This window comes from Glycomyces terrestris (genome assembly GCF_003933745.1).
GTDB classification, from domain to species: Bacteria; Actinomycetota; Actinomycetes; order Mycobacteriales; family Micromonosporaceae; genus Glycomyces; species Glycomyces terrestris.
The window spans coordinates 568,371-624,420 of record NZ_RSEB01000002.1 but is presented as its reverse complement, the minus strand read 5'-3'; the positions used below and the strand labels follow the sequence as shown (position 1 = coordinate 624,420).

49 protein-coding genes and 1 tRNA gene (2 of these 50 only partly in view) are annotated in these 56,050 nt (G+C 73.1%); 21 read left to right on the top strand and 29 right to left on the bottom strand.

Going from position 1 to position 56,050, the window contains the following annotated elements; all coding sequences use genetic code 11:
• Both EIW28_RS08385 and EIW28_RS08380 read left to right on the top strand, forming a co-directional pair.
• Positions 1-641, top strand: partial view of a hypothetical protein gene (locus EIW28_RS08385; RefSeq protein WP_125247242.1) — the 3' end only. Its footprint begins 1,015 nt before the window's first position; only the last 641 of its 1,656 coding nucleotides appear in the window; its start codon lies off the left edge, out of view; it ends in the stop codon at positions 639-641.
• Between the two features lie 99 nt (positions 642-740).
• Positions 741-1,154 carry a hypothetical protein gene (locus EIW28_RS08380; RefSeq protein WP_125247241.1) on the top strand — a complete coding sequence of 138 codons (414 nt, stop codon included), beginning with the start codon at positions 741-743 and terminating at the stop codon, positions 1,152-1,154.
• A gap of 60 nt (positions 1,155-1,214) precedes the next feature.
• Here the strand turns inward: EIW28_RS08380 and EIW28_RS08375 are convergent, their stop codons facing one another.
• Together EIW28_RS08375 and tig are read right to left on the bottom strand one after the other, a co-directional pair.
• Positions 1,215-2,018, bottom strand: a complete 804-nt coding sequence (locus EIW28_RS08375; RefSeq protein WP_125247240.1) for a CPBP family intramembrane glutamic endopeptidase — start codon at positions 2,016-2,018, stop codon at positions 1,215-1,217.
• A 220-nt stretch (positions 2,019-2,238) separates the two neighbouring features.
• A complete protein-coding gene (gene tig / locus EIW28_RS08370; RefSeq protein WP_125247239.1) occupies positions 2,239-3,654 on the bottom strand; it encodes a trigger factor in 1,416 nt (471 codons plus the stop codon).
• A gap of 323 nt (positions 3,655-3,977) precedes the next feature.
• On the opposite strand from tig, the gene EIW28_RS08365 reads away from it, so the two are divergent.
• Together EIW28_RS08365 and EIW28_RS08360 are read left to right on the top strand one after the other, a co-directional pair.
• Positions 3,978-4,646 (top strand): ThuA domain-containing protein, encoded by a 669-nt coding sequence (locus tag EIW28_RS08365; RefSeq protein ID WP_125247238.1) that lies wholly within the window; start codon positions 3,978-3,980, stop codon positions 4,644-4,646.
• Positions 4,647-4,737: 91 nt separating this feature from the next.
• Positions 4,738-4,811 (top strand) — tRNA-Gly (locus EIW28_RS08360).
• Between the two features lie 88 nt (positions 4,812-4,899).
• On the opposite strand, the gene EIW28_RS08355 is transcribed toward EIW28_RS08360, so the two are convergent.
• Complete coding sequence (locus EIW28_RS08355) at positions 4,900-6,189, bottom strand: cellulase-like family protein (protein ID WP_125247237.1); 1,290 nt, start codon at positions 6,187-6,189, stop codon at positions 4,900-4,902.
• Between the two features lie 146 nt (positions 6,190-6,335).
• On the opposite strand from EIW28_RS08355, the gene EIW28_RS24140 reads away from it, so the two are divergent.
• Positions 6,336-6,506 carry a hypothetical protein gene (locus EIW28_RS24140; protein ID WP_158630329.1) on the top strand — a complete coding sequence of 57 codons (171 nt, stop codon included), beginning with the start codon at positions 6,336-6,338 and terminating at the stop codon, positions 6,504-6,506.
• Here EIW28_RS24140 and EIW28_RS08350 read toward each other — a convergent pair.
• A complete protein-coding gene (locus tag EIW28_RS08350; protein ID WP_125247571.1) occupies positions 6,503-7,291 on the bottom strand; it encodes an SDR family NAD(P)-dependent oxidoreductase in 789 nt (262 codons plus the stop codon). The genes EIW28_RS24140 and EIW28_RS08350 overlap by 4 nt on opposite strands.
• Positions 7,292-7,334: 43 nt before the next feature.
• Positions 7,335-8,780, bottom strand: a complete 1,446-nt coding sequence (locus EIW28_RS08345; RefSeq protein WP_125247236.1) for a class II fumarate hydratase — start codon at positions 8,778-8,780, stop codon at positions 7,335-7,337.
• Between the two features lie 231 nt (positions 8,781-9,011).
• On the opposite strand from EIW28_RS08345, the gene EIW28_RS08340 reads away from it, so the two are divergent.
• On the top strand, positions 9,012-10,676 hold the full coding sequence (locus tag EIW28_RS08340) for a glucuronyl esterase domain-containing protein (protein WP_125247235.1): 1,665 nt from the start codon (positions 9,012-9,014) through the stop codon (positions 10,674-10,676).
• A gap of 826 nt (positions 10,677-11,502) precedes the next feature.
• Entirely contained in the window at positions 11,503-12,726 is a 1,224-nt protein-coding gene (locus EIW28_RS08335) for an MFS transporter (protein WP_197717150.1), read from the top strand.
• A 6-nt stretch (positions 12,727-12,732) separates the two neighbouring features.
• Here EIW28_RS08335 and EIW28_RS08330 read toward each other — a convergent pair whose 3' ends face one another.
• Positions 12,733-13,914 carry an ROK family transcriptional regulator gene (locus EIW28_RS08330; protein WP_125247234.1) on the bottom strand — a complete coding sequence of 394 codons (1,182 nt, stop codon included), beginning with the start codon at positions 13,912-13,914 and terminating at the stop codon, positions 12,733-12,735.
• 55 nt (positions 13,915-13,969) lie between these two features.
• Here EIW28_RS08330 and EIW28_RS08325 point away from each other — a divergent pair, with 55 nt between their 5' ends.
• Together EIW28_RS08325 and EIW28_RS08320 are read left to right on the top strand one after the other, a co-directional pair.
• On the top strand, positions 13,970-14,614 hold the full coding sequence (locus EIW28_RS08325) for an HAD-IA family hydrolase (RefSeq protein ID WP_125247233.1): 645 nt from the start codon (positions 13,970-13,972) through the stop codon (positions 14,612-14,614).
• On the top strand, positions 14,604-15,710 hold the full coding sequence (locus EIW28_RS08320) for an MFS transporter (RefSeq protein ID WP_125247232.1): 1,107 nt from the start codon (positions 14,604-14,606) through the stop codon (positions 15,708-15,710). Before EIW28_RS08325 ends, EIW28_RS08320 begins: the two co-directional genes overlap by 11 nt.
• Before the next feature lie 44 nt (positions 15,711-15,754).
• On the opposite strand, the gene EIW28_RS08315 is transcribed toward EIW28_RS08320, so the two are convergent.
• The 3 genes from EIW28_RS08315 to EIW28_RS08305 all read right to left on the bottom strand — a co-directional run bounded on the left by EIW28_RS08315 (position 15,755) and on the right by EIW28_RS08305 (position 18,838).
• Positions 15,755-16,756, bottom strand: coding sequence for a TerC/Alx family metal homeostasis membrane protein (locus EIW28_RS08315; protein WP_125247231.1), 1,002 nt, complete (start codon positions 16,754-16,756; stop codon positions 15,755-15,757).
• A 162-nt stretch (positions 16,757-16,918) separates the two neighbouring features.
• Positions 16,919-18,208, bottom strand: coding sequence for a glycoside hydrolase family 1 protein (locus EIW28_RS08310; RefSeq protein ID WP_125247230.1), 1,290 nt, complete (start codon positions 18,206-18,208; stop codon positions 16,919-16,921).
• An 87-nt stretch (positions 18,209-18,295) separates the two neighbouring features.
• Positions 18,296-18,838 (bottom strand): hypothetical protein, encoded by a 543-nt coding sequence (locus EIW28_RS08305; protein ID WP_125247229.1) that lies wholly within the window; start codon positions 18,836-18,838, stop codon positions 18,296-18,298.
• Between the two features lie 838 nt (positions 18,839-19,676).
• Here EIW28_RS08305 and EIW28_RS25630 point away from each other — a divergent pair.
• Together EIW28_RS25630 and EIW28_RS08295 are read left to right on the top strand one after the other, a co-directional pair.
• Positions 19,677-20,234 (top strand): NADAR family protein, encoded by a 558-nt coding sequence (locus tag EIW28_RS25630; RefSeq protein WP_408612195.1) that lies wholly within the window; start codon positions 19,677-19,679, stop codon positions 20,232-20,234.
• A 500-nt stretch (positions 20,235-20,734) separates the two neighbouring features.
• Positions 20,735-21,475 (top strand): SDR family NAD(P)-dependent oxidoreductase, encoded by a 741-nt coding sequence (locus EIW28_RS08295; protein ID WP_125247228.1) that lies wholly within the window; start codon positions 20,735-20,737, stop codon positions 21,473-21,475.
• A 56-nt stretch (positions 21,476-21,531) separates the two neighbouring features.
• On the opposite strand, the gene EIW28_RS08290 is transcribed toward EIW28_RS08295, so the two are convergent.
• Positions 21,532-22,818: an APC family permease gene (locus EIW28_RS08290; protein ID WP_125247227.1), complete on the bottom strand. Its 1,287-nt coding sequence runs from the start codon at positions 22,816-22,818 to the stop codon at positions 21,532-21,534.
• Between the two features lie 79 nt (positions 22,819-22,897).
• Between EIW28_RS08290 and EIW28_RS08285 the strand changes: the two genes are divergently transcribed.
• On the top strand, positions 22,898-23,371 hold the full coding sequence (locus EIW28_RS08285; protein ID WP_125247226.1) for an Lrp/AsnC family transcriptional regulator: 474 nt from the start codon (positions 22,898-22,900) through the stop codon (positions 23,369-23,371).
• Positions 23,372-23,407: 36 nt separating this feature from the next.
• Positions 23,408-26,338 (top strand): DUF4132 domain-containing protein, encoded by a 2,931-nt coding sequence (locus EIW28_RS08280; protein ID WP_125247225.1) that lies wholly within the window; start codon positions 23,408-23,410, stop codon positions 26,336-26,338.
• Here the strand turns inward: EIW28_RS08280 and EIW28_RS08275 are convergent.
• From EIW28_RS08275 to EIW28_RS08260, 4 genes are all read right to left on the bottom strand, one after another.
• The gene (locus EIW28_RS08275) at positions 26,335-26,916 is read right to left on the bottom strand and encodes a TetR-like C-terminal domain-containing protein (protein WP_197717149.1); all 582 of its coding nucleotides are present in this window, start codon (positions 26,914-26,916) and stop codon (positions 26,335-26,337) included. The genes EIW28_RS08280 and EIW28_RS08275 overlap by 4 nt on opposite strands.
• Positions 26,917-27,183: 267 nt before the next feature.
• Positions 27,184-27,597 carry a YchJ family protein gene (locus EIW28_RS08270; RefSeq protein WP_125247223.1) on the bottom strand — a complete coding sequence of 138 codons (414 nt, stop codon included), beginning with the start codon at positions 27,595-27,597 and terminating at the stop codon, positions 27,184-27,186.
• A 65-nt stretch (positions 27,598-27,662) separates the two neighbouring features.
• Positions 27,663-28,475 (bottom strand): SGNH/GDSL hydrolase family protein, encoded by an 813-nt coding sequence (locus EIW28_RS08265; RefSeq protein ID WP_158630328.1) that lies wholly within the window; start codon positions 28,473-28,475, stop codon positions 27,663-27,665.
• A 144-nt stretch (positions 28,476-28,619) separates the two neighbouring features.
• Complete coding sequence (locus EIW28_RS08260) at positions 28,620-29,438, bottom strand: SGNH/GDSL hydrolase family protein (protein ID WP_158630327.1); 819 nt, start codon at positions 29,436-29,438, stop codon at positions 28,620-28,622.
• 613 nt (positions 29,439-30,051) lie between these two features.
• Between EIW28_RS08260 and EIW28_RS08255 the strand changes: the two genes are divergently transcribed.
• Positions 30,052-31,089, top strand: coding sequence for a LacI family DNA-binding transcriptional regulator (locus EIW28_RS08255; RefSeq protein WP_125247568.1), 1,038 nt, complete (start codon positions 30,052-30,054; stop codon positions 31,087-31,089).
• Positions 31,090-31,581: 492 nt separating this feature from the next.
• Entirely contained in the window at positions 31,582-32,010 is a 429-nt protein-coding gene (locus tag EIW28_RS08250) for an SRPBCC family protein (protein WP_125247220.1), read from the top strand.
• Between the two features lie 32 nt (positions 32,011-32,042).
• Here the strand turns inward: EIW28_RS08250 and EIW28_RS08245 are convergent, their stop codons facing one another.
• The gene (locus EIW28_RS08245; protein ID WP_125247219.1) at positions 32,043-33,143 is read right to left on the bottom strand and encodes an MFS transporter; all 1,101 of its coding nucleotides are present in this window, start codon (positions 33,141-33,143) and stop codon (positions 32,043-32,045) included.
• Positions 33,144-33,518: 375 nt separating this feature from the next.
• On the opposite strand from EIW28_RS08245, the gene EIW28_RS08240 reads away from it, so the two are divergent.
• Positions 33,519-34,277, top strand: coding sequence for an AraC family transcriptional regulator (locus EIW28_RS08240; RefSeq protein WP_125247218.1), 759 nt, complete (start codon positions 33,519-33,521; stop codon positions 34,275-34,277).
• Positions 34,278-34,399: 122 nt separating this feature from the next.
• On the top strand, positions 34,400-34,981 hold the full coding sequence (locus tag EIW28_RS08235) for a TIGR03086 family metal-binding protein (protein WP_125247217.1): 582 nt from the start codon (positions 34,400-34,402) through the stop codon (positions 34,979-34,981).
• 45 nt (positions 34,982-35,026) lie between these two features.
• On the opposite strand, the gene EIW28_RS08230 is transcribed toward EIW28_RS08235, so the two are convergent.
• The 4 genes from EIW28_RS08230 to EIW28_RS08215 form a co-directional block, all read right to left on the bottom strand.
• The gene (locus tag EIW28_RS08230; RefSeq protein ID WP_125247216.1) at positions 35,027-35,524 is read right to left on the bottom strand and encodes a hypothetical protein; all 498 of its coding nucleotides are present in this window, start codon (positions 35,522-35,524) and stop codon (positions 35,027-35,029) included.
• A gap of 165 nt (positions 35,525-35,689) precedes the next feature.
• A complete protein-coding gene (locus EIW28_RS24485; protein ID WP_187350587.1) occupies positions 35,690-36,574 on the bottom strand; it encodes an LPXTG cell wall anchor domain-containing protein in 885 nt (294 codons plus the stop codon).
• Between the two features lie 421 nt (positions 36,575-36,995).
• Positions 36,996-37,817, bottom strand: coding sequence for a formate dehydrogenase accessory sulfurtransferase FdhD (fdhD, locus tag EIW28_RS08220; RefSeq protein ID WP_125247215.1), 822 nt, complete (start codon positions 37,815-37,817; stop codon positions 36,996-36,998).
• 121 nt (positions 37,818-37,938) lie between these two features.
• Positions 37,939-40,242 carry an FdhF/YdeP family oxidoreductase gene (locus EIW28_RS08215; RefSeq protein WP_125247214.1) on the bottom strand — a complete coding sequence of 768 codons (2,304 nt, stop codon included), beginning with the start codon at positions 40,240-40,242 and terminating at the stop codon, positions 37,939-37,941.
• A gap of 225 nt (positions 40,243-40,467) precedes the next feature.
• On the opposite strand from EIW28_RS08215, the gene EIW28_RS08210 reads away from it, so the two are divergent.
• Together EIW28_RS08210 and cutA are read left to right on the top strand one after the other, a co-directional pair.
• The gene (locus EIW28_RS08210; RefSeq protein ID WP_158630326.1) at positions 40,468-41,130 is read left to right on the top strand and encodes a cellulose binding domain-containing protein; all 663 of its coding nucleotides are present in this window, start codon (positions 40,468-40,470) and stop codon (positions 41,128-41,130) included.
• A gap of 60 nt (positions 41,131-41,190) precedes the next feature.
• A complete protein-coding gene (cutA, locus tag EIW28_RS08205) occupies positions 41,191-41,523 on the top strand; it encodes a divalent-cation tolerance protein CutA (RefSeq protein WP_125247212.1) in 333 nt (110 codons plus the stop codon).
• Positions 41,524-41,630: 107 nt separating this feature from the next.
• Here cutA and EIW28_RS08200 read toward each other — a convergent pair whose 3' ends face one another.
• Positions 41,631-43,559 (bottom strand): glycoside hydrolase family 3 protein, encoded by a 1,929-nt coding sequence (locus EIW28_RS08200; RefSeq protein ID WP_125247211.1) that lies wholly within the window; start codon positions 43,557-43,559, stop codon positions 41,631-41,633.
• Positions 43,560-44,016: 457 nt separating this feature from the next.
• Between EIW28_RS08200 and EIW28_RS08195 the strand changes: the two genes are divergently transcribed.
• Positions 44,017-46,398 (top strand): xyloglucanase, encoded by a 2,382-nt coding sequence (locus EIW28_RS08195; RefSeq protein ID WP_125247210.1) that lies wholly within the window; start codon positions 44,017-44,019, stop codon positions 46,396-46,398.
• A 45-nt stretch (positions 46,399-46,443) separates the two neighbouring features.
• Here the strand turns inward: EIW28_RS08195 and EIW28_RS08190 are convergent, their stop codons facing one another.
• On the bottom strand, positions 46,444-48,009 hold the full coding sequence (locus EIW28_RS08190; protein ID WP_125247209.1) for a ricin-type beta-trefoil lectin domain protein: 1,566 nt from the start codon (positions 48,007-48,009) through the stop codon (positions 46,444-46,446).
• Between the two features lie 128 nt (positions 48,010-48,137).
• Positions 48,138-49,316 (bottom strand): MalY/PatB family protein, encoded by a 1,179-nt coding sequence (locus EIW28_RS08185; protein WP_125247208.1) that lies wholly within the window; start codon positions 49,314-49,316, stop codon positions 48,138-48,140.
• A gap of 158 nt (positions 49,317-49,474) precedes the next feature.
• On the opposite strand from EIW28_RS08185, the gene EIW28_RS08180 reads away from it, so the two are divergent.
• Complete coding sequence (locus EIW28_RS08180) at positions 49,475-50,572, top strand: NAD(P)/FAD-dependent oxidoreductase (protein ID WP_125247207.1); 1,098 nt, start codon at positions 49,475-49,477, stop codon at positions 50,570-50,572.
• A gap of 184 nt (positions 50,573-50,756) precedes the next feature.
• Here EIW28_RS08180 and EIW28_RS08175 read toward each other — a convergent pair whose 3' ends face one another.
• From EIW28_RS08175 to EIW28_RS08145, 7 genes are all read right to left on the bottom strand, one after another.
• Entirely contained in the window at positions 50,757-51,239 is a 483-nt protein-coding gene (locus EIW28_RS08175; protein WP_125247206.1) for a MarR family winged helix-turn-helix transcriptional regulator, read from the bottom strand.
• Positions 51,240-51,289: 50 nt separating this feature from the next.
• Entirely contained in the window at positions 51,290-52,555 is a 1,266-nt protein-coding gene (locus EIW28_RS08170) for a cation:proton antiporter (RefSeq protein WP_125247205.1), read from the bottom strand.
• 2 nt (positions 52,556-52,557) lie between these two features.
• On the bottom strand, positions 52,558-52,812 hold the full coding sequence (locus EIW28_RS08165) for a phosphopantetheine-binding protein (protein ID WP_125247204.1): 255 nt from the start codon (positions 52,810-52,812) through the stop codon (positions 52,558-52,560).
• Positions 52,809-53,831, bottom strand: a complete 1,023-nt coding sequence (locus tag EIW28_RS08160; RefSeq protein WP_125247203.1) for a beta-ketoacyl-ACP synthase III — start codon at positions 53,829-53,831, stop codon at positions 52,809-52,811. Before EIW28_RS08160 ends, EIW28_RS08165 begins: the two co-directional genes overlap by 4 nt.
• Complete coding sequence (locus EIW28_RS08155) at positions 53,828-55,513, bottom strand: beta-ketoacyl synthase N-terminal-like domain-containing protein (RefSeq protein WP_125247202.1); 1,686 nt, start codon at positions 55,511-55,513, stop codon at positions 53,828-53,830. Before EIW28_RS08155 ends, EIW28_RS08160 begins: the two co-directional genes overlap by 4 nt.
• Before the next feature lie 102 nt (positions 55,514-55,615).
• Entirely contained in the window at positions 55,616-55,981 is a 366-nt protein-coding gene (locus EIW28_RS08150; protein WP_125247201.1) for a DoxX family protein, read from the bottom strand.
• Positions 55,981-56,050, bottom strand: partial view of a flavin reductase family protein gene (locus EIW28_RS08145; RefSeq protein WP_125247200.1) — the 3' portion only. 521 nt of this gene lie beyond the right edge of the window; the window shows 70 of its 591 coding nt (coding positions 522-591); its start codon lies off the right edge, out of view; its stop codon occupies positions 55,981-55,983. The genes EIW28_RS08150 and EIW28_RS08145 overlap by 1 nt, the downstream gene beginning before the upstream one ends.

Sequence of the window (56,050 nt, the reverse complement as noted above, 5' to 3'; positions counted from 1 at the left end):
GCATCCGGTCGGGGCTCGCGACGAACCCGACGTTCCTGCGGCTGTTCGCGGGCGGCGCGGTGCTGGACTCGGTGCGGCTCTCGCGGGACTTCTTCGGCCTGGGGCCGTTCCGGGCCGAGTCGTTCGCGGCGGAGGGGAACGCGTTCACGCTGCGGGAGCGGGCGAGCGCGGCGTACTACGGGCCGCTGCCGGCCGGTCGCCGGCGCGCCGACGCGGTCTACGAGCTGGCCGACGAGGGCCGCTTCTCGGCCGCGATGGACTTCGCGCACCGCCCGGCCGAGGAGGTCGCGCTCGCGACCGAGGTCCAGGTGGTCGTGGGCGAGCGCGAGGCCCGGCTGACCGTGCAGGCGGCGCCGGCGCGGGTGCGGCAGGTGCTCGAACTCGCGTTCCGCGACGGCGGGCAGCTCGAGGGGGTGCGGCCGGTCGAGGGCGGCTTCGCGCTCGACGGGCCCGAGGCGGTCTACCGGCGCGGCGAGGACCGGATCACGGTCGAGGCCGACGCCGCGGGTCCGTTCACCCGCGGCTACCACCCCGGCGAGGACTACACGCACCTGTCGGGAACCGATGCGGCCCAGGGCGTCAGGTTGTACATTCCGCTCCCGGCCACAGGCCGCTGCACGGTGCGCCTCACCGCCGGCTGAGCCGGAATAGCGGCTCGGGGGCGGCTGTTGGACGGCGTGGACGCCCCGGCGTCCCCGCCGCCGCCCGGCGGCGGCCCCCCCGAGCGAGGAGCCGCCCCCATGTCCCACCAGCGTTCACTTGTGCCGCCGCCGTCCGACGAGCGGGCCGTGTTCGTCGGCATCCTCCCCGAGGCGTTCGGGCCGGGCGAGCTGCCGCCGGGCCTGACGGCCGAAGACCTCGCCGGACAGATCGAGCGGGGCATCGCGGCGATGCGCGAGGCCGGCGTCGACGTCGAGTTCGCCGGGATCGGCACGGACCCCGACGAGGCCGAGGCCGAGCTCCGCAAGCGCCTCGCCGCGCGGCCCGCCGGGCTCGCGCTCGTGGGCGGCGGCATCCGGCTGCTCCCCGACAACACCGTCCTGTTCGAGCGGATCGTCAACGTCCTGGTCGACGCGCGGCCCGGCATCCGCTTGAGCTTCAACACGAACCCGGAGAACTCGCTCGAGGCGCTGCGCCGCTGGCTCGACCGCTGAGACCCGCACGACGCGAAGCGGCGCCCTCCACTCTGGAGGGCGCCGCTTCGCTTGCGGTGCTTACATCGCGCCGGTGGCGTACAGGGTCGTGCCGACGACGGTCATGAGGAGCGCCGAACCCGGGTGCATCCAGATCGAGGCGCGGATGTCGTGCTTCCACCAGACGAAGAAGACGCCCGGGAGGAGGAAGATGATCTTCGAGGGGACCGTCCAGATCGCCCAGAAGTGGTAGATCGAGAACAGGACCGTGTTGAACAGCGGCGCCCAGCGGCCCAGCTGCGGGAGGCGCGGCAGGAGGAAGCCGCGGAAGTAGTACTCCTCGATCAGCGGCAGGAGGAAGCCGGTGAAGGCCCCGAAGATCAGCAGGGTGGTGATGACGGTGGAGGTCGAGTACGCGTCGAGGTAGCTGGTGCCGGAGCTGCCGGAGCCCTCGAAGGTGACCCAGGTGAAGAGGGTGTCGTACGTCCAGGCGTCGAGCGGCGCGAGCGAGAGCGACACGACCGTCATGTAGACCAGGAGGCCGATGCCGATCGCGGTGATCTTGCCGCGCGTGAACGGCTTGTCGCGGTAGCGGACCACGCCGCCGCGCATCGTGTACCTGCCGGTCTGCTGCTTGCCCAGCCAGAACAGGCCGAACCAGAGCGGCAGGAGCACGACCATGAGGCCGATGGCCCAGGCCCCGAAGATCGGGAGGCCGAGCGCGCGGGTGATCGGGGCGCCGATCCAGGCGTAGGCGGCGACGATGAGGGCGCCGGGGACGAGGTGGAGGGCGATGGACAGGGGGACGGAGTGCTTGTCGGCGAGGAGCTTCGCGACGAAGCCGGTGGGCTGCTGCGCGGTGGAGGCGCGGTGCGTTTCGTTCATGACAGGAATGTTCGGGGGCGGCGCTGACACGGCCCTGACACGCGGCTGACAGGCCCCGTCAGGGGCAGGTCCGGCCGCACGGCGAAGGCGACGGCCGTCTCCACCCAAGAGCGGTGAGCGGCTGCGGTCGGACCCCTACCAAGCCCGCCCGGACATCTGAAATGGACAAGGGACCCAACGCTGTCGCGTTGGGCCCCAAGAGCACCGGGTGCGGGACGGCTTAGTTGCGGTCCTCGGCGTCGCGCTCGTCGGACTCGTCCGAGTCGCCGGACTCGTCAGCGTCGACGGTCGTCTCGCCGGCCTTCTGGCGGCCCGGGAAGAGGTCCTCCTCGGTCAGCTCCTGGCCGTTGGCGTCGACGACCGACGCCTCCTTGACGACCTCCTCGAGCGCGAGCTGCTGGCGCAGCGACGCGGCGATCTGCTGGAGGCCGCCGTTGGTGCGCAGCTCGTCGACGAAGCGCTGGAACTGGTCCTGCGGGACGCCGCGCTGCTGGGCCTGGCGCACGACCTCGGCGGTCATGAGCTCGCCGGAGACCTCGAGCTCGCGGTCGCGGGCGATCTGGCCCAGGATGATCGACTGGCGCAGGTTCGACTCGACGTCGTCGCGCAGCTCGGCGTCGAACTCCTCGGCGGTCTTGCCGACCATCGTGAGGTACTCGTCGAAGCCGCCCGCGATCTGCTGGACCTGCTCCTCGAGGTGGCCGCGGGTGTGCGCGACCTCGTCGGCGACGGTCTTCTCCGGCAGCGGGAGCTCGACGGCCTCGATGAGGGCCTCGAGGGTCTTGGTGCGGGCCTCGTTCGCCTTCGCGGTCTTGCCCTGGTTCTCCAGGCGCTCGCGGGTGGCGTTGCGCAGCTCCTCGAGCGTGTCGTAGGGGCTGGCCATCTCGGCGAAGTCGTCGTCGAGGTCGGGGAGCTCGCGCTCCTTGACCTGGGTGACCTTGACCTCGACCTGGGCGGTCTCGCCCTCCTGCTCGCCGGCGAGGGTCGACTCGATGGTCTTCTCGTCGCCCGCGGACATGCCGACGAGGGCCTCGTCGAGGCCGTCGAGCAGGTTGCCCGAGCCGACCTCGTGGCTCATGCCGGTGACGGAGCCGCCCTCGACCTCTTCACCGTTCTGGGTGGCGCGCAGGTCGATCTGCACGAAGTCGCCCTCGGCGGCGGGGCGCTCGACGGCCTTCAGGGACGAGAAGCGCAGGCGCTGGGACTCGATGTCCGCGTCCACGTCCTCCTCGGAGACGTCGCCGGCCTCGACGGTCACCTTGAGGGAGGCGAAGTCGGGGAGCTCGAACTTCGGGGTCACGTCGGTCTCGACGACGAACTCGAACGGCTTGCCGTCCTCGATCGGCTTGACCTCGGTCAGCTCGGGGCGGCCCAGCGCGTTCACCTCGTTCTCGGTGACGGCCTTGTTCAGGTTCGCCTGCACGGCCGGGTCCAGCGCCTGGGCGTAGACCGAGTCGCGGCCGATGCGCTGGTCGATCACCTGGCGGGGGGCCTTGCCGGGGCGGAAGCCGGGGACGCGGATCTGCTGCCCGACGGTCTTGTACGCCTCGTTGATGTACGGCGCCAGCTCCTCGAACGGCACCTCGACCGACAGCCGCACCCTGGTCGGGCTCAGGGTCTCGACAGTGCTCTTCACAGACGTACTCCTAGATCAGATTTCGCTCAATTGCTTTCGCGTCGGCCGGATGCCTGATCCGAACCGTGGGCCGCCGGCAGCGCAGCACGAACCCCCGCTCCGATCGAGTCTAGGTCGTCGGGGGGTCGCGGCCCCGCCGGGTGTGGTCGATATCGCCGCGCGTCACTGTTGAGCTGCGACGCGGCCGGTCCGAGCACCGATGGCCGAGATCGCCTAGACTACGCCCTGCAATCGTTCTCCCTAGGAGCTCCCATGGCACCCGCCCGCCGCCCCTCCCTCCGGCGCCGCCCCGCGGCGCCCCTCCCCCTATCGGAGTGACCGCCGTGACTTCCCCGACGTACCTGGTCTTCACCAAGACGACCGGCTTCCGGCACGACTCGATCCCGGCCGGGGTCGAGGCCGTGCGGCGGATCGCCGCCGAGCTGGGCGGGGAGGTCGAGCACACCGAGGACGCGGCCGTCCACGACCCGGTCGAGCTCGCCCGCTTCGCGGCCGTGGTGTGGCTCTCGCCCTCCGGGGACGTCCTCGGGGAGCTGGAGCGGGCCGCGCTCGCCGACTACGTGACCGGGGGCGGCGGCTGGGCCGGCGTCCATGCGGCCTCGACCGCCGAGCGGTCCTGGCCGTTCTTCAGGGAGCTGGTGGGCGCGCGCTTCGTCGGCCACCCGCCCGGGTGCACGCCCGGCGAGATCGACGTCAAGACGGCCGACCACCCCGCGACCGCGCACCTGCCGAAGCGCTGGGCGTGGACCGACGAGTGGTACAGCTTCGACGAGCGCCCGCGGCACGTCGAGGTGCTGCTGGAGGCCGACGAGTCGACGTACGACGCGGGCGAGCTCGCGATGGGCGCGCCGCACCCGCTCGCGTGGCACCGCCGGCTCGAGGCCGGCCGCTGCTTCTACACGGCGCTCGGGCACGACGCGAGCGCGTACGAGGACGAGGTCTTCCTGGGCCATCTCAGGGGCGGGCTGGAGAGCGTCCTGCGGCCGGCGTGACCGGGGCTCGGGACGCGGCGCGGCCGAAGGCTCCTTGTGCGCGGACGGGCCCGATAGGCTACACTTGCCTGCGTTCCGCTCAGGCGGACGCGCGGGTGTAGCTCAATGGTAGAGTCTCAGTCTTCCAAACTGATTGCGCGGGTTCGATTCCCGTCACCCGCTCCAACGGCCCGCCGCGCGCGGGCCTTTTTCGTGCGCGACGCCCCCTGGACCGGTCCGGTCCAGGGGGCGCGGTGCGCGGCAGCCCGGCGTCTCAGGCCGCGCCTTTGAGGAAGGCCGCGTTGCACTCGCGCTGGAGCGCCTCGTCGGCCCACATCGGGTGCTGCGGGGCCGCGTTGGAGCACACGATGGTGCCCCAGGCGCCGACGCGGACGGAGTGGGCGATCGCGTCGCGGCAGATCGCGGCGCCGACCGGGCCCTCCTCGAAGCGGCCGTCGCGCGGCGTGTAGCCGACCCAGCCTTCGCCGAAGTAGAACGGGACGCCGAGGCGCTTCGCGTGGTCGGCCGCGGCGTCGATCCAGTCGCGGAGCCGGTTCGCCATCGCGATCCGGTGGGCCCCGTAGCCGTTGTAGAGCCACCGGTCGAAGCCCTCGGGGTCGCACCAGTCGTGGACGTAGATCTCGGACGGCTGCATGATCGAGGCCTTGAGCTTCCAGGCGTGCTCGGGCGGCAGGGTCCAGTCGGCGATCCGGGGCGCGTCCGGGCGCAGGATCGCGGCGTCGGCGCGCTCCTGCGGGAAGCGGGCCGGCGGGCGGCGCAGGCCGAACTCCTCGATGAGGTCGTCGAGGACGCCGTACACGTAGGGGTGGAACGCGAGCGCGGTCGCGTTGCGGGGCAGGCCGCGCAGGGAACCGACGGGCACGCCGCCGTAGTTGGGGGCGCACCTGACCTGGGGGTGACGGGCCTGGAAGGCCGCGATGCCGGCCTCGAGGCGGCCCTGGAGTTCGACCACTGCGTCCTCGGCGCCGGGAAGTCCGGCGGTGAGGTGGCCGATCTGGACCTCGTTGTGGGGTTCGACGCAGGCGATGACGTGGGCGAGGCCGTGCTCGGCGAGGAAGTCGACGAGGTCGGCCTGGGCCTCGCCGAGGACGGTGAGGCGGTCCTCGGGGTCGACGGCGTGCAGGGCCTCGTACCAGGCGGGGTCGGCGGCGAAGGCGGGGCTCTGCTGGTACTCCCAGGAGGAGGCGATGATCGCGACGCCGTGCCGGTCGGCGGCGCGGGCCAGCGCGAGCAGGTGTGCCCGCGCGTCGATGACGGCGGGTTCGCGCACGTCGTACCAGCGGACGCGGGAGCCGTACTCGGCGTGCGGGCCGCCGAGGGGTTCGAGGCGGAGGGCGCTCGTGTCGAGGCCGGACCTGAAGAGCAGGAACGGCATCGCGCAGATGCGCACGGCGTTGTACCCGAGGTCGGCGGCTTTCGCGACGGCCGCGTCGAGGTCCTCGAAGGGCTCGCCGGGGCCGGTGCGCACGTACCAGGAGAAGTCCCAGAGGGTCATCGCCAGGCGGTCGGGCGGTCGGTTCGGGATGGACTCTGCTACAGGCATGCCATGACCGTAGGGGCAGTCGACATCGTCGTCCATGGCCGTTTCGATGAGCGGCATGGACGAATCGCCGACCGGAGGGCCGGGGCCGGCGGGGACCGGTCGGCTCGTCGCCGGGCCGGGGGCCGGCGTGGGCGTCGAGGAGCGCAGTGCGCCGGGACGGGTGTCGTGGTCCGGGTTTCGCGGGGCCGGACGCGGGCGGGTGGACGGTCGCGGCCGAGGCCGCGTCCTGGTTCGGCGCGACCGCGGGGATCGCGGTCTCGCTGGCGGTGGTGCTGCTGCTGTGGACGCGGGAGTCCGAGGCGTGGTGCGGCGCTTAGGGAATGATCGAGTCGACGTAGCCGCCGTCGACGCGCACGGCCGCGCCGGTGGTGGCGGAGGCGAGCGGGGAGCTGAGGTAGGCGACGAGGTTCGCGATCTCCTCGGGCTCGATGAGGCGGCGCAGGAGCGACTGGGGCCGGTGGCGGCGCATGAACTCGCGCTGGGCCTCGTCCCAGGGCAGGTCGCGGTCGACGAGCTGGTAGACGAAGTCCTCGACGCCGCCGGTGTGGGTGGGCCCGGCGATCACGGCGTTGACGGTGACGCCGGTGCCGGCCGCGGCCTTGGCGAAGCCGCGCGAGACGGCGAGGAGCGCGGTCTTGCTGGTGCCGTAGTGGATCATCTCCTCGGGGATGACGATCGCGGAGTCGCTGGCGATGCTGAGGACGCGGCCCCAGCCGCGCTCGGTCATGCCGGGCAGGTAGGTGCGGATGAGGCGGACCGCGGAGAGGACGTTGACCTCCCAGTAGCGGCGCCAGTCGTCGTCGGTGATCTCGAGGGCGGACTGCGCGCCGAAGACGCCGAGGTTGTTCACGAGGACGTCGACGTCGGGGGCGATCCGGGCGACGGCGGCGGCGCCGTCCTCGGTGGCGAGGTCGCCGGGGGCCGCGAAGTAGTCGCCACCGTCCGCGGCGAGGCGCGCCACGGCCTCGTCGGTCTTGGCGGGGCTGCGGCCGTTGACGCCGACGCGGGCGCCGGCGAGCGCGAGGGCCTTGGCGATCGCCTCCCCGATGCCCTGGGTCGAGCCGGTGACGAGAGCGGTCCTGCCGGTGAGGTCGAGCGCGATCATGCCGACCACCCTAGCGCCGCTCCGGTCGCCGAGGGCCGGTTCAAAGGCCGAGGTCGCGTTTCGGGTCGCCGACCATGGTCGAGGGGTCCACGATCCGGTCGAACTCGGCGGCCTCGACGCCGAGGCGGAGCGCGGCCTCGCGGAGGGTGAGGCCCTCGTGATCGGCCTTGTGGGCGATCTCGGCGGCCCGGTCGTAGCCGATGTGGGGGCTGAGCGCGGTGACGAGCATGAGGGAGCGGTCGACGTAGGCGGCGACGGCCTCGCGGTCGAGCTCGATGCCCTCGACGCTGTGGACGCGGAGCTGGCCGCAGGCGTCGCCGAGGATGCGCGCGGAGTGGAGCACGTTGTCGATGACGATGGGCCGCATGGTGTTCAGCTCGAAGTTGCCTTGGGCGCCGGCGGCGGCGACGATCGAGTCCTCGCCGATGACCTGGAGGGCGACCATGACGGCGGCCTCCTGTTGTGTGGGGTTCACCTTGCCGGGCATGATCGAGGAGCCCGGCTCGTTCTCGGGCAGCCGCAGTTCGTGCAGGCCGGCGCGGGGGCCGGAGGCGAGCCAGCGCATGTCGTTGGCGGTCTTCATGAGCGCGATGGCGGCGCCGCGCAGGCCCGCGCTGACGGCGACCATGCCGTCGAGGGAGCCGAGGGCCGCGAACTTGTTGGGGGCGGTGACGAGCGGCAGGCCGGTGAGCTCGGCGAGCTTCGCGGCGATCGCCTCGCCGAAGCCCTCGGGGGCGTTGATGCCGGTGCCGACGGCGGTGCCGCCGGCGGCGAGTTCGCAGACGGCGTCGAGGGACTGCTCCAGGCGGGAGGCGGCCGCGCGGAGCTGGGCCTCCCAGCCGGACCACTCCTGGCCGACGGTGAGCGGGGTGGCGTCCTGGAGGTGGGTGCGGCCGATCTTGACCACGTCGTGCCAGCGGCGGGCGCGGTCGCCGATCGCGGCGGCGAGGGCGAGGAGCTGCGGGAGGGTGTTGTCGCGGACTTCGAGGAGGGTCGCGACGTGCATCGCGGTCGGGAAGGTGTCGTTCGTGGACTGCGCGAGGTTGACGTGGTCGTTGGGGTGGACGAGGCGCTCGCGGCCGAGGCCGCCGCCGAGGAGCTGGCTGGCGCGGTTGGCGATGACCTCGTTGACGTTCATGTTCGACTGGGTGCCGGAGCCGGACTGCCAGACGTAGAGCGGGAACTCGTCGTCGAGCAGGCCCGCGGCGGCCTCGTCGCAGGCGCGGACGATCGCCCCGGCGAGCTCGGGGTCGAGGCGCCCGCCCTCGGCGTTGACGAGCGCGGCGGCCTTCTTGACGATCGCGTAGGCGCGGTAGAGGGCGGTGTGCATGCGGTCGTCGCCGATCGCGAAGTGCTGGAGGGAGCGCTGGGTCTGGGCGCCCCAGTAGTGCTCGGCGGGGACTTCGATCTCCCCCATCGCGTCGGTCTCGATCCTGACGCCGGTGGCGCCGGTGCCGATGGGGTGGTCGGTTTCGGGGAACGCCATCGATGCTCCTCGCGCTGGTGAGCCTGCCGTCACCGCGCGGGTGTCCCCGCACGGGGTGACGATCGTACCCCGCGGCGGGCCGACACGGCATTGCGTATCGATATCGGTCTATGTATCCTGGCAGCACCCTCACGAAAGTTTTCGAACTGAGTGGTTTCACCGTTGACGCCGGCCCCCGGCCGCCCCGCACCGTCGATGATGGACTGCCCTGGCCAGACAAGGAATCTGCCAATGGCATCATCGATCGCGCCCGGCGCCGCTCCGCCCGCCGGGCCCGCTCCGGGGCGCTCCCGGCACCGCCGCAGGCTGCGGTTCGCGCTCGTCGCGCTCGCGGCGGCCGCCCTCGCCTCGGCGCTCGCGCTCTCGACCCGGTTCAGCGCGGAGGCGCAGGTGCAGGCCGCGTCCGAATGGGACGGCGCGAACTGCGACGTCCGGATCCCGGGCTCGTGGGCCTCGAACTCGCTGCTGCCCGACCCGTTCACCAGGATCGACGGGACCAGGGTCACCAGCCGCGACCAGTGGGAGTGCCGCCGGTCCGAGATCAAGGAGCTCGCCGAGCACACGGTCTACGGCGACAAGCCGCGGCCCGACAGCGTCTCGGGCACGGTGACCTCCTCGCGGATCACGGTGAACGTCAGCGACAACGGCCGCAGCACGAGCTTCTCGGCCTCGGTGCGGCTGCCGAGTGGCACCGGGCCCTTCCCGGCCGTCATCGTCTACGGCGGCTTCGGCGCCGACACGAGCACGATCCTGTCCTCGGGCGCCGCCGTGATCGACTTCGACCCCGGCGCGGTCGGGGCCGAGGGGACGGGCCGGAACGATAAGCAGGGCGCGTTCTACACGCTGTACGGCGCGGGCAGCAGCACGGGCGTGCTCATGGCGCAGGCGTGGGGCGTCAGCCGGATCATCGACGTCATCGAGCAGTCCGGCGGGAGCATCCTGAACGACTCGACCGGCGTCACCGGGTGCTCGCGGTACGGCAAGGGCGCGTTCGTGGCCGGGGCCTTCGACCAGCGCATCGAGCTGACGATGCCGATCGAGTCCGGTTCGGGCGGCGTCGGCGCGATGCGATCCATCGCGCAGGAGAGCGGGGCGCAGCCGCTGAGCAGCGCCTACGGGGAGCAGCCGTGGCTCGGCGACGCGTTCGGCGCCTACACGGGCAACCCTGCCGCGCTCCCGGTCGACACGCACGAGCTGGTCGGCATGATCGCCCCGCGCGGCCTGTTCATCATGGACAACCCGCACGTGGAGTGGCTGGGCGCCCGCTCGGGTGCGGTGGCGGCCCTCGGCGGCGCGGAGGTCTACAAGGCGCTCGGGGCCGGGGCCAACGTCTCGTACCACTCGAACGTCGCGGACGGCACGCACTGCGCGGTCCGCAGCGACTGGCGCACCCCGCTCCAGCAGAGCATCAACGCGTTCCTCAAGGGGAGCGGCAACCCGCCGGGCGTGATCACCATGCACCCCAGCAAGTCCGCGAACCTCTCGCAGTGGCGCACCTGGACGACGCCGACGCTCGGCACCGGCGACCCGGGCGGCACGACGCCGCCCGAGACGACCTCGCCGCCGACCGAGACCACGTCCCCGCCGCCCGCCGGCTCGGGCTGCACCGCCCGGATCGAGGTGGTGAGCACCTGGAACGGCGGCTGGCAGGGCAACGTCCACATCACGGCCGGCGCCGCCGCGATCAGCGGCTGGCGGCTCACCTGGACCTGGGCCTCGGGCCAGTCGATCGCGAGCTCGTGGAACGCGACGGTGACCGCCTCGGGCTCGGCGGTGACGGCGGCCGACGTCGGCTGGAACGGCACGGTGGCCGCAGGCCAGACGAGATCGGCCGCCTGGGGCTTCGTGGCGAACGGCCCGAGCACCCTCCCGGCAGTGACCTGCACACCTGACTGATTCACCTGGGCCGCGGCCGCGCCGACCGCCTGACTGATCCGACAAGATCGGGCGGCGGCCCGAGCCGGCCTCCTTGGTCCCCGCAACAACCGGCGGCCCCGGGTGCCCCACCCGGGGCCGCCGCCTGTTCGACACGTCAGCCCCATTGCACTGTCACACCCCCGCGCCATCGTTGATCCGGGGGCGACAGACGACGCCTCCCAATGCCGCGTGCCCGGAATCAGGTTCGCGACTCAAGCTCACGACCTCGGCAGGCACCCCGCCGACCCGCCGCGCGCTGTCACACCCCCGCGCCATCGTTGATCCGGGGGCGACGCACGGCGCCTCCCAATGCCGCGTGCCCGCACCCAAGTTCGCGACTCAAGCTCACGACCTCGGCAGGCACCCCGCCGACCCGCCGCGCGCTGTCACACCCCCGCGCCATCGTTGATCCGGGGGCGACGCACGGCGCCTCCCAATGCCGCGTGCCCGCACCCAAGTTCGCGACTCAAGCTCACGACCTCGGCAGGCACCCCGCCGACCCGCCGCGCGCTGTCACACCCCCGCGCCATCGTTGATCCGGGGGCGACGCACGGCGCCTCCCAATGCCGCGTGCCCGCACCCAAGTTCGCGACTCAAGCTCACGACCTCGGCAGGCACCCCGCCGACCCGCCGCGCACTGTCACACCCCCGCGCCATCGTTGATCCGGGGGCGACGCACGGCGCCTCCCAATGTGGCGTGCCCGCCACCGCCTCCAACCCCCTTACCGGCCGACCGGTTCGAATCCGTCACATCCGGCTCACGCGATATGAGCGGTGCACACCACCCGTTGATACGTTCGCGAACGTGTCCGAGCCCGCCCAGTCGATCAGCATGCGACGGCTCTGGGTGCCGATTTACGGCCCGACCGTCCTGATCTCCATCGGCATGGGCGCCGTCGTGCCGCTCATCGCCCTCTACGCCCTCGACCTCGGCGCGACCGTCACGCAGGCGGCGATCATCGTCGGCCTCATCGGCTTCGGCCAGCTCGCCGGCGACCTCCCGGCCGGGTCGCTCGCGCAGCGGTTCGGCGAGAAGCGGGTCCTGCTCGCGGCCTGCGTCGTGGAAGCCGCCGCGCTCCTCACCGCCTCGCAGACGACCTCGCTCGCGGTCCTGTCCGCGTGCGTGTTCGCCATCGGCCTCTCATCGGCCGTGTTCGGCCTCGCCCGGCACGCCTACCTCTCCGAAGCGGTCGCGATCGGCTTCCGCGCCCGGGCGCTCTCGACCCTCGGCGGGACGTTCCGCATCGGCTCCTTCATCGGCCCGTTCGCGGGCGCGGCCCTCATCGAGCAGTTCTCGATCGGCGCGTGCTTCGCGTTCGCCGCCGGCACGAGCCTCGCGGGCGGCCTCCTCAGCCTCGCGCTGCCCGAACTCCCCGGGGACGGCGCGCGGCGCCGCCTCGCCGAGGCCGAACCCGAAGCGCGCCTGAGCCTCTGGCGGGTCCTGCGCGACCACCGGAAGGTCCTCGCGACCCTCGGCACCGGCGTCTTCCTCATCATGGTCGCCCGCGCCTCCCGCCAGGCGATCATCCCGCTCTGGGCCGCCTCGCAGGGCCTCGACGCGACCACCACGAGCATCATCGTCGGCCTCTCCGCCGGCGTCGACATGCTGCTGTTCTACCCCGGCGGCGCGATCATGGACCGCTTCGGCCGCATGTGGGTCGCCCTCCCGGCGATGACGGTGCTCGGCGCCGGGTTCGTGCTGCTGCCGCTCACCGAGACGGCGGTCCTCATCGGCCTCGTCGCCTGCTTCATGGGCCTGGGCAACGGGATCTCCTCGGGGATCGTGCTCACCCTCGGCTCCGACGTCGCCCCGCCGGAGGGCCGGCGCCAGTTCCTCGGCGGCTGGCGCCTGTGCGCCGACCTCGGGAACGTGGCCGGGCCCGGCCTCATCAGCCTCGTCTCGCTCGCGTTCCCGCTGGGCGCCGCCGCCGTCGCGCTCGGCCTCATCAGCTGGTTCGGCGTCGGCTGGCTCGCCAAGTGGGTGTCGGTCTACGACCGCTCGCGCAAGGCCGTCCCGGCGCGGGTCTGACCCCCGTCAGGCCCCGCGGGCCTCGATCCAGGTCGTGAGGCCGTGCTCGGTGAGGACCTCGTCGAAGGCGGCTTCAGCGGCGCCGAGCAGGAACGCGTCGGGCCCGAGACCTGAAGCGATGAGCGCGGGCGGGTCGTCGCGGCGGAAGCCCATGAGCCCGGCCTCGAACGCGGCCGCGAAGGCGTCCGGCGCCGCGCGGCGCACCTCGGGGGCGAGGCCGCCGAAGGCGATCACCTCGGGGTCGAGGACGTTCGCGAGCCCGGCCGCGCCGCGGCCCAGCGAGGTCGCGCACTCCGCAACGGCCGCACGGGAACCGGGATCGACAAGGGCGTCGATGAGGTAGGCGCGCGGGTCGTCGGGCTCCGGCTCGCCGCGGTGGCGCGCCACGGCGCGGCCGTCGACCGCGACGTCCCAGCAGCCGGTCGCGCCGCACGGGCACGGCAGGCCGGGCTCGCCGAAGGGCGTGTGCCCGAACTCGCCGCCCGCGCCGGTCGCGCCGGTGACCGCGCGGTCGCCGTCGACGAAGACACCGCCGATGCCGACCTCGATCGTCAGGTACAGGACACTCTTGCCGGGGTGCGCGAGGCGGGCCTCGGCCAGGCCGGCGAGCGTCGCGTCGTTGCCGAGCACTTGGGGCACACCGGGAAGCAGCGGGGCGACCTCCACGTCCCGCCAGCCGAGGACGCTCGACTGCACGAACCGGCCGTTGCGCACCGTGGCCGCCGCGGAGACCGCGACCGCGCGGATGCGGGAGCCGTGGCGCGCGCTCACGGCCGCCAGGGCCCGGCCGACCGCGGCGAGGACCTGCTCGGGCCGCTTGGAGCCGTGCCGGCCGGTGGCCGACTCGCTCAGGGCCCCTTCGAGATCGGCGACGGCCACGCGCCACTCGGCCTGGCGGATGTCGACCACCGCCACGAGCGGGCCGTCCGGATGCGCGTGGAGCGTGGTGGTGGGGCGCCCGCGCCCGGACGGCGGCGCCGGATGCTCGGCGATGAGGTCGAGCGCGCGCAGGCGCGAGCAGATCTCGGTGGCGGTGCCGCTGCCGACGCCCAGGACCCGGGCGGCCTCGGCGCGGGTGACGCCCGGCCGGGCCCGCACCAGGCGCAGCAGGTCGAGCGCGCCGCTCCAGCGCGCGGCCTCGGCCCGGCCCACCCGGATGGGACCGGTGTCGCCGCTCTCTTGCGCCATGGCACCTCCGCAAATTATGCTCGTCATGCGAGTTTATTGATCCCCGGAGGGCTCCATGAGAAGCTACAACCCCGCGGCCGTCCTGTTCGACATGGACGGCACCCTCGTCGACTCCGACGGCGCCGTCGAACGCGCCTGGACGGCCTGGGCCGCCGAGTACGGAGTGGACCCCGCCGCGGTCCTCCCCGAGATCCACGGCCGCACCGCTGCCGCCAGCGTCGCCAGGTTCAGGCCCGACCTCGACCCCGAGGCCGCGCTCGCCGCGGTCGCGTGGATGGCCGAGCGCGAGTGCACCGACCTCGACGGCGTCGCGGCGAACCGCGGTGCCCACCGGCTCCTCGCGGCCCTGGAGCGCTCCAGCATCCCGTGGGCGGTCGTCACCAGCGCGAACCAGCGCCTCGCCAAGGCCCGCCTGAACGCTGCCGGGATCGAACCGCCCCTCCTGGTCACCGTGGACGACGTGGCGCGCGGCAAGCCCGACCCCGAGGGCTACCTCATGGCCGCCGAGGCACTCGGCGCCGACCCCGCAGAATGCCTCGTGGTCGAGGACTCCGAGACGGGCCTGGCCGCCGGCCGGGCCTCGGGCGCGCGCACCGCCGCCCTGCGCGGCCTCCCCGGCGACCTGTCCATCGGCAGCCTGGACGACCTCGCGGACCTCATCGAACGCGGCGCGTACGCGGCAGCGGTCGATGGCGACTGACGCGGCGGTCCAGGCCCCCGACCGCGCCGTCGGACGCGTCGTCGTCTTCGCGCAGGCCGGGCTCGGCTTCCTCGTCTCCTCCTTCGGGCCCTACCTCGCCGGGATCGCCGCCGAGCTCGACCGGCCCCGCGGCGAACTCGTCTGGCTCACCATGATGTTCGGCGCCGGCCTCGTCCTGGCCGCCGCCACCGGCCCGGCCGTGCTGCGCGCCGGCGCGGGCGCGGTCCTGCGGGCCGCGTGCGCGGTCACCGCGCTCGGCGCGGTCGCCATGGCCGTGACGCCGGACCTCGCGATCGCCGGCCCCGGTTCGGTCCTGGTCGGCATCGGCTGCGCCGCGATCGCGTTGGCGACCCCGTCGCTGCTGCGCGGGCCGGGCGCCGCCAAGCGGATCACGATCGCGGTCGGCACGGCGAGCGCGTCCGGGGTGCTCGCGCCGCTCGCGTTCGGGGCCTTGGAGACCGCCGGGACCGCGGGTCGCTGGGCGATCCTGGCGGCCGTCCCGGCGCTGCTGGCCGGGACGGCGCACCGGACGGTCCGCGGCCCGGCGGAGGAGGCGGTCGAGCAGGGCCGGATTCCGGTCGGGCCGGCGGCGCTGGGATGGACGCGGATCGTCCTCAGCGTCGCGTGCGAGTTCTGCTTCGTGGTGTGGGGCGTGGCGCGGCTGGTCGACACGGGCGTGGCGCTCGGCACGGCGTCGGCGCTCGGCGCGAGCTTCGGGATCGGCATGGCCGCGGGGCGGTTCGTCGGGCCGCGGTTCGTGGACCGGTCGTGGGCCGTCGGCGCGGCCGCCGGGGTGACGATGGCCGGCACGGCGATCGTGTACCTCGGGCAGGACCCGGTGACGGTGACGGCGGGGATCGCGCTGGCGAGCCTCGGGATCGCGCCGCTGTATCCGATCATGCTGGGCCGCATGGTCGGGATTCCGGGGCTGACGTCGCGGCACTCGGCGTCGATCGCGTCGCTGGCGTCGGGGGCGGCGATCCTGTCGGCGCCGGCGGCGCTGGCGTGGCTGGACGGGCAGATCGGGCTGCGGCCGGCGTTCCTGCTGCCGATCCCGCTGCTGGCGGTGCTGCTGCTCCTCGCGCGGCGGCGCTGAGACGGAAGCGGGCCCCGGGAGGCGATCCCGGGGCCCGTTCGCGGCTAGTCCTGCGGTTCCTTCTTCTTGGTGGCCGAGAGCGAGCCGGCGTGCGCCCGCTCCTCGGGGTTGGCGCGGGTCTTGATCAGGCTCGCGATGGTGACGACGACCAGGATGCCGATGACGACGCCGAGGCTGAGCGGGGTCGGGATCTCGGGGACGGCCGTGTTGACGTCCACGTGCGCCCAGTGCAGGAGGAGCTTGAAGCCGATGAACAGCAGGATGAGCGACAGGCCCAGGGAGAGGTAGACGAGGCGGTCGAGCAGGCCCTTCACGAGGAAGAACAGGGCGCGCAGGCCGAGGAGCGCGAAGGCGTTGGCGGTGAAGACGATGTACGCCTCCTGGGTGACGCCGAAGACCGCGGGGATGGAGTCGAGCGCGAACAGCAGGTCGACCGAGCCGATCGCGATGAGGACGATGAACAGCGGGGTGACGACGCGGCGGCCGGCCTCCTTCGCGAACAGCTTGCCGCCGATGTAGTCGCCGCTGACCGGCAGGAAGCGGCGGGCGCCGCGGACCATGAGGTTCGATTCGACGTCGGGGTCCTCGTCGCGGTGGCGGAACAGCTGGATCGCGGTGTAGACGAGCAGCAGGCCGAAGACGAGGAACATGAACGAGAACGAGTTGATGAGCGCCGAGCCGAGCGCGATGAAGATCGCGCGCATGATGAGCGCGAGCACGATGCCGAAGGTGAGGACCTTGTGCTGGTGGTGGTCGGGGACCGCGAACGTCGACATGATGATGACGAACACGAAGAGGTTGTCGACCGAGAGGCTCTTCTCGATGATGTAGCCGGCGAAGTACTCGGTGCCGGCGGCGTTCCCGTACTGCATGCCGAACCAGACGCCGAACAGGATGGCGACGGCGATGTAGAACACCGACCAGGCCGTGGCCTCCTTGAATCCGACGTGGTGTGGCCGCAGGGCTGCCAGCAGCAGGTCCACCGCCAGCAGTACGACTATGAGTCCGATCGTCACGGCCCAGGTGATCGGGCTGATATCCAGCACGCTTCCTCCGTCAGATTGCCATCATCACGACTGCGGGTTGACATCACCCTTCAGTGCCCCGAATCCTAACGGCAAAAGCCGCCGACGACCACGACTACCCCTGGGACTGCGATCCGCGCCAAAGGGTTCGGTGCCTGGTCAGCGTGGAAACGGGACGGCCGGTCAAGAAGCGGGCACGAGGCAGCTGAGGGGCGGGTCGATGAGGGAGCAGACGGACTCGGGGACGACCGGGTCGTAGCCGGCCGGCACGCCGCCGTCGGCGATGACCGCGGCGTACGCGTCCACGCCGGAGGTGGGGACGCGGGTGAGCGACGGGTCGCCCTGGACGTCCACGGTGTAGAGGCCGAACCGCGGCGTGTAGGAGCCCCATTCGTAGTTGTCGGTGATGGACCAGTAGTTGTAGCCGATGACGTCGATGCCGTCCTCGCGGGCGCGCTGGAGCCAGTAGACGTGGTCCTCGATGAACTCGGCGCGGCTGAGGCCGTCCGGCCGGGCGGCGCCGTCGTGGGTGGCCATGCCGTTCTCGACGATGTAGAGCGGCAGGTCGGGGAACTTGTTCGCGTAGTAGCGCAGCGCGTAGTAGATCCCGTCGGGCTGCGCGTCGGCGAGGCCGCCGGTGAGCGTCCTTGCGGCCGTGAGGTTGTCGAGGCTGACGCCCATGTAGTAGTCGATGCCCACGAAGTCGAGCTCGTGCGCGATCCGGTCGATGAACGCCGCGTCGAACAGCCAGGGCGTGAGCGGGATGAACGCGAGGTTCGAGGTGACCATGGCGCCGGGGTCGGCCTCGTGGATGAAGTCGTAGGCGGCGGAGTGGGCGCGGGCGAGCCGGTCGAACAGCCAGGGCGCGTCGAGCCAGGTCGCGGCCCCGTTGTCGATCTCGTGGTAGACGTACAGGGTCGGCTCGTTGAAGGTCACCCACATGACGCCGAGGCCGGCATACCGCTCCACGATGGACTCGGCGTAGGCGGTGAAGTCGCGCAGGGTCTCCTCGCTCCTCCAGCCGCCCTGGTCGGCGACCCAGCCGGGGTGGACCCAGTGGTTGAGGGTGATCATCGGGGTCATCCCGGCGTCGAGGACGTGCCGCACGACGTCGTCGTAGTAGGCGAGCTCGGCCTGGTCCCACGCGCCCGGGGCGGGTTCGACGCGGGCCCATTCGATCCCGAAGCGGTAGACCTCGACGCCCATGTCCGCGGCGAGCGCGATGTCCTCGGCGTAGCGGTGGCGGAAGTCCACGGACGCGCCGACGTCCTCTTTGTCCTCCTGCTCCTCGGTGTACCTGAGCCAGTTGCTGTCTGGGCCGTTCCCTTCGGACTGGAAGCCGGAGGAGGAGACGCCCCACAGGAAGTCGTCGGGGAGCGGGGCGACGCCGTCGTCCTGGGCGGCGGCCGGGGCGGCGACGGCGAGGGAGGACAGCAGAGCGAGGCAGGCGAGGGCCCGGCCGGCGTGACGCATGGGGAAGGACTCCGTTCTCCCCCGTATTGCGCCGGTTCAGTATAGGGCCCTTGGGGACCGGAAGGAAAGCGGCGGAACCGGACGATCTCAGACGCCGGGTCCGGCGCGGAACTCCTCGAGGGCGGCGGTCTGCTCGGCGGAGAGCGGGAAGTTCGCGTTGCGGGAGACGGGGTGGATCTCGGCCTGCTCCCAGTAGCGGACGGGGACGCTGGTGGCCTGGCCGATGCGGCGCATCTCGGCGCGCAGCACGTCGTAGAGCCCCTGGGCGTCGAAGAGGTAGACGTGCTCGATGGCCCAGGGCCGGTGCACGCCTTTGGATCCGGCGCTGCGGGGGCCGGTCATGACGAGGTAGGTGTCGAGGTCCTCGGCGTCGGTCATGTCGAGCATGCCCTGGTTGCGGGTGTAGTGCTTGATGTTGACGGTGCGCCCGGCGAGGGGGCCGCTGCGGAAGAAGCCGTCGATGGCCTGGTTGGCGGCGGGCTCGAGCTCGATGTCGAAGATCTGGGCGGCGATCCAGTCGGAGAGGTGGCCGTGGACGACGGGTCGCCCGACGACGTCGGTGATGCGCTCGTCGATGGCGTTGCGCGCTCTGAGCAGCATGGCGATCGCTTTGAGTTCGGCTGAGGACATTCGTGCTCCTTGGGACCTGTCCTCATCGTACCGACGCGGCGGCCGGGCGGGAAGCTCGCGGGCCCGGACCGCGGGGACGATTGCCTCGCGGCGCTTCCCCTGCCAAGCTGGAGCGATGCCCCCGAGTGACTCCGGCGGCGCGACGCCGCCGACCCCCGATCCGCCGCCCGGCGCGGAACCCCCGCCGGGCCCGGCCGACCGGGCGTGGACGCTGTACTACATGACCGACCTCGAGGGGCTGGACCTCGGCCCGGCGGAGCCGGAGCCGCCGGCCGTCGGGATCGACCGCCTCGCCGACGAGCTCAAGGGCCTCCTGACCGCCGCGGCCGAGCCGATGGACGGCCACGGCCACCTCGGGCACTTCGCGAAGGCCGCCGAGGAGGCCGCGAACGTGGCCGGGAATCCGAACCTAGTGGCGGGGACCGTGCGGTGGATCGTCACGGCCGGCTTCATGGCCGCGGGCGCGCCGCAGCCGTTCCCGCAGCTCGCCGGGTACTGCACGTTCCGCACCGCCGAGTACCTGGCGGAGGCGGTGGCGACGGACGCGGAGACGATGCGCGCCAACGCGATCGCGGCGTTCACCGAGTCGCTGCACGTGGCCGACGCGCTCAGCTGCGCCACGCGGGGGCTCCTCGACTCGTGCGAGTCGCTGCGGGTGCTCCAGCAGCGGTACGACGACGGGCAGCTCGACGCGCTCATCGACGGGTTCACGCCCGACGAGCCGCCTGAGATCGACCTGCCGTTCGCGCCGCACCCGGTGCCGCCCGCAGAAGAGGCGGAGGAGCCGGCGCGGCCTGCGCCGTGGAGCCCGTTCCAGCGCCGCCCGGAGGCGGAGTCGGTGCCGTCCGCGGTGGTGCGGCGGTCGGCCCCGGCGCCTGCGGCGACCGGGGACGAGGGGTTCCTGTTCTTCTGGGACCACGTGAAGACGCACGGCGGGCGGCTCGCGCCGGGCTGCCTGGACCAGTGGTGGCCGGCCCCGATCCGGGTGGGCGGGCGGCGGTTCGCCACGGCCGAGCACTACATGATGTGGTCGAAGGCGATGCTGTTCGAGGACGAGCTGGCCGCGGCGGCGATCCTGGCCGACGACGACCCCGCGCGGGCGCGGGCGATCGGGCGGACCGTCACCGACTTCGACCTGTCGGTGTGGGAGCGGCACCGGTTCCCGATCGTGGTGCGCGGCAGCATCGCGAAGTTCAGCCAGCGCGGCGAGCTGCGGAACTTCCTGCTGTCGACCGGGGACCGGGTGCTGGTGGAGGCGAGCCCGGACGACTCGGTGTGGGGCATCGGCCTCGCGGCGGACGACCCGCTCGCGGCGGACCCGCGCACGTGGCAGGGCCAGAACCTGCTGGGCTTCGCGCTGATGACGGCGCGGCGGCACCTGCTCGCGTCGCGGTGAGCGGCTTCGGCCGGTCTGCGCACGGGTGCTTCGGACCGGTCTGAGCGCGCCCGCTCCGGTGTGGGCGCTCGGACCCGTCTGAGCGCTTCCGGAGCGGGCGCTTCTGATCTCGGTCTGGGTACGGACTCTTCCGGAGCGGGGGTTTCGAGCCGGTCGGAGCGGCCGTTCCCGGCGCTTCGGGGTCCGCCCGCTCTGGGCCTGCGGCCGGGGGTCCGTACGCTCCGGCCCGCGGCTGGGAAGCGGGAGCTTCGAACCGGTCGGAGCGGCCGTTCCCGGGCCCTTCCCGGCTGGTGAGTCCGTCCGTTCCGGGCCCGCGGCCGGGAAGCCGATGACCGAGTTCATAGCGTTCCGTCATTGCCCCGCGAGCCTGCCGCCGCGCTAGCCTTAAGTCAGGTGACTGACTTAATCCATGGGATCGAGTGAACCACCGCCTCCGGGCCCCGCCCGGGGGAATACTGCGACACGGGCCGCCGGGGGCGGCCGGGATTCAAGGAGGACCCATGGCAACGCAAGACCGCTTCGCCGGCAGGACCGTCATCGTCACCGGGGCCGGCTCCGGCATCGGGCGGGCCACCGCGCTGCGCCTCGCCGCCGAGGGCGCGACCGTCGTCGCCGCCGACGTCAACCAGGAGAGCCTCGACAAGCTCGCCGCCGAGATCGCGATCCGCCCGGTCGCGGGCGACCTCACCGCCGGGCCGGTCATCGACCAGGTCGTGGCCGCCGCGGGCGGGCGCGTCGACGGGCTCGCGAACGTCGCGGGCATCATGGACGGCTTCCTCCCCGCCGGCGAGGTCGACGACGCCACGTGGGACCGCGTGCTCGGCGTCAACGCCACCGCCCCGCTGCGCCTCATCCGCGCCGCGCTCCCGGTCATGATCGCGAACGGCGGCGGCGCCATCGTGAACGTCTCCTCCGAGGCGGGCCTGCGCGGCTCGGCGGCCGGGGCCGCCTACACCGCCTCCAAGCACGCCGTCATCGGCCTCACCCGGCACGTCGCGGTCGTCTACGGCAAGGACGGCATCCGCTGCAACGCCGTCGCGCCCGGCGGCGTCGCCACGAACATCGAGGCGACCCCGAAGTCCCAGCTGGGCATCGAGCGCCTCCAGCCGTACTTCGTCAACGCCGGCCGGCCCGCGCAGCCCGAGCAGCTCGCGGCCGCGATCACCTGGCTCCTCAGCGACGACTCCAGCAACACCAACGGCGCCGTGCTCGCCAGCGACGGCGGCTGGAACGCCGTCTGACCGCGTCCTGAAGCGCCCGTTCCGGTTCCGGGGCAGGCGCTTCCGGCGTTCCGGCGCTAGGCGTCGACCGGTTCGGGCCGGGCCGCGACGCGGAGCGGGGCACGGCGGCGGCGCAGGCGCAGGTAGCCGAGGGCCAGGCCCGCTATCGCCAAGGGCAGCAGCAGGTACCAGTTCAGGGCGGTCGCGATCGCGGCCGTGCAGGCGGTGGCGAACAGGGCCCGGTGGCGGGCCCGGCCGGAGAGGAGCCGCACGGCCGCCGCGCACGCGAGGACGGTGACGGCGGCGAGGACGGCGGAGGTCGCGCGCATCTGCTGGTCGAGGCCCAGACCGAGGGCCGTCGTCCCGGCGAACGCGGTCCAGGTGATCGCGCCGAGGAGCAGGAGGCTGCGGTGCGGCGTGCGGCCGGGCTCGTGGCCCTTCGCGAGGGGCGCGGGCATCGCGCCGTCGCGGGCGAGCGCCGCGCCGAGGCGGGAGGCCCCGGCGATGAACGTGTTCATGGCCCCGAGGCTGAGCATCGCCGCGCACACGGCCGTGAGCGGGGCCGCGGCCGGGCCGAACGCGTAGGCGAGCAGGCCGGTGAGCGGCGTGGCGGACTCGCCGGCGGCGGGGCCGAGGACGCCCGCCGTCGCGGTGGCGAGCGCGAGGTAGATCGCGGCGACGACCGCCAGCGCGAGCGCCGTGACGCGCCGCAGCTGCCGGGCGGGGTCGGTGAACTCGCCGGAGAGGTGGCTGGCGGCCTCCCAGCCGGAGAAGGCGTAGAACAGGACCGCGGCGGCCGAGAGGACGCCGGGGATGCCCATGGGGGCGAACGGGGTCAGGTTCGCGGGGTCGAGGTGCGGGAGGGCCGCGGCGCAGGCGGCGGCGAGGAGCGCGGCGAGGAGTCCCATGAGGACGAGCTGCGCGCCGCCGGAGAGGCGCAGGCCGATGTGGTTGGCGGCGAACGCGGTCGCGAGGAGGACGGCGGCGAGGGCGATCACCGCGGAGCGGCCGAGGCCGGCGGCGTCGGCGATGTACTCGGCGCCGACGAGGGCCGCGGAGGAGGCGCCGACGGGGATGACGCTGAAGAACCACCAGCCGCAGACGGCGGCGGCCTTGTCGCCGAACGCGGCCCGGGTGAAGGTGGCGACCCCGCCGGCGTCGGGGCGGCGGGCGGCGAGTTCGGCGAACGTGGCGGCGACGGGGACCGACAGGAGCAGCAGCGCGACCCAGGCGACGATCGCGGCGGGCCCGGCCGCGGCGGCGGCCAGGCCCGGGAGGGCGAGCACGCCGGGGCCGAGGATCGCGCCGAGGTAGAGGGCGGTCCCGCGGAAGGTGCCGAGGGACCCGGAAGGGGCGGTGGTCATGCGCTCAACGCTAGACGCGTGATCGGCGAAAGGGCCCTCTCGCCGAACGGATGGCCGGAAGATGGGCGATAATCCGCGGATGGACGAACTCGACGCGTCGATCGTGCGCCTCCTCCAGTCGGATGCGCGGCTGTCGAACCGGGAGCTCGCGCGGCGCCTCGGCGTCGCGCCCTCGACCGCGCTGGAGCGGGTGCGGGCGCTCACCCGCAGGGGCGTGATCCGCGGGTACGGCGCCCACGTGGACCTGAAGGCGCTCGGGCGGCACGCCGAGGCGCTCGTGTCGGTGCAGCTGGGCCGCCACCAGCGCTCCATGTACGAGACGTTCCGCGAGACCGTCGGGTCCTGGCCGGAGGTGGTGACGCTGTTCGTCGTCTCCGGGGGGAGCGACATCGTGCTGCACGTGGCGGTGCAGGACGTCGAGCAGCTCCACGCGTTCCTGGTCGACCGCCTCGCCACCCGGCCCGAGGTGGCCCGGTTCCAGACGTCGATGGTGTTCGGGCGCGACCACAACCGGGTCCTGGAGCCGCTGGACGGCGAGGGGCCCGGGGCGTGAGCCGCGCGTGAGCGCACCCGCCCCAGAATGTCCCCCATGACCGACGTGCAACTCCCGAACGAGGACCGCGACCCCGAGCGGCCGTGGCTCGACTACCGCGGTTCGCTGGAGCTCAAGCCGCCGCGCAGGCGCGGCTACCCGTCCGCGGACCGGCCGTACCCGGTGGAGGAGGCCATGCCGGAGCTGTGGCGGCGGGTCAAGGAGCTCACGGCGGAGCAGATCGAGGCCGCGGTCGCGTCGCCGGCGAGCGACCCGGCGATCACCGCCGCCGCCCGGGCCTACCTCGACGGCGAGCCCGACGCGCTCGGGGCGGCGGCCGTGTTCGACACCGCCGCCGCGTCCACGAGCCTGTGGGAGGTGAGCAGGCAGTACCACCAGTTCGACGCCTGGATCCTCGAACACGGCGCCGACTTCGCCGTCCACGCGCTCATGCGGCAGCTCGAGATCCGGATCGTGAGCGAGCACACCGGCAAGTCGTACGCGCCGACCCGCTACCGGCCGGACTCCCCCGCGTTCCGGTTCGCGCCCGCGAATCCCAAGGGCGCGCAGTGGACCCGCACCGAATCGCTCAACCTGCGGGCCTACCTCTCCGCGCTGCCCGGGCCGGAGTACCGGCGCCACCGGGCGCTCCTCGAACCGTACGGCCGCAACCACCAGCAGCGGCTGGTGCGGGCCTACGCGATGCCGACCGAGGCCGACTGGGTGGAGCAGGTGTGCGCCGAATGGGCCGAGCGCGACGCCAAGACCTGGCACGACCAGTACATGCTCATCGCCTCGGTGTCCTCGATGGACCAGCTCGCCGCGGCCGGGCTGCGGCGCAACCCGAGCCAGAACGGGCACTCGAACGGCGTCGCCTCGCTCGTCGAGCTCTTCGGCGCCGACTGCGCGCCGTTCCTCCTGGCCGCCTTCGAGATCGAGACGCACGAGTACATCGGCGACGCGTCGCTGTACACCGTGCTGTCCGGCCTCCCCAGCGACACCGTCGCCGACCACCTGCTGCGCAACCTCGTGGCCGGCCGGACCGGGCCCTACGCGCTCGAGTTCGCCGAGCGGTTCCCGCGCCGGATGCTGCGGGCCGTCGCGCGCGTGGCGCCCGGCGCGAGCCCGTCGCTGCGGTCGCGGTTCGCGCACCTGGTCGCGACGACGCCGATGCTCGGCGCCGCGCACGCCGTCGCCGAACCCGACGTCAAGGACGCGGTCGACCGGCTCCTCACGATGGACGGCGCCCCGCCCGAGGCCGCCGAACCGCCCCGGTTCCTGGCGGAGCCGCCGTGGAAGCGTAAGGCCGCCAAGCGGAAGAAGCTCGTCGTCGAACTGGAGCCGCTGGACGGTGACGATCGGGTGCACTGGCGCGCAGGCGAACAGGAGGCCTGGCGGGCCGGCGAGTTGATCCAGCGGCGGCTGGCCGACGGTGAGGACCCCGCCGGCGTGCTCGCGTCCCTCGCGAAGTCCCCCAACCTGCACCGGGCCCTCCCGCCGATCGGCGGCGCCGCCGCGGCCCGGCTCGCCGCCGACTGGCTCGTGCGGCTCCGCTCGACCCGCGTCAGCGTCGGCGACTGGCTCGACCGGCACGGGGCCGACGCGGTCCGCTGGCTCGTCCCCGACGCGGTCGGCAAGGCGGCCAAGCCGCGGAAGGCCGCCGAAGCGGTCCTGCGCGACGCCGCGCGCCGCCTCGGCGACCCGGCCGTCATCGCCGCGGCCGCACCGTACGGCGAGGAGGCGGCCGCGGCGGTCGCCGAGATCCTCGCGGTCGACCCGCTCGACCTCGACGGCCGCAAGGCGCCCAAGACCCCCGCGTGGGTCGAGCCGGTCCTCGGCATGCCGGTGCTCCTGCGCACCGGCGAGCGGCTCCCGCGCGCGGCCGTCGAGCACCTCGTCGGCGCGATGAGCCTCGACTCCCTCGCGATCCCCTACGCCGGGATCGACGTCGTGAAGGAGCACTGCGACCCCGAGAGCCTGAGCGCGCTCTCGTGGGCGGTGTTCGAGTCCTGGGAGATCAACGACGCGCCCTCGAAGGACTCGTGGGCGCTGACGCAGCTCGCGCGCTTCGCCGACGCCGGCACCGTCGAGCGCCTCGAAGCCTGCATCCGCGCCTGGCCCGACCAGCGGCTCTCGAAGCGGGCCCTCAACGGCCTCGAAGTGCTCGGCGCGATCGAGAGCGAGGAGGCGCTGCGCGCCGTCCACCGCCTCACCAGGTTCCGCGGGTCCAAGGCCGTCAAGGCCGCGGCCCTGAACCAGGTCGACCTCGTCGCCGCGGGCCTGGGCCTGGACGCCGAGCAGCTCGCCGACCGGCTCGTGCCCGAGCAGGGGCCCGCGTCGGTCACCGCCGAGCAGGTCAAGCGCCTCGAACTCGCGATGGTGTACGGCCGCACCTGGACCGCCGCCGAGTTCCGGGACCGGCTCGTGGCGCACCCGCTGCTGTGGGAGCTGGTGCGGCGGCTCGTGTGGCAGTCCGGGCCGGTCGCGTTCCGGCTCGCCGAGGACCGCACCTTCGCCGACGTCGAGGACGACGCGCTCGACCTCCCCGACGACGCCGAGGTCCGCCTCTCGCACCCCGTCCTGCTCGGCGGCGCGCTCCCCGCCTGGGTGCGGCAGCTCGCCGACTACGAAGTGCTCCAACCGTTCGACCAGCTCGGCCGCCCCGCCGGTGCGGCCACCGACGCCGAGCTGGAGGCCGGCCGGCTCACCCGGTTCGAGGGCCGCAAGGCCAGGACCGGGCCGCTCCACGGGCTCACCAAGGGCCGGTGGGCCCCGGTCCGGGCCGACAACTGGACGGCCGCGATCGAACACCGCGTCCCCGGCGGCGGCGCGGTCCACGTCCGCCTCGCACCCGGCTTCGGCGGCGGGCCCTACTTCGACGCTGAGGCCGTCCAGGTCCTCGAAGAGGTCCGCCTCCCGGCGGGGCCGATCGACCCGGTCCTGCTCGCCGAGGTCATCGCCGACCTCGACAAGGTCGCGACGGCTTAGCGGGCGTGCTGCTCGGCGGCGCCCGGGAGGTGCTCCAGGGCGGCGCCGAGCAGGTCGCCGACGGCCACCAGGCGGTCGGCCATCCCCTCGGGGTCGAGCGGGGCCTCCGCCTCGGTGACCCACAGGTAGATGATCGCGCCGATGCCGCCGGTGATGAACGCGGCCAGGTCGCCGTCGAGCTGCCCGGGCAGCACGTCCCCGAAGCGGGCGCGCATCGCCTCGCTGCGCAGCGGCGACAGCAGGCCGCTGACCTCGCGGTTCAGTGCGAATGCGCTGGCGCTGTTGAACATCGCGCGGTAGAAGGCCCGGTGCGCGGCGAAGTGGCGGGCGATCGCGAGGGCCCGGGGACGGCCGATCGCGGTCTCCGGGGCGGCCTCCCACGGTTCGGCGAGCTCGCGCCGGGCCAGGTCCAGGGCCGCTTCGAGGAGGAGCCGGTCGCGGTCGCCGTAGTGGAGGTACACGAGCTGGCGGCTGACGCCGGCGGCGTCGGCGATGTCCGAGACGGGCACGTTCGCCGTGCCGCGCTCACTGACCAGCGCCACGGCGGCGCCCAGCAGGGCGGCGCGGGTTCGTCGCACCCGGCGGTCTTTGGCGGGTGACGGAGGGTCGAAACTCACCCGACGAGGTTAGACACCTGTTAACAAATCGACAAGTATTCGACGATTTGAGCCCGCCAGCGGACCGACCACGGGAGTCGGCCCAGCCCAGCCCAGCCCAGCCCAGCCCAGCCCAGCCCAGCCCAGCCCAGCCCAGCCCAGCCCAGCCCAGCCCACGAGGATTGTCGGTCCCGCCAGGCACGCTCGAAGCCGGGGGCGACACCGAATCCGAGCGCGACTCACCACCGCCTACTCGAAGGCGAGCGCGTCCACGTACAGCCAGTCGCCTCCGAAGCGCTCGAACACGCTGTTCTCGGTCTGCGACCCCGGCCCCTCCCCATCCGTGTAGTGCGCGCGAAAGCGCACGGTCCCGGAGGTGTGCAGCGGCGTGCCGCCGGTGACTTCAAGGATCTCGAGGCCGGTCCAGGTGCGGCCGTCCGCGGCGAGATCGACCCGTTCGGGCCGGGTCTCCGGGTGCCAGGTCCGCAGCAGGTACGCCTCATCGCCGACCGCGAAGGCGCTGTAGCGCGAGCGCATCAGGGCCTCGGCCGTCGGCGCCTTCGCGGCGCCGGAGTGGAAGCGCCCGCAGCAGGCGGCGTAGGCCGCGCCGGAACCGCACGGGCAGGTGGTCGGGCGGGCGGGCTTTCGGGATCGTCGCGGCATACCCGGATTGTTCCCCAGGCGCGCGGCCGGCCCGCGGGAACCCCGCGGGCCGGCCGGCGGCAGGACTAGCAGTCCTCCAGGTACGGGGTCACGACCTCCGCGTACGCGGCCTGGCCGGCGGCGTTCGCGTGGAAGGACTCGATGGTGCCGGTGTAACCGAGGATCCACGGGTCGGCGGTGCAGACCTCGTGCCCGGCGAACACGTCGCGCACGTCGGCGAACTCGAAGCCGTGATCGTCCGCCACACCCGCGGTGGTCTCCGCGAGCAGGTCGGCCGTCTCGTTCAGCAGCGCCTGCTCCTCGGGCGTGATCGCCAGCGAGCCCGAGCAGGTGGTGCCGCTGAAGAGGCGCGGGTTGCCGACGACGGTGACGTCGGCGAACGGCGCGAGGTCCTCGACCTGGGTGTAGAGGTCGTCGAGCTCGGCCGGGAGCGAACCGGTGATGACGCTCTGCGCGTTGGCGATCGCGCCCTGGCAGAGCGCGGTGTCGGTGCCGGCGCAAGCGCCGAGGACGGTCGAGAACCCGGCGTCGTTGCCGCCCACGCCGATCGTGACCTCGTCGGTGCGCCAGCTCAGGCTCCCGAGCTGGTCCGCGATGACGTTCTCGACGCGGGCGCCCGAGCAGGCGTCGAACGCGAGGTCGGCGCCGATCTCCTCGGCCGCGAGCACCGGGTAGGCGTTCGCGGAGCGGTAGCAGGTGGTGTCCTCGTAGTCGCCGGCGCCGACGCCCGAGACGTACGAGTCGCCGAGGGCCGCGTACTGCGTCGTCCACCAGTCGGCCGAGGCCGGGCTGGCGAACGCCGCGCCGCCGATGCCGGCGGCGGCCGCCACCGCGGCGGCGCGGATGAGGAACTTGCCCTTGCGGGGGGATGCGGACATTGGTCTCCTTCTGGTGCCACGCGGCGGATCGTTCGGGGTCCCCGCCGCTGGTGCGGTCATTCTAAGGGCCTTCGTCCAAAATGTGGGTTCTCCAGGAGCGCAATGCGAACGGCCCGCGGGGTCTCCCGCGGGCCGTCCCGGACGCTAGTAGTCGAGCAGCGGGAGGACGACGTCGGTGTAGGCGTCCTGGCCGGCGGCGTTCGGGTGGAACGACTCGACGTTGCCGGTGTAGCCGAGGATCCACGGGTCGGCGGAGCACACGCCGTGGCCGTCGAAGGCGGCACGCGGGTCGGCGAAGTCGAAGCCGTGGTCCGCCGCGACGGCGGCGGTCGTCTCGGCGAGGAGGTCGGCGGCGTCGTTCAGGAGCGCCTGCTCGGCCGGGGTGATCGCGAGCGCGCCCGCGCAGGCGGTCTCGTTGAACAGGCGCGGGTTGCCCACGACGACGATCTCGGCGGAGAAGGCGCGGTTCCGGACCCGGGTGTACAGGTCGTCGAGCTCGTCCGGGAGGGAGGTGGTGATGATGTTGCGCGCGTTCGCGATCGCGGCCTCGCACAGGGCGGTGTCGGTGCCGGCGCAGGCGCCGAGGACGGTCGAGAACCCGGCGTCGTTGCCGCCCACGCCGATCGTGACGTGCTCGGTGTTGACCTCGTAGAGGTGGTTCAGCTGGTTCGCGACCACGTCTTCGACCCGGGCGCCGGAGCACGCCTCGAACCAGAGGCGCTCGCCGAGTTCGGTGGCGGCCTGGCGCGGGTAGGCGTTGGCGGAGCGGTAGCAGCCGTCGTCGGCGAGGTAGTCGCCGGCGCCGACGCCCGAAGCGTAGGAGTCGCCGAGCGCCACGTACTGCTGGATCGTGATGTCGGCCGAGGCCGGGGTCGCGAGGCCGAGGACGCCGAGGCCCGTCACGGCCGCGACGGCGGCCACGCGTGCGAGCACGCTGCGGGACTTGCCTTCCTTGAAGGACACAAGGTCTCCTTGTTGTCGACAGGGCCGGCGGAGCGCCGTTCGGGCGGCCCCGCCGGAGGACCGCGTCATTATAAGCAGCGAAGTCCATTGTGTCGCAATAAGAACGGTGTGTGATGTACCGTCGTCGCGGTGGCGTTCTGAGCGCCGTCAGTGTGGCCGCGGCGCGCCGCGGCGCAGAGTGGCGTGGCGCGGCTTAGCGCGGAGTGGCGTGGCCTGACGTCGTCGCGGTGGTGCTCTGAGCGCCGTCGCTGTGGCCGCGGAGTCGCGTGGCGCGGAGTGGCGTGGCGTGGCGTGGTCGCGGGGTGGTGCTCTGAGCGCCGTCGCCGTCGCCGTCGCTGTGGCCGCGGCGTGGCTTGGCGCGGAGTGGCGTGGCGTGGTCGCGGCATGGCGTGATCGCTGCGCGGCGCGGCGCAGCGCAGCGCGACGAAATTGTTTTCCGGCGGTTCGGCCTTGTTTTGCGCGGCGAGGAACGAGCGCTCGAACCTCCGCCTCATCGGGCCTCGTAATTTGACGGTCGCTCGCCGCACATGGCCGGGAACGCGGGAAACTGTTTCCAGGCGAGGCTAGAATGTCGGTACCTGACAGTTCGACCGACAGCGACGAGGTCCAGCACATGAGCGATCCGGCCCGCCCCCGCGCGACGCTTTCCGAGGTGGCCGCGCGCGCCGGCGTCTCGAAGGCGACGGCCTCCAAGGTGCTCAACGGCCGCCCCGGCGTGGCCGAGGAGACCCGGCGGCTGGTGCGCGAGGCGATCGCGGAGCTGGGCTACGTTCCGACCACCGGTCCGCGCGAAGCGCCTGGGCCGCAATCGATCCACGTCGTGTTCGACACGATCCTGAACATGTACGCGGTCTACGTGCTCGACGGGATCATCAGCGGGGCAAGGGATCTGGGCGTCGAGGTCGTCACGAGCTCACTGGAGGAGGGCGGCCCAGGGCACGCGGTGCCGCTCGGGGCCGGGCGGATCAAGGAGATCGCGGCGCAGGGTGCGTCGGGGCTCGTGGTGGTGACCGCGGAGCTGACGGCCGAGGAGATGGCCGCGTGTGAGCAGGCGGACCTGCCGCTGGTCGTCATCGATCCGGCGAATCCGCTCGACGAGCGGGTGACCAGCCTCGGCGCGACGAACTGGGCCGGCGGCGTACAGGCCACCCGGCACCTGCTCGACCTGGGGCACCGGCGGATTGGGTTCGCGGGCGGCCCGGTGCAGTCGGTCCCGGCGCGCGAACGCCTGCACGGCTATCGCGAGGCCCTCGAATCGGCGGGCATCGAGCTCGACCCGGCCCTGATGGGCTCGGGCCGCTTCGAGGCCGAGACGGGCGCGAACCTCACCGACCGGATGCTCGACCTGGAGGAGCCGCCGACCGCGATCTTCGCGGCCAGCGACAGCATCGCGGTGGGTGTCATCCGCAGCGCCCGGCGACGCGGCCTCGACGTGCCGGGCGACCTCAGCGTCGTCGGCTTCGACGACACGTACAACGCATTGTGGATGGAGCCCCCGCTGACCACGGTGAAGCAGCCGCTGCGCCAGATGGGCCGAGTCGCGGCCCGCACGTTGATCGAGCTCGCCGCCGGCAAGGTCCCCGACTCCCACCACGTCCAACTCGCGACGACCCTCGTCGTGCGCGACTCCACGGCCCCTCCGCGCCGGTAGCGGCCGGGCCGCGCGGCACACGTCCCCCGTCGCGCGCAGGCTCCACCGCACACTGCGCCGGTACCGGTCAGGCCGTGCGCCCAAAGCCCCCCATCCCTGCGCGATTCCACGGCCCTCCGCGCTGGCAGCGGCCGGGCCGCGCGGCACACGTCCCCGTCGTGCGCAGACTCCACCGCACACCACGCCAGTACCGGCCGGGCCGCTCGACACACGGCCCCTGTTGTGCGCGACCCATGACACTCCGCGCCGGTATCGGTCGGGCCGTGGGACACACGACACCGTCGCGCGCGACTCCACGGCCCACCGCGCCAGTACCGCCCGGGCCGCGCAGCGCACGGCCCCGTCGTGCGCAGGCTCCACCGCACACCACGCCAGTACCGGCCGGGCCGCGCGACGCCACCGCGCATTGACGGCCCTGCCGCGAACTACGAGGCGGTTCGCGGCTGGATCGCGGCTCCGACTTCGACGTTCATCGATCGGTACGATGGCGGCATGATCACCGTGGAGCGTGAAATCCGAAGCACCCCAGCCGTTCTGTGGTCACACCTGGGCGACCTCGACCGCTGGGCCGAGCTGCTTCCCACAGTGGACTCCGTCGAGCGGCTGAGCGCGCCGGGGCCGATCGGGGCGGGCAGCCGGTTCCTGGTCCGCCAGCCCGGCCTCGCCGCCGCCGAGTACGAGGTGACCGACTGGCGGCCGGGCAGCGGCTTCACCTGGGCCGCGACCACTGCGGGCGTCAGGACCACCGCCTCCCACGAACTGCGCCCGGCCGCCGCCGGGACCCTGCTCGTCCTCGGGATCGCGTGGTCGGGTCCCGGTGCCTGGCTCGCGAAGGCCCTGTTCTCCCGCAAGACGCGCCGCTTCGTCGAACAGGAGGCCGCGGCGTTCGCCCGGCTGGCCGAGGGCGAACGACCCGCTTGAGCGCCGACCGCACGCGCTTCCCCCACCGGAACTCAAGGCCGCTTGAGGAAGACGCCGAGGACGACCGCGGCGACCGGCACGACGCACAGCACGGTGAAGACGCCTTCGGGCCCATGCCATTCGGCGATGAGACCGTACGCGGGGGCGAAGAGGCCGCCGACGCTCATCGCGAGCCCGAGGGTCACCCCGGCGGCCGTTCCAGGCCTGGTCGGCAGGTAGTCCTGGGCGAGCTTCACGAGGACCGCGAACGGGATGTTGATCGCGATGCCGACGGCCAGCGCGACGACGAGCGCCGCGTACTGGTCCGGCACGAATCGGAGCAGCACCAGCAGCGGGATGATGAGCACCCCGCCGATGCGGGTGGTGCGCACGGCTCCGAAGCGGTCGGCGAGGCGTCCGCCCATGAGGGTGCCGATGACGCTGCCGAGCATGAACCCCGCCAGCGCGATCCCGGCCACGGCGTGGCCCGAGCCCAGATGCCTGATCCAGTACAGCTCGATGAACGTGATGATCCCGACCCACAGGAGCGAGCGGACCACCTCGATCCCGGTGAGCACCGCGAACGGCCCCCAGCGGTCGGGCCCGTCACGCGGTTGCGGCGGCGCCGCGGCCGTCCGGGTGTGCTTGCGCAGCATGACGAACGCGATGAGCACCGCCGGTGGGATGAACAGGGCGGTGGCGCCCACGCCCATCGCCATGAGGGCCGGTATGGCGAGCACCGGCGCCAGGAAGAACCCGACGCTGCCGCCTGCGGCGAAGACGCTCATCGCCGCGGCGCTGTCTCCGGCGGCCTCCCGCGCGCCCTTGCCGGCGGCGGGGTGGAACATGGCCACGCCGAGGCCCGACAGGAAGACCAGGGCCACCACCAGCGGGTAGGGTCCGGCGATCCCGGCCAGTCCGAGTCCGATGCCGGCCAGCGCGACGCCGGCGGGCGCGAGCCAGTCCAGCCGTCTCCGGTCGACGGCCATCCCGACGAACGGCTGCGGGATCGAGCTCCCGATCGCGGCGGCGAGCGTCAGGCCGGTGGCGGCGACGTATCCGTAGCCGCGGTCGAGGACGAAGTAGGGCACGCACGCGGGGACGAGGCCTTGGTACATGTCGTCCACCGCGTGGGCGGTGCCCCACAGCCACATGCGGCGCAGTGGCGAGGCGGGTGCGTCTCGGGCGCGGTGCTGCGACCCGACCGGCTCCGGACTGGCCCGGCGCCGCAGCGGCCCCGCTGTCTCAGGGGGCTCGTCGGGCTCGGGTCCGGAGCGGTGCCGCGGCGACCCGGCTGCCCCCGCTGACTCGGAGCCTGGTTCCGGCCCTGGTTGCTTCGATTCGTGAGGCGCCTCCTCTCTCTTCAGTTCGCTGTGCGCGGCTCGTGGTTCCGGCGGTCCGCCCACCGTAGTCCCGCGATCCTGAAGGGGACCTGAAGGCGTGGTCTGGGTCATATCGGTGCTCCTTGTCCGTTCAGGTCAAGGATTCCGACGGCCCAGAGGCTCCGGCTAACGGTATTCTGCCGAGATATGTCGATAAACGGCCAGGTGATTCCGAGTTCGCCGATCCGGATCCTCACGCACGAGGAGCGGATCGACTGGCATCGGCACACCGGCCACCAGCTGATCTATCCGCGGCGCGGGATTCTGCGGGTGTTCACGACCTCGGGGGTGTGGGTGGTGCCGCCGTCGCAGGGCGCCTGGATGCCCGCGGGGACCGCCCACTCGCATCGGGCGTTCGGTGCGACGGAGATGCGGGCGATCCTGTTCGACGTCGACGATGAGGGCCCGTTCCTGGATCGGCCCACCGTCCTGGCGTTCACGCCGCTGCTGCGTGAGGCGGTCACTGCCCTGACCGACGATGCCGCGATGCCGGCGGACACCCGGGGCCGGCTCGCCCGCGTCGTGCTCGATCTTCTCCGTGGTGTCGAAGCGCCGCAACGGTTCTTGCCCGCGCCCTCGGATCCGCGCCTTCGCGACGTCGTGGCGCTCCTCGAGAACGACCCGGCCGACCGCCGCACCCTCGCCCGCCTCGGCGCCGCCGTGGGGGCCTCAGAGCGGACCCTGAGCCGCCTGTTCCGCGAGGAGGCGGGCATGACCTTCGCCCAGTGGCGCGCCCAGTTCCGCCTCCACCACGCCCTAGTCCTCCTCGCCTCCAGCCAGCAGGTCACCCGCATCGCCGGAGCTTGCGGCTACGCCAGCCCGAGCGCCTTCATCAACGCCTTCCGCTCCTCCTTCGGCATGACCCCGGGCGAATACCTCCGTCGCGAGCCGGCGCTGCGCACCTGATCCTGCGGTCTTGCCGACCTGCACAGCATGGCAGCGCTGATCCCGGGTCGCTGAGGCGGCGCGATGAATCCGGGCGGTCCGCGTCGTCTCAACCGGGAGACCGAACTAAGGAGCGAGCAGATATGACCGACGTCGACTTCAAGATCGTGAGCGACCGGGTGATCGACCTGATCGACGGCGTGAAGGACGAGCAACTGACCGACCCGACCCCGTGCGAGGAGTACACGGTCGGGCAGATCGTGAACCACTTCCTCGGCCTGTGCCTGGCCTTCACGGCTGCCGCCCGGGGCGAGCGCGGCCCGCACAACGACGTTCCGCCCGGCGTCCCCGCCGCGACGCCCCCGCAGGACTGGCGCCCGCTTCTCGCCGAGCGCCTCCGGACCCTCGCCGACGCCTGGGCCGAACCGTCCGCGTGGGAAGGCGAGGCCACCGCGGGCGGCGTGACCTTCGCGGCCTCGATCATGGGCCTCGTCGCCCTCAACGAGGTCGCCGTCCACGGCTGGGACCTCGCCGCGTCGACCGCCCAGCCCTACGAACTCGACCCCGCGACGATCGGGCTCCTGACCGCCTTCGTCGGCCAGGACGCCGACGACCAGGCGGCCCGCGAAGGCATCTACGCCCCGCCATTCGACGCGCCCGAGGACGCGTCGCCCCAAGACCGCCTCATCGCCCTAACCGGCCGCAACCCGGCCTGGCGGCGGTAGCCGGGCGGGGGTGCGGGCCGGAGCGGCCCGCACCTCCCCAGTGCGCTAACCGGATCGGAACCGCGCTCGGCTGTAGTGGTCGATGGCATTGGCGGCGGTCAGGGTTCTTTGGCGGAAGGCGTGGCCGCGGATGGATTCGGCCAGGTCGTGGAGGGTGATGCCGCGGCGGGCGAGGGATTGGGCGAGCCAGTGCTGCCATTCGTCGGTGGCTTCGGCGCGGCCGACGGTGCGGGCGCTCCAGATGGGCATCGGGCTGCGGCCCTTGACGTGCGGGTTGGAGTAGTGGCGTTCGGGTCGCGGCAGGAACTCGCGGATGGCGGCGTCGGTCCAGCCGCGGGTGCGGAGGATCGGCTTGGTGACCCAGACCGTCGAGGGCGGGCGGCCGCCGGCTCGGCGGGTCGGGAGGGTCTCGGCGCGTTGGGCCTCGTTGCGGTAGAAGCGGTCTCGTTCGGCCGGCGTGGTGGCGCCGGCGTAGCGCTCGGCCAGGGTAGGCAGGTTGGGCCTGGTCATGCGGCGCTGGATCTCGGATTCGTCCAGTACCACTCGGGTTCGGTGCTGCGGCTTGCACATGGTGTCCCCCGTTCACTTGTCGTCCTGGCGCCGAGATTAGTTACTCGTCGGTAGAAAATCGGGGACGACACGCCGCGGCGAAGTCGGGGCATGGCCGGGGCCCCGGTGCGTCGTGCACCGGGGCCATCAGCGAACCAGTCAGGTGGTGCGGCCGCGTCCGCGGCGGGCGAGGTACAGGGCTCCGAGGCCGGCGGCCAGGAGCATACCCGCGATCAGCAGGAACGGCGTGAGGTCGTTGCCCGTCCGATCCAGATTCGTCGCGTCGCTCTCCGTCTCATCCGGAGTCGTGCCCTCTGCCGCCGGAGACTCCGTCGACGGAGGCTGCGCGCTCGGCGACTCGGACGACGGCGGCTCTGTCGTCAGAGGTTCCGTCGAGGGCGGCTCCGTGGTCGGAGGTTCCGTCGAGGGCGGCTCGGTGGTCGGAGGTTCGGTGGTGGGCGGTTCTGTCGTAGGGGGCTCCGTGGTCGGAGGTTCGGTGGTGGGCGGCTCCGTGGTCGGCGGTTCGGTGGTCGGAGGTTCCGTCGTAGGAGGCTCCGTGGTTGGAGGCTCGGTCGTCGGCGGCTCGGTCGTCGGAGGTTCCGTCGTGGGCGGTTCCGTCGTAGGAGGCTCGGTTGTCGGCGGCTCTGTGGTCGGCGGCTCCTCCGGTTCCCCTGCGCAGGCGTGCGTCAGGTTGAACGAGTCCACCTGGTCCGGGTTGTCGGTGTTGACCGAAGCGGTCGCGCCGAGCAGCGTCCAGCCGGCGTCGGTGACGATGGTGGCCTTGTTGTCGCCGGATCCGCTCAAGATGGTGGCGCCGAGCGTCACCTCGTTGCCGTCGTTGTCCTCGAAGGTCGCCGAGAGTGAGTTGAAGTGAGCGTCGGGATCGCCTTGCGACGGCAGGACGAACACCCAGCCGTCCTGGTCGGAGCCGAGGCCGCCGCCGAACTCGTCGCAGCCCTGCTCGGCGTCCGCGGCCTGCGAGCCGACGTGGTCTGGGTTCAGGTCGATCTCGACGTCGTCCCCGTGATCTGCGGTGGCGGTCATCGGGATCGCGATGAGGAGCGCGGCGGCGCCTGCGAATGCAGTGCCCCGCAAGATGGTTCTGAGAGACACGGTTGCCTCCTGAAGGTCGTGCCGGCGTACGGGCACGGAACAGCGATTCTTCGCAGCAGCGGTCAGCGGCGCCGGATCGCTGGCGCGACGCCGTTCGTGAAGCGAGCATGGTCGCAGGAGGCTGAGTGCCGCAGGCGCTCGCCCGTTCAGGCCGGTTCCGGGCGCGGCGGGACATCGCCTCAGCCGCGGGACCGTTGGTCAGGTGCGTGGACCCTCTGAAGCCGATCGACTCATTGGGCAAGGATCGGCGGGTTCGCAACCAGGGTAAGCACGTCATCACTGTCTGCGACATCCTACGAACGGACAGTCATGGGTGCCCGAGGGACCGAAGGGGCGGTCGTGGCCCCGCGGGTCAGATGATGCGACCGTCGTGGGTGTAGAGGTTCATGGTGTCGCCGCGGACGAAGCCGGCGAGGGTGAGGCCGGACTCGTCGGCCAGGTCGGCGGCCAGGGAGGAGGGGGCCGAGACCGACGCGAGGACCGGGATGCCGGCCATGACGGCCTTCTGGACGAGTTCGAAGGAGGCGCGGCCGGAGACGGCGAGGACGGTGCCGCGCAAGGGCAGCAGCTGCTGCTGGAGGGCCCAGCCGACGACCTTGTCGACGGCGTTGTGGCGGCCGACGTCCTCTCTGGACGCGAGGAGTTCGCCTTCGGCGGTGAAGAGGGCCGCGGCGTGGAGGCCGCCGGTCTTGTCGAAGACCTTCTGGGACTTGCGGAGCCGCGCGGGCAGGTCGGCGAGGACGGCGGCGTCGACGACCGCGGCGTCCTCGGTGAGGTCCCAGATCGCCTTGGTGCGGACGTCTTCGAGGCTGTCCTTACCGCAGACGCCGCAGGCGGAGGTGACGGTGAAATTGCGTTTGGCGGCCTTCGCGGGCGGTTCGACGCCTGGGGCGAGGGCGATGTCGAGGAGGTTGTACGTCTGCTCGCCGTCGGCGTCGACGCCGGCGCAGTAGCGCATGCTCACGATGTCGGCGGGCTTGGTGACGACGCCTTCGGACAGGAGAAAGCCGGCGGCGAGGTCGAAGTCGTCGCCGGGGGTGCGCATGGTGACCTGGAGGGATTCGCCGCCGACGCGCAGTTCGAGCGGTTCCTCCACGACCAGGGTGTCGACCCGCGCGGTGCGCTCGCCTCCGGCGAGGCGGGTGGTCTTTCGGCGGACGGTCACGCGGCCCATGGTCGTTCCTTAAATGCCGTTCAGGCGGGTTCAGGCTGGCTTCAGGTTGGTGCTGGTTCACTTGCCTGCATAGCTCGGCGGAGACCGGGGCCGCAAGGTTCCCAGCTGAAGGTCACGGCGGTCAGGCGGGGGCGCTGTCGGGCTCGAAGCGGACGACGATGGATTTGGAAGTGGGGGTGTTGCTGAACTCGGCCACCGAGTCGAGCGGGACCAGCACGTTCGTCTCGGGGTAGTACGCGGCGGCGCAGCCGCGGGCGGTCGGGTAGTGGACGATCTTGAAGTGCGGGGCGCGGCGGTCCCCGTCGGACCATTCGCTGACGAGGTCGCAGTAGTCGCCGTCGCGCAGGCCGAGTTCGGCGGCGTCGTCGGGGTTGACGAGCACGACGCGGCGGCCGTCGCGGATGCCGCGGTAGCGGTCGTCGAGCCCGTAGACGGTGGTGTTGAACTGGTCGTGGCTGCGCAGGGTCTGGAGCAGCAGGCGGCCCGGGCCGGCCTCGGGTGAGGTCACCGGGTTGACGGTGAAGTTGGCTTTGCCGGTGGCCGTGGGGAAGACGCGTTCGTCGCGCGGGGCGTGCGGGAGCGCGAATCCGCCGGGGACGCGGGCGCGGGCGTTGTAGTCGGTGAAGCCGGGGACGACCCGTTCGATGCGCTCGCGGATGCGGTCGTAGTCGGCGGCGAAGTCCTCCCAGGGGACGTCGTCGGCGTCGCCGAAGACGGCGCGGGCGAGGCCGGCGACGATCGCGACTTCGCTGCGCATGTGCGGGCTGAGCGGGGCGACTTGGCCGCGGGAGGCGTGGACGATGCCCATGGAGTCCTCGACGGTCACGAACTGCTCGCGGCCGCCCGGCGCGTCGGTGTCGGTGCGGCCGAGCGCGGGGAGGATGAGCGCGCGGGCGCCGGTGACGACGTGTGAGCGGTTGAGCTTCGTGGAGACGTGCACGGTGAGGCGGCAGCCGCGCATGGCGTCCTCGGTGGCGTGCGTGTCGGGGCCGGCGGCGACGAAGTTGCCGCCCATGGCGAAGAAGACCTTGACGCGGCCGTCGCGCATGGCGCGGATGGTGCCGACCGTGTCGAGGCCGTGGTCGCGGGGCGGGGCGAAGCCGAACTCGGTGCCGAGGGCGTCGAGGAAGCGGTCGGGCATCCGCTCCCAGATGCCCATGGTGCGGTCGCCTTGCACGTTGGAGTGGCCGCGCACGGGGCAGACGCCGGCGCCGGGGCGGCCGATGTTGCCTCGCAGGAGTAGGAAGGAGACGACTTCGCGGATCGTGGGCACGGCGTGCCGGTGCTGGGTCAGCCCCATCGCCCAGCAGACGACGATCCGGTCCGCGGCCAGGACCATCGCGAACAGGCGCTCGATCTCGTCCGCGGTGAGGCCGGTGCGGCGGACGGCTTCGGCGAGGACCTCCTCGTCGTCGCCGGCGGCGTGGTGGGCGGCGAAGGCGTCGAAGCCGTGCGTGTACCGCTCGATGAACTCGCGGTCGATCACGCCGGGACGCTCCGCTTCGGCGCGCAGGAGCATCCGGTTGAGGAGGCTGAACAGGGCGAGGTCGCCGCCGACCTTGATCTGGAGGAAGAGGTCGGTGAGGTCGGTGCCGCGGCCGGCGAGCCCGCGGGCGGTCTGCGGGTTCTTGAACCGCTGAAGGCCGGCTTCGGGGAGGGGGTTGACGGTCGCGATCCTGGCGCCGGCGCGCTTGGCCTTCTCGAGGGCCGTGAGCATCCGGGGGTGGTTGGTGCCGGGGTTCTGGCCCGCGACGATGATCAGGTCGGCCTGGTAGAGGTCGTCGAGGAGGACGCTGCCCTTGCCGATCCCGATGGTCTCGGCCAGCGCGGACCCGGAGGACTCGTGGCACATGTTGGAGCAGTCGGGGAGGTTGTTGGTGCCGAGTTTGCGGGCGAAGAGCTGGTAGAGGAAGGCGGCCTCGTTGCTGGTGCGGCCGGAGGTGTAGAAGGCGGCCTCGTCGGGGCTGTCGAGGGCGGCGAGTTCGCCTGCGATGAGCGCGAAGGCGTCGTCCCAGGCGATAGGGGTGTAGTGGGTGGCGCCTTCGGCGAGGTAGACGGGTTCGGTGAGGCGGCCCTGCTGGCCGAGCCAGTAGCCGGACTTGTCGGCGAGGTCGGTGACGGGGTGGGCGGCGAAGAAGGCGGGGTCGACGCGCAGGCGGGTGCCTTCTTCGGCGACGGCCTTGGCGCCGTTCTCGCAGAACTCGGCGGGGTGGCGGTGGAGGGGCTCGGGCCAGGCGCAGCCGGGGCAGTCGAAGCCGTCGGTCTGGTTGACCCTGGCGAGGAGCGGGAGGCCGCGTTTGAGGCCGGCCTGGGCGCCGACGAACCGGACCGAGTTGAGGACGGCGGGCAGGCCGACGGCGTGGTCCTGGGGCGGGTGGACCGCGGGCGCGTCCTGGGCGGGGTCGGTCTCGGGAGCCTTGCTCATCGGGCCAGTGTAGGTCGCGCGGTGGTGGGGCCGCGGGAGGCGCGGGGCCGCTGGGGAAGGGGTGACGAATCGGCATGAGTGCGGGTGAAATCCCTGTTCATCGGGTATCGGGGCGAATCAGCGCGGACTGTCGCGGGGGTGGTGTCCGGGTAGGCTGAGCCCTGCGGGTCGGCGCGCGTCCTCTACTGCGGATCCGCGGGAGCGTCCTCAATGGAAGGCGGTCGGATGCACAGGTCGGAACCGGAGCCCGCGGTCGGGGGGCGTCTGCACGGTCGGCTGCTCCAGGTCCTCGGCGTGGTTTCCGGCGTGGTGGCGCTGGTCGCGATGTGGCAGCTCGGGGTGTTCGGCGGGGGCGGCGACCGCGAGCCGGTGAGCGCGGTCGACGGCGCGACGACCGAGTGGCCTTCGGCGGCGGCGGAGAGTTCGAGTGCGGCGGCCGTGGCGGAGCCGTCGAGTTCGGCGGCGGCTTCCCCTTCGGAGTCGGTGTCCGCGTCGGCGTCGCCGACGCCGTCGGATGCGGCGACGACCGCCGCTCCCCCGGCCGAGACCGAGACGCCCGTGGAGGAGGACGACGGGCCGGCGACCGAGGGGTTCGCGTGCGTGGCCTATCTCGAGATCGACGAGGCGTGGGACGACTCGGTCAGCGTGACCGTCGAGGTCGTGAACTCCGGTGACGAGCGGCTCGGCTCCTGGGAGGTCGACCTGGACTTGGACGACGCGGACATCTATCACCACTGGAACATGGTGGACCGCGGGCACGGCCGGTTCGGGAACGAGGACTGGAACGGCCGGCTCGATCCCGGGGAGGACGCGGTGACGGGGTTCCAGGCCGAGGTGGAGCACGACTTCGATCTGCCGGGGTCGGTGCCCTGCTCGGCCGGCGAATAATTTTCTCCGCCGCGGGCGCCGATGAGCGATAGGCTCGCTCAAAGCGGTTTGGAGGCGGTCATGACCGAGTTCGAGCACGTCCAAGTGGTGACGACCACCGATTCTGCCGAGTCCGCGACCCTGTTGGCGCGCAGCGCCGTCGAGGGCCGGCTCGCCGCCTGCGCGCAGGTCTTCGGGCCGCTGTGCAGCATCTACTGGTGGGAGGGGAAGGTCGACACCGCGCAGGAGTGGCGGGTCGTCTTCAAGACCACCGCCGCGGCCTACCCCGATCTGGAGTCCCACATCAAGGCCGGCCACGGCTACGAGGTCCCCGAGGTGGTCATGCTCCCGATCACGGCCGGGAACCCGGCGTATCTGGAGTGGATCTCGGCCGAGACCTCGGTCCGGGCCTGACGGCCGGACTCGGATTGTCGGACCCTCCGGGCACACTCGGATGACTCGTCCTGTGACGGGTGATTGACGGCACCGCCGCCTGCTGGTGGCGGCGGCGCCGGTGCGGTTCAGGGGGTCTGGAGTCCGAAGCCGTAGGCGAAGAGGGGGTCGTAGTCGGGGTCGCCAACGTTCAGGGGCTCGTCCGCGATCAGGCGGGGCCAGCTGACGGGGAGGCGGCCGTCGTACGGGGTGGCGCCGAAGAGCGGGTCGGCCACGCCGGCGCCCTCGCTGCCGGGAAGCCAGGCGGCGACCAGGGCGTCGACGCCGGCTGCGGCGCCGCTGTCGCCGAGGTGCGCCTCGATCTCGATGGGGCGGCCTGAGACGACGATGACGACGCAGTCGACGGCGCCGCACACGGTGGCGATGGCGGCCGCGTCCGCTTCGGACACGGTCATGTCGTGCTCGCCCGCGCCGGCGTCGCCTATGCCTTCCGCGTAGGGGTCTTCGGCGACGACGACGATGCCGACGTCGGCGCCGTCGAGGGGCGCTGAGGCGTCTTCGCTGAAGGTGACCTCGGCGTTCGGCGCGACCTCCTGGATGCCGGCGAGGATCGTGGTGCCTTCGGTCGGGGTGTCGAGCGAGCCCTGCCAGGAGGCGGTCCAGCCGCCGGTCTGGCGGCCGATGGAGTCGGCGCCGGAGCCGGCGACGTACAGGCGCTCCTGGCCGGTGAGCGGGAGGAGGTCGCCGTCGTTGCGCAGGAGGGTCTGGGAGGCGGCGGCGGCTTCGCGGGCGACGGCGCGGTGCTCGTCGGAGCCGACGGCGGCGGCGCCGGAGGTGTCGCCGTTGGGCTGCTCGAAGAGGCCGAGGGCGAACTTCTGGGTGAGGATGCGCGAGACGGCGTCGTCGATGCGGTCCTCGCTCACGCCGCCGGACTCCACTTCGGACAGGAGCGTGGAGATGAAGCGCTGGTATTCGAAGGGGACCATTACCATGTCGACCCCGGCGTTGATCGAGGCGCGGACGGCTTCGGCGTAGTCGTCGCTGATCTGGTCGACGGCCTGCCAGTCGGAGACGACGAAGCCGTCGAAGCCGAGTTCGCCTTTGAGGACGTCGGTGATGAGGTACTCGTCGGCGTGGACCTTGAGGGGGCCCTCGCCGAGGTCGGTGGAGGAGAACGAGGCCATGACGGAGCCGACGCCGGCGTCGACGGCGGCCCGGAAGGGCGCCAGGTGGATTGCGCGGAGTTCGTCCTCGGTGAGGGTGGTGACGCCTTGGTCGATGAGGTAGTCGCCGGTGGTGGAGGAGCTGTAGGCGGTGCCGCCGTCGCCGACGTAGTGCTTGGCGGTGGCGAGGACGCTCGTGTTCGCGGTGAGGTCGCCGCCCTGGTAGCCCTGCACGACGGGGCCGGCGTACTCGAAGGCGAGGCCGGGGTCTTCGCCGTAGGACTCGTAGGTGCGGCCCCAGCGGCTGTCGCGGGCGACGCAGACGCAGGGGGCGAAGGTCCAGTGGATGCCGGCGGCGCGGGTCTCGGCGGCGGTGACGGCGGCGGCGCGGCCGGCGAGGTCGGGGTCGTGGGCGGCGCCGAGGCCGATGTTGTGCGGGAAGACGACGGCGCCGGGGATCGCGGTGTTGCCGTGGACGGCATCGATGCCGTACATGAGCGGGATGCCCAGCCGGGAGTCGAGGGCCTCGCGCTGGTAGCCGTCGATCATGGCGGCCCACGCCTCGGGGGTGTCGTGGAGGGCTTCGGAGCCGCCGTTGAGGAGGGAGCCGATGCCGTACTCGCGGACGTCGGCGGGCGCGGCCTCGATCGCGGGGACAGCCACTTGGGTCATCTGGCCGACCTTCTCCTCGATCGTCATGCGGCCCAGGAGGTCGGCGACGCGCTCGTCGATCGGGAGGCTCGCATCGAGGTAGTCGCCGTCGCCGTCGGCGGGCCCCTCGTCGGCGCCGGGCACGACGAGGAGCACGGTGACGACGGCGGCCGCCAGCGCGACGGCCAGTGCGGACCAGAGGATCGCGGGGCGTCGGAAGAGTGCGGGCAGGCTCGCGCCCATGGGTCTGCTCCTTGAGGGGTGAGCGGGTGGACAGGCCCCAACCGTGTTCCACAGTAACGGAAGAGCGCTCCCACGTCTACGGGCGGGATGACCCGGAGCGGGACGGGTGGCGGTGGGGTGGGATGGTGGCGAGGCGGGGTGAGGTGGTGGCGAGGAGGCTGGGGCGGTTCGGGCGCAGCCCGAATTGCTTCGCGAGCCTACGGCCCCCGGTTTCAAGGGTGCCCTCGGGGGGCCGACATTCCACTGCGGAATGATCAGGCGGCGTCAATGCGATGGATGGGATCTCGGTCGCGGAGCTGGGGCGAGGGCGGTGGGAGCTGGGTCGGGGGCTGCGGGAGCTGGGGCGCGAGTATTGCCTGCGGCCCGGCCCGGCTGTTATGTTGGCGCTCCAAACTAACCCCTCGGGCCCGGCCCCTCCCTCGGTCCGGTGTCCCGGTGACCCCTTGAGGAGCACAACGTGCGACGACGCACTTTCGCCGCCTCGCTCGGCGCCGCCGCGGTGGCGGCCGCGGCCGTTCCCGGCACCGCCGCGGCCAAGGCCGGCGGCCGCTGCGAGGACGGCTACGTCTGGCGCAACGCCGTGGTCAACGGCGGCGGCTACGTCCCCGGCATCGTCTTCAACGAGACCGAGGCCGATCTCATCTACGCCCGCACCGACATCGGCGGCCTGTACCGCTGGCAGGAGGGCTCGCAGACCTGGAAGCCGCTGCTCGACTGGGTCGGGTGGGACCTCTGGGGCTACACCGGGGTCGTGTCGGTGGCGACCGACCCGGTGGAGCCGCGGCGGACCTACGCGGCGGTCGGGACCTATACGAACGACTGGGACCCCAACAGCGGCGCGGTCCTCTACTCGGACGACTACGGCGACACGTGGGGCGTCGCCGAGCTCCCGTTCAAGCAGGGCGGCAACATGCCCGGCCGCGGCATGGGCGAGCGGCTCGCGGTGAGCCCGTTCGACAACGCGACCGTGTACCTCGGGACGCCGAACGGGAACGGGCTGTGGAGGTCCGTCGACTTCGGACGCACGTGGGCGAAGGTCGAGGCGTTCCCCAACGCGGGGAACTTCGTGCAGGACCCCTCCAGCGACTACTCCGACGACAACCAGGGCGTCGTCTGGATCGACTTCGACCTGGCGGGCGAGCGCGTCTTCGTCGGCGTCGCCGACCCCGACGACCCGCTGTACGTCTCCGCCGACGGGGGCGCGACCTGGCAGGCCGTGCCCGGGGCGGCCGCGGCGCTCGGGCGGGCGGACGGGAACCGGACCATCCCGAAGCAGGCCGCGTTCGACCACGAGCACGGCCACCTCTTCGTCGTCACCGGCTGGGACCCGGGCCCGTACAACGGCGCGCCGTCCTCGGGCCGCGGCGGGTCGGTGCAGCGGCTGTCGCTCGCGACCGGCGAGTGGACCGACGTGACGCCGACGTACAACCCGGTCGGCGCGATCCCCGGCTTCGGCGGGCTCACCGTCGACCGGCGCCGCCCGGGCACGCTCATGGTCGCGACCCAGAACAACTGGTGGCCCGACGAGATCCTCTACCGCTCCACGGACTCCGGCGCGACCTGGGAGACCAGCTGGGACTACGTGTGGGACGCGAACTGGTCGTGGCCGCCGGACCGCACCGACCGGTTCGAGATGGACAGCACCGGGAGCGCGTGGCTGAGCTTCGGGAACAGCGACGACGGGCCCGCGTACGCAGTCAAGCACGGCTGGATGATCGACGCGCTCGCCATCGACCCGCACGACTCCGACCGCATCATGTGGGGCACCGGCGCCACGATCTGGGGCACCGAGAGCCTGACGCAGTGGGACTCGCAGGGCGCGCTCGTCGGCTGGGATTCCGAAGCGGGGCACCAGATCGCGCTCCCGGTGGACCCGTTCACCGTCGCGGTGCGGGCCGAGGGCTTGGAGGAGACCGCGGTGCAGGACATCGCGGCGCTCGGCGGGACGCTCGTCTCGGCGATGGGCGACCTCGGCGGGTTCGTGCAGACCGACCTCGGCGCGGCCGGCGTGCAGATCCGGCGTCCGAACTGGACGTCGGGCCGCGGGGTGGACTTCGCGGGGCTGGACCGGCGGATCGTGGTCGGGACCGGCGACGTCGAGGGCGACACCGACGGGCACGTGGGGGTCTCGACCGACGGCGGCGCGACGTGGCTGACCACGGCCCGGCTCGACGGGGTCGCGGGAGGCGGGAACGCCGGCTCGGTGGCGGTCGGCGCGGACGGCGCGGTGATCGTGTGGTCCCCCGGGAACGGCACCACCGCACCGGTGTTCAGCACCGACCTGGGTCAGACGTGGACGCCCGTGGAGGGGCTCCCCGCGGGGGCGCTGGTGCGGGCGGACCGGGTCGACGCGAACCGGTTCTACGCGTTCGCCGCCGGGGCGTTCTACGCGTCCGCGAACGGCGGGCTGGCGTTCACCGCGACGGGGGCCTCGGGCCTGCCCTCCGAAGGGCCCGTGGACTTCCGGGCCGTGCCGGGCAAGCGGGCGCAGCTGTGGCTCGTCGGCGGCGAGGCCGGCAAGACCTACGGCATGTGGCGCAGCACCGACGGCGGGAGGCGCTGGACGCGGGTGCGGGACTTCGCCGAGGCCGACGCGGTCGGCTTCGGCAAGGCGCGCACCCGGCGCGGGTACCCGACGATCTTCGCGTCGGCGAAGGCCGGGCCCACCCGGGGCATCTGGCGCTCGACCGACGAGGGCCGCAACTGGGTCCGCGTCAACGACGACGCGCACCAGTGGGGCTGGACCGGGAAGGCGGTCACCGGCGACCCGGAGGTCTACGGGCGCGTCTACATCGCCACGAACGGCCGCGGCCTGGTCTACGGCGACATCGAGGACTGAGGTGCGGGCGCGCCGTCGCGGTCGCGGCGGCGCGCCCGGCAGTCCCTAGTAGACGCTGGAGCCGATCCAGTCGTCGTGGCCGTAGCCGACCGGGTCGGCGTAGCTGCGGGACGCGGGTTTGACCGCGCTCGTGCCGCACGAGGCCAGGACCAGGGGCGAGCCGGCCGCCGCGCCGTCGAAGGCGAGGCACAGGCTCGGGTGCCCGGCCGGGTGGATGCCGCCGGCGTCCATGGTGAACTCCTGGTTCAGGCCGCCGTGGCAGTCCCACAGGACGAGCGCCGCGCCGGCCTGGACGCGGCCGCCCTCGACGTCCACGCAGCGGTCGTGCGAGAGCTCCACGTGGAGCGACCGCTGCTGCGCGTCGTACCAGAAGCCCTGGTTGCGGCCGCCGTGGCAGTCCCAGGAGACGAGGTCGGTGCCGTTGCGCGAGTCGTAGCCCTCGGCGTCGACGCAGAGCCCGGTGGCGGCGCGCAGGTCCGTGAACTCGAAGAGGCCCTCGTAGAGCACGGCGCTGTTCGTGCTCGCCGGGTCGACGCAGGTCGCGGTCTCCCAGTCGGGGTGCTCGTAGAAGTCGGTGATGCACTCCGCGAAGGCCCCGTGCCCGAGGTAGTTGGGGTGCAGGGACTGCCGGAACGCGTGCTCGGAGGGCAGGAGGCCGACCTCCGCGTACACGCCGCGCGCCCACGGCTGCTGCTCGCACACGCCGTGGCCGTCGAACAGGCGCTGCGCGTTCAGGTACCGCGCGCCCTTGCCGAGGGCCGCGTCGCGGATGCCGGCCTCGAACAGCGGCACGGCCTTGTTGCGCGCGAACGCCGCGTCGGCGAGGTAGAGCAGGCAGCCGCCGGCCCACCAGCCCGGGAAGTCGGGGTTGTCCTCGACGTCGGGGCCGCCGGGGCTCGGGTAGGACATGACGACGAGGTCGTAGTCGGTGGCGAGGTAGCCGGCGTCGGTCATGGTCTGGCGGACCGCGTCGATCGCGGTCTCGACGCCGTCCTGGGTGACCTCGACGCGGGCCTCCCAGGTGTCCGTGTGGTCGGGCCAGCACGGGCCGCGGAGGAGGATGCGGTCGGTGACGCAGCCGGTCGCGGTCGGGCCGAACTCGATGCCGCCTTCGTCGTTGGCGCCCACCACGATCCACACCAGCTTGACGTGCGTGTTGCGGGCCTTGATGGCGAGGTTGTCGCCCTGGTTGAGCTCGTCCCACTGGTGCTCGCCGGAGCCTTCGATGAGGTGCGGGGAGGCGCCGCCGGAGCACGAGACGTTGTACTGGACGTCGCTCTCGATGCCGACGCGGAACAGCGCCTGGTCGTACGAGCGGTCGCACCAGTTGCCGTCGCGGTGGGTGTCCGGGTCGTAGTTGCCGACGCCCTCGCCGGAGATTTCGCTGTCGCCCATGGCGACCAGGGAGGTCTGGCGGTCGTCGAGCGGGCGGATGCCGGGGTCGCCGTACAGGGCTTGGGCCTCGGCGGCGCGGATCGCCTCGAGGCCGGCGGGGAGCGGGACGATGCCGGGGCGCTGCTGGGCCTGGGCCGGGAGCGCCGTGGTCAGGGTGAGGGTGGTGAGAGCCGCAGCGAGTACCGCTGCGGCCCATCGTCTCCGGGGAGTGGACATGGCAGTCTCCTGTTGGGAAACATGGATGGCCTTCGATGGCCCGTAGCCAGGAGACTACCGTTACCGAGCAGTAATGTGAAGCTTGTCCGCGATGCCAAGATTGCGCGTTGTCGCGGTTGCGACAGTTCTCAGAGCGCCGCGGCCATGCGCTCGACGGCCTCGGTCAGGATCTCCGGGGAGGTCGCGTAGTTCAGGCGCACATGGCCTTCGCCGCCGGTGCCGAACGGGAGCCCGGAGTTGACGGCGACGCGGCCGCGATCGAGGAAGACCGCCGCCGGGTCGGCGCCGAGCCCGAGGGCGCGGCAGTCGAGCCAGGCGAGGTAGGTGCCCGGGCCGGGGCGGTAGCGGACGCCGGGCAGCCGCTCGGCCAGGAGCCGGGAGAGCAGGCGCCGGTTGTCGGCCAGGCCGGCCAGGAGCGCGTCGAGCCAGGCGCCGCCCTCGCGGAACGCCGCGGCGTGCGCGACGGCGCCGATGTGGCTGATGCTGCTGCTCATCTCCTCGGGCATGCGCGCGAGGTCGTCCGCCGCGCCGGTCCCGGCGATGGCGACCGCGCCCTTGAGGCCCGGCAGGTTCCACGCCTTGGCCGCCGAGGTCACCGCGAGGCCGGTCTCGCCGCCGCGCACCGTCAGGTACGGCGCGAATTCGGTGCCGGGGGCCACGATCGGCGCGTGGGCCTCGTCGGCGACGACCCGCACCCCGTAGTCGGCGGCGAGGCGGGCGACGCGCTCGAGCTCGTCTCTGGTGTGGACGGTCCCGGTCGGGTTGTGGGGGCTGCACAGGAGGAAGACGGCGCGGCCGCCGCGGCCGAGGGCGAGCTCGAAGGCGGCGGCGAGCGCGGCGAAGTCGATGCGGTGGTCGGGCCCGAGGGGCGCCTCGATCACCTTGCGGTCGTTGAAGACCGGGAAGCGGTGGAACGGCGGGTAGACGGGGCTGTTGATGACGACCGCGTCGCCGGGGCCGGTGAGGGCCTTGATCATCTCGACCACGCCGATCATGATGTCCGGCGCCGTCCTGATCCGGTCGCGGGTGAGGTCGGTCCAGTTCCAGCGGGCGGCGGCGAACTCGGCGACGGCGTCGGCGTAGTCGGTCCCGGCGGGGTAGCCGGTGTCGCCGGCGGCGACCGCGTCGGTGACGGCCTTGGCGACGGGCGGGGCGAGGAGGACGTCCATCTCGGCGACCCACAGCGGCAGGACGTCGGCCGGGTAGGCCCGCCACTTCTCGCTGGTGCGCTGGCGGAGCTGGTCGAGGGTGAGCTGCCGGAGCGGGTCGCCGGGCAGGTCGTTCGAGGCATTCGTGGTGGCGCTCATGCACAGACGGTATCGGAGTTCCTCCGCGGTGTCATCTGGTCCGAGTGCGGCCCACGGGTGGCCGGGGTCACGGAACGGACCGTCGCCGACCCTTGTAGTTCGTACTGCGAACTATTATGGTTCGTAGTACGAACTACTTGATCGGAAGAGGCGGAACCATGACTCAGCAAGGTCGAACCGTGGCGGTCGTCGGCGGGGGCTACGGCGGCGCGGCCGTCGCCAAGGCGCTGGACGAGCACGCCGACGTGGTGCTCATCGAACCCAAGGACGCCTTCGTGCACGCCGCCGGCGCGCTGCGCGCGCTCACCCGGCCCGAGGAGTGGGCGGAGCAGATCTTCTTCCCCTACAGCGGCGTCCTCAAGCGCGGCAGCCATGTGCGCGAGTACGCGGCGGCGGTCGACGCCCGCGGCGTCACCCTCGCCTCCGGGGCGCGCGTCGAGGCCGACTACATCGTGCTGGCGACCGGGTCGGCCTACCCGTACCCGGCGAAGACCCGCACCGACTCGACCGCGGAGGCACTGGCCCACTTCAAGGAGACCCACGCCGAGCTGGCCGGGGCCGAGCGGGTGCTCATCGCCGGGGCCGGGCCGGTGGGCCTGGAGCTGGCCGGGGAGATCCGCGCGGTGTGGCCCGGGAAGCGGATCACCGTGGTCGACCCCGGCGCCGAGCTCGTCCCCGGCTACACCCCGGAGCTGCGGGCCGAGCTGGAGCGCCAGCTGGCCGAGCTCGGCATCGAGGTGCGCCTGGGCGCGGCGCTCGACGCGGAGCCGGACGTGGAGCCCGGCCGGGCCGGGGAGGTCAGGGCGAGCGCGGGCGGCGAGAAGATCGAGGCCGACATCTGGTTCCGCGCCTACGGGGCCGCGACGAACTCGGACTACCTCGAAGGCGGTCTCGCGCCCCTGAACGAGCGCGGCCAGATCCCGGTCACCCCGAAGCTCAATGTGGACGGACACGCGCACGTGTACGCGGTGGGCGACCTCACCGACGTGGCCGAGGAGAAGCGCGCCGGGGCCGCCTCGCGGCACGCGGAGGTGGTGGCCGCCAACATCATCGCGCAGGTCAACGGCGAGGAGCCGGTCGAGGAGTACCGGCCGAACCCGATGCGGATGATGCTGCTGCCGCTGGGCCCCGAGCACGGCGTCGGGCAGGTCCCCGGCGAGGACGGCCCGGCCCTGATGCCGGTGGACCAGGTGGTGCTGTGGAAGGGCCGCGACCTCATGAACGGCAGGTTCGCCGAGATGTACGGCGCCTCGTAAGGCTCGGCCGCGCCCGTCGATCCGAGGCCGGGTCTCATGGCCCGGTCGAGCTCGCTCGCGAGGCGCCGGGCGACCCGGCCACCGGGTCGTTCACCGGCGCGGCGAGCGGGCCGGATGCGGACCGTCCGGGTCGTGAGACTCGGCCGTGAGCCCCCGTCGCACCCGCGGCGGGGGCCTCGCCGTGTCAGCCGCAGGCCGGGTCGGCCGCGGGGCACTCGCCCTCGGTGATGACGACCGGCGCCTGGTTGTCGGTGACGACCTTCGCGAGGAGGGCGGTGAGGGCGGCGCGCTCGTCGGCGGTGAGCCCGCCGGTCAGCTCGGCGGTGCGGCGCAGGATCACCTCGTGGAGCTCCTCGGCGAGCTGGGCGCCCTTGGCGGTCAGGGCCACGCGGGAGGCGCGGCCGTCGCCCGGGTCGGGTTCGCGGCGCACCAGGTCGCGCTTCTCGCAGCGGTCGACGAGCCCGGTGACGCTCGACTTGGCGAGCCCGAGGGTCTTCGCGAGCTCGAACATGCCGAAGGGGCGGTTGAGGACGATGCACAGCAGCTGGGACTGCGCGGCGGTGAGGTCGAACTCGCGGGCGGCGTCGGCGTAGACGGTGTCGACGAGGAAGGCGGTGCGCACCAGCGCGGTGCCCGTGCCGATGGCCTCGCCCGCGTGTTCCTCCATCCCGCAAGCATACTGCGAGGCCAGGGCCGGTGCCGGTGTGCTGGGACACGCTAGGGCGCGGCCCCGGCGGTCTCGGGCCGGCGCTCGGGCTCCCTCCCGGCGCGGCGGCGGGCGAGGCGGTCGACGAGGGCGAGGCCGGGCGCGGTGAAGAACGTGGTGGCGACCGCGACGACGACGATCATCGCGTACGCGGCCTGGTCGATCAGGCCCGCGCGCAGGCCGATGTCGAGGGCCACGAGCTGCATGAGCCCGCGCGCGTTCATGTAGCAGCCGATGCGGGCCGCGTCGGCCCACGACTCCCCCGCCGCGCGGGCGGCGGCGGTGCACGCCCCGAGCTTCCCGATGAACGCGAGGACCACGAGCGCCGCGGCCCCGGCGGCCAGGCCCGCGCCGGTCATGAGGCCGAGGTCGGTGTTCATGCCCGAGTGGACGAAGAACAGCGGCAGGAACAGGACCGCGGTCAGGGGCCGGATGCGCTCGGCGAGGACGTCGGCGGCGGCGCCGCGCGGGACGGCCGCGCCGAGGGCGAACGCGCCGAACACGGCGTGGACGCCGATGAGCTCGGTGAACCCGGCGGCGGCGAGCAGCGCGAGCGCGGCGGCGACGAGGACGGCGTCCCGGCCGGGGTCGCGGCGCGCGAACCAGTGCCGGGCCGCGCGGTGCACCAGGACGAGCGCTCCGGCGAGGACGGCGAGTCCGGCGAGCGCGATGAGCGCGGAGGCGTCGCCGCCGGTGCCGAACGCGGCGAGGACGGCCGCGAGGAGGACCCACGCGGCGGCGTCGTCGAGGGCGCCCGCGGTGAGCGAGACCGAGCCGAAGCGGGTGCGCACGTGGCCGTGGTCGGCGATCATGCGCGCCATCACCGGGAACGCGGTGATCGACAGGAGCAGGCCGATGAACAGGGCCCCGATCGCGGGGTCGACGCCGGCGGGGAACAGCCCGAGGCGCGGCCCGGCCCACAGCGCGAACGCGAAGCCGAGCGCGAGCGGGACGACCATGCCGGCGCCCGAGACCGCGAGGCCGACCCGGGCGGTGCTGCGCAGGCGCGCGATCGGGAACTCCAGGCCGACGGTGAACATGAAGAGCACCAGGCCGATCTGGCTGAGCCCGTCGACGGCGGTGAGGAGCTCGGGCCCGAACAGGGACGCGTGCGTGCCGGGCGCGAGCGCCCCGAACAGGCTGGGCCCCAGGAGGATGCCGACGAGGATCTCCCCGAGCACGGGCGGCTGGCCGAGGCGCCGGCAGACCGCGTGCGCGGCCCGGCAGGCGAGGACGACGAGCAGGAGGACCAGGAGGAGGACGGCGGTGGCGCTCATGGTCAGAGCCGGTCCGGGTCGCCGTCCAGGGCGGGGCTGGACTCGACGACGGCGATCACGTCGGCGATGGTCTCGGCGTCGTTCATGCGGGTGTCGTCGATCGCGACCCGGAACTCGCGCTGGAGGCCGAGGGCGGTCTCCAGGCGGCTGAGGGAGTCGAGGTCGAGGTCGTCCAGGCGGGTCTCGGGGGTGAGGTCCCCGGGGTCGGCCTGGCACCACTTGGCGACGACGGCGGCGACGCGGGCGGCGGTGGTCATGGTGCGCTCCTTGGGTGCTGTGCGGTGGCGGGCCAGCGCAGCAGCGCCGAGCCCCAGGTGTACCCGCCGCCGAAGGCGGTCAGGAGGACGGTGTGGCCGGGCGCGAGGCGGCCCTCGCGGCGGGCCCGGTCGAGGGCGAGCGGGATGGACGCGGCCCCGGTGTTGCCGACGCGGTCGAGGTCGACCAGGAGCCGGTCGTGGTCGGCGCCGAGCTCGTCGGCGACGGCGCGGAGGATGCGGACGTTGGCCTGGTGCCCGCAGACGCGGTCCACTTCGGAGGGTTTGACCTCGGCGCGGGCGAGGACGGCGCGGGAGGACGCGCTCATGTGCGCCACGGCCTGGAGGAAGACCTCGCGGCCGTCCATGGCCATGTAGTAGGCGGCCGGGTCCGGTTGGGGCCGTTCGGTGCCGTTGCCGAGGCGGGCGCGGGAGGCGGAGGCGGGGGCGATGAGGCTCGCCGCGCCGGCGCCGTCGCTGCCGAGGTCGACCGCGAGGAGCGCGCCCTCCTCGCCGGGCTCGCCCGCGCGCAGGAGCACCGCGCCGGCGCCGTCGCCGAACAGCGGGTGGACGGTGCGGTCGGCGGGGTCGGTGAGGGTGGAGGCGGTCTCGGCCCCGGCGACCAGGACGCGGCGGGCGCCGGTGGCGATGAGCCCGGCGGCGGTGGCGAGCGCGTAGACGAAGCCCGAGCAGGCGGCGTTGACGTCGAAGGCGGGGGCGCCGATGCCGAGCCGGGCGGCCGCGAGCGGCGCGGTGGCCGGGATCTGGTGGTCGGGCGTGTAGGTCGCGACCAGGAACGCGTCCACTTCGGAGGGATCGGTGGCGGCGTCGGCGAGGGCCGCGCGGGCGGCCTCGGCGGCGAGCGCGGAGGTCGGGGTGGCGGCGTCGGCGAAGCGGCGGGCGCGGATGCCGGTGCGCCGCTCGATCCAGTCGGGGGTGACGCCGAGGCGGGCGGCGAGCTCGTCGTTGCCGACCTCCCGGGCGGGCAGGGCGCTGCCGAGCCCGGCGACGACGGCGGTCATCGGTCCTCCTCCGGGATCGGGTAGGCGGCGTACTGCCACGGGTAGTGCGGGAGGCGCACGAAGGTCGCGGTGGCGTCGAAGACGCCGGTCCAGTCGACCTCCTCGCCCGCGCAGAACGCGGCGCCGACGCCTTCGGGCGCGGGGGCGTCGCCGTCGGCGATGGCCAGGAGCGCGGCGGTGAGGCCGGCGCGGGTCTCGGCGGTGACGGCGGCGCGGTGCGCGTGGTGGGTGGTGCGGACGGCGGCGCTGTAGCAGACGTCGCGCAGGGCGTGGGTGGACTCGGAGAGCCATGCGGCGCAGTCGCGGGCGCGTTCGAGGAGGGCCGGTCCGGTGGCGGCGGAGAGCACGAACGGGTAGGCGCGGCCGTCGTCGGGGGCGGCCTCGCGGCGCGGGGCCTCGCCGAGGACGATGTGCGCGTTCGCGGCCGAGATGCCCTGGCCGCTGACGCCGGCGAGGAGCGGCCGGCCCCGGCCGTCGAGGTCCACGGTGGAGGTCGGGACGGCGACGGGCAGTGCGGCCCAGTCGATCTTGGGGTTCGGGGTCTCGTAGTGGAGGCTCGCGGGGAGGCGGCGGTGGGCGAGGGCGAGCGCTGACTTGATGACGGCGGCGACGCCGGCGGCCCCTTCGGTGTGGCCGATGTTGGTCTTGACGGAGCCGACGAGGACGGGCCGGTCGGCGGGGCGGTCCTTGCCGAGGACCTCGCCGATCGCGGCGAACTCGATCGGGTCGATCAGGGGGGTGCCGGTGCCGTGGGCCTCGATGAAGTCGACGTCGCAGGCGTCGATCCCGGCGTCCTCGTAGGCGAGGCGGAGCATCTCGGCGTGCGCGTCGGCGGAGGGCGCGAGGAGGGACCCGGAGGCGCGGCCGTCGTTGCCGAGGTTGCCGCCGAGGACGAGGGCGTGCACGGGGTCGCCGTCGGCGAGGGCCCTGGCGAGGGGTTTGAGGACGATGGCGGCGGCGCCGTCGGAGGGCGCGAAGCCGTCGGCGCGGGCGTCGCCGAACTTGCAGCGGCCGTCGCGGGCGAACATGCGCGCCTGCGACAGGAGCAGGTCCTCCTCGGCGTTGAGCTTGAGGTTGACGCCGGCGACGAGCGCGGCCTCGGTCTCCCCGGCGCGCAGCGACAGGCACGCGAGGTGAAGGGCGGTCAGGGAGGAGGAGCAGGCGGTGTCGACGGTGATGCTGGGCCCGCGCAGGTCGAACTCGTACGCGAGGCGTCCTGAGAGGACGCTGCGGAGGTTGTAGATGACGGAGGGGGTGATCGCCTCGGGGCCGCGGCGGGCGATGACGTCCCAGAAGTCGAGGTTCATGTTGCCGACGTACACGCCGGTGCGGGTCCCGGCGACGGCCTCGCGGGTGAGTCCGGCGTCGGCGAACGCCTCGTAGGCGGCGGTGAGGAGCAGCCGCTGCTGCGGATCCAGGTAGGACGCCTGGGCGGGGGTCATGCCGAAGAAGGGGGCGTCGAAGTCGAAGGCGCGCTCGAGGTATCCGGAGCGCTTGGCGATGACCTTGCCGAGCGCGGGCTCGGGCGAGTACATGGCCTCGGCGTCGTAGCGGTCCTTCGGGGTGGGGCCGGTGGCGTCGCCTCCGGCGAGCAGCAGCTCCCAGAGGGCGTCGGTGCCGTCGGCGCCGGGGAAGCGGCACCCCATGCCGACGACGGCGATCGGTTCGCGGCGGTACTCCATGCGGCTGGCCTCGATTCGGTGCGGAGGGAGCGGACTGGGCGGTGGGCGGGCTGCGGGAGGCGCAGCCGGACGGGGCCCGGGCGGGCCGGGCCCCTGGGCGGTCTACGCGGCGTTCAGGTAGATGAGGACGCCCGCGACGGCGACGAGCACGCCGAACAGCGGGGCCCCGGCGGCCTTCCCGGCGGGGTCCTTGACGCGCAGGTGGGTCGCGAGCGCGCCGATGGTGAGGGCGACGAGGCCGACGGCGGCGGCCACGCCGACCCACCAGAAGTCGGTCACGAGCGCGCCGATCGCGAGTCCGGCGCCGCCGAGGAATTCGAGCACGCCGATCCCCTTGTAGGCGTTGTAGGACATGCCGAAGCGGTCGGCGTCGGCCTTGGCCGGGGGCAGCGTGAGGATCTTGACGACCCCCGACGCCGCGAAGGCGACCGCCAGCAGCAGGGCAAGGACGATGGTGGCGATGTTCATCAGTTCTCCGTGTTGTCGGTTGTTGCGTGGGTTCGGGCGGCGAGCCGGCCCGCGGGGTCTGCCGGAGGC

Excerpts from the sequence above, each read along its gene's own strand:
- EIW28_RS08380 (WP_125247241.1), top strand. The coding sequence starts at position 741 with ATGTCCCACCAGCGTTCACTTGTGCCGCCGCCGTCCGACGAGCGGGCC.
- EIW28_RS08375 (WP_125247240.1), bottom strand. The coding sequence starts at position 2,018 with ATGAACGAAACGCACCGCGCCTCCACCGCGCAGCAGCCCACCGGCTTC.
- EIW28_RS08355 (WP_125247237.1), bottom strand. The coding sequence starts at position 6,189 with ATGCCTGTAGCAGAGTCCATCCCGAACCGACCGCCCGACCGCCTGGCG.
- EIW28_RS08345 (WP_125247236.1), bottom strand. The coding sequence starts at position 8,780 with ATGGCGTTCCCCGAAACCGACCACCCCATCGGCACCGGCGCCACCGGC.
- EIW28_RS08340 (WP_125247235.1), top strand. The coding sequence starts at position 9,012 with ATGGCATCATCGATCGCGCCCGGCGCCGCTCCGCCCGCCGGGCCCGCT.
- EIW28_RS08330 (WP_125247234.1), bottom strand. The coding sequence starts at position 13,914 with ATGGCGCAAGAGAGCGGCGACACCGGTCCCATCCGGGTGGGCCGGGCC.
- EIW28_RS08325 (WP_125247233.1), top strand. The coding sequence starts at position 13,970 with ATGAGAAGCTACAACCCCGCGGCCGTCCTGTTCGACATGGACGGCACC.
- EIW28_RS08320 (WP_125247232.1), top strand. The coding sequence starts at position 14,604 with ATGGCGACTGACGCGGCGGTCCAGGCCCCCGACCGCGCCGTCGGACGC.
- EIW28_RS08310 (WP_125247230.1), bottom strand. The coding sequence starts at position 18,208 with ATGCGTCACGCCGGCCGGGCCCTCGCCTGCCTCGCTCTGCTGTCCTCC.
- EIW28_RS08305 (WP_125247229.1), bottom strand. The coding sequence starts at position 18,838 with ATGTCCTCAGCCGAACTCAAAGCGATCGCCATGCTGCTCAGAGCGCGC.
- EIW28_RS08295 (WP_125247228.1), top strand. The coding sequence starts at position 20,735 with ATGGCAACGCAAGACCGCTTCGCCGGCAGGACCGTCATCGTCACCGGG.
- EIW28_RS08290 (WP_125247227.1), bottom strand. The coding sequence starts at position 22,818 with ATGACCACCGCCCCTTCCGGGTCCCTCGGCACCTTCCGCGGGACCGCC.
- EIW28_RS08285 (WP_125247226.1), top strand. The coding sequence starts at position 22,898 with ATGGACGAACTCGACGCGTCGATCGTGCGCCTCCTCCAGTCGGATGCG.
- EIW28_RS08280 (WP_125247225.1), top strand. The coding sequence starts at position 23,408 with ATGACCGACGTGCAACTCCCGAACGAGGACCGCGACCCCGAGCGGCCG.
- EIW28_RS08270 (WP_125247223.1), bottom strand. The coding sequence starts at position 27,597 with ATGCCGCGACGATCCCGAAAGCCCGCCCGCCCGACCACCTGCCCGTGC.
- EIW28_RS08265 (WP_158630328.1), bottom strand. The coding sequence starts at position 28,475 with ATGTCCGCATCCCCCCGCAAGGGCAAGTTCCTCATCCGCGCCGCCGCG.
- EIW28_RS08255 (WP_125247568.1), top strand. The coding sequence starts at position 30,052 with ATGAGCGATCCGGCCCGCCCCCGCGCGACGCTTTCCGAGGTGGCCGCG.
- EIW28_RS08250 (WP_125247220.1), top strand. The coding sequence starts at position 31,582 with ATGATCACCGTGGAGCGTGAAATCCGAAGCACCCCAGCCGTTCTGTGG.
- EIW28_RS08245 (WP_125247219.1), bottom strand. The coding sequence starts at position 33,143 with ATGTGGCTGTGGGGCACCGCCCACGCGGTGGACGACATGTACCAAGGC.
- EIW28_RS08240 (WP_125247218.1), top strand. The coding sequence starts at position 33,519 with ATGTCGATAAACGGCCAGGTGATTCCGAGTTCGCCGATCCGGATCCTC.
- EIW28_RS08235 (WP_125247217.1), top strand. The coding sequence starts at position 34,400 with ATGACCGACGTCGACTTCAAGATCGTGAGCGACCGGGTGATCGACCTG.
- EIW28_RS24485 (WP_187350587.1), bottom strand. The coding sequence starts at position 36,574 with ATGACCGCCACCGCAGATCACGGGGACGACGTCGAGATCGACCTGAAC.
- fdhD (WP_125247215.1), bottom strand. The coding sequence starts at position 37,817 with ATGGGCCGCGTGACCGTCCGCCGAAAGACCACCCGCCTCGCCGGAGGC.
- EIW28_RS08215 (WP_125247214.1), bottom strand. The coding sequence starts at position 40,242 with ATGAGCAAGGCTCCCGAGACCGACCCCGCCCAGGACGCGCCCGCGGTC.
- EIW28_RS08210 (WP_158630326.1), top strand. The coding sequence starts at position 40,468 with ATGCACAGGTCGGAACCGGAGCCCGCGGTCGGGGGGCGTCTGCACGGT.
- cutA (WP_125247212.1), top strand. The coding sequence starts at position 41,191 with ATGACCGAGTTCGAGCACGTCCAAGTGGTGACGACCACCGATTCTGCC.
- EIW28_RS08200 (WP_125247211.1), bottom strand. The coding sequence starts at position 43,559 with ATGGGCGCGAGCCTGCCCGCACTCTTCCGACGCCCCGCGATCCTCTGG.
- EIW28_RS08190 (WP_125247209.1), bottom strand. The coding sequence starts at position 48,009 with ATGTCCACTCCCCGGAGACGATGGGCCGCAGCGGTACTCGCTGCGGCT.
- EIW28_RS08185 (WP_125247208.1), bottom strand. The coding sequence starts at position 49,316 with ATGAGCGCCACCACGAATGCCTCGAACGACCTGCCCGGCGACCCGCTC.
- EIW28_RS08180 (WP_125247207.1), top strand. The coding sequence starts at position 49,475 with ATGACTCAGCAAGGTCGAACCGTGGCGGTCGTCGGCGGGGGCTACGGC.
- EIW28_RS08175 (WP_125247206.1), bottom strand. The coding sequence starts at position 51,239 with ATGGAGGAACACGCGGGCGAGGCCATCGGCACGGGCACCGCGCTGGTG.
- EIW28_RS08170 (WP_125247205.1), bottom strand. The coding sequence starts at position 52,555 with ATGAGCGCCACCGCCGTCCTCCTCCTGGTCCTCCTGCTCGTCGTCCTC.
- EIW28_RS08165 (WP_125247204.1), bottom strand. The coding sequence starts at position 52,812 with ATGACCACCGCCGCCCGCGTCGCCGCCGTCGTCGCCAAGTGGTGCCAG.
- EIW28_RS08160 (WP_125247203.1), bottom strand. The coding sequence starts at position 53,831 with ATGACCGCCGTCGTCGCCGGGCTCGGCAGCGCCCTGCCCGCCCGGGAG.
- EIW28_RS08155 (WP_125247202.1), bottom strand. The coding sequence starts at position 55,513 with ATGGAGTACCGCCGCGAACCGATCGCCGTCGTCGGCATGGGGTGCCGC.
- EIW28_RS08150 (WP_125247201.1), bottom strand. The coding sequence starts at position 55,981 with ATGAACATCGCCACCATCGTCCTTGCCCTGCTGCTGGCGGTCGCCTTC.